This window comes from Psychrilyobacter atlanticus DSM 19335 (genome assembly GCF_000426625.1).
GTDB classification, from domain to species: domain Bacteria; phylum Fusobacteriota; class Fusobacteriia; order Fusobacteriales; family Fusobacteriaceae; genus Psychrilyobacter; species Psychrilyobacter atlanticus.
The window spans coordinates 1-57671 of the sequence record NZ_AUFS01000005.1; the positions used below are offsets into that span (position 1 = coordinate 1).

Annotated in this window: 52 protein-coding genes, 1 tRNA gene and 1 rRNA gene (1 of these 54 running past the window's edge); 42 read left to right on the forward strand and 12 right to left on the reverse strand. The window is 32.8% G+C overall.

Annotated features, from left to right (window positions below; all coding sequences use genetic code 11):
- Positions 1–114: 114 nt before the first annotated feature.
- The 28 genes from rrf (at position 115) to K337_RS19025 (ending at position 36209) form a co-directional block, all read left to right on the forward strand.
- Positions 115–231 (forward strand): 5S ribosomal RNA (rrf, locus tag K337_RS0100005).
- Positions 232–255: 24 nt separating this feature from the next.
- Positions 256–331, forward strand: a tRNA-Lys gene (locus K337_RS0100010).
- Between the two features lie 170 nt (positions 332–501).
- Entirely contained in the window at positions 502–1077 is a 576-nt protein-coding gene (gmhB, locus tag K337_RS0100015) for a D-glycero-beta-D-manno-heptose 1,7-bisphosphate 7-phosphatase (RefSeq protein WP_028854795.1), read from the forward strand.
- A gap of 41 nt (positions 1078–1118) precedes the next feature.
- Positions 1119–2414: a UDP-N-acetylmuramoyl-tripeptide--D-alanyl-D-alanine ligase gene (locus tag K337_RS0100020; protein ID WP_028854796.1), complete on the forward strand. Its 1296-nt coding sequence runs from the start codon at positions 1119–1121 to the stop codon at positions 2412–2414.
- Between the two features lie 11 nt (positions 2415–2425).
- Positions 2426–3499: a phospho-N-acetylmuramoyl-pentapeptide-transferase gene (gene mraY / locus K337_RS0100025; RefSeq protein WP_028854797.1), complete on the forward strand. Its 1074-nt coding sequence runs from the start codon at positions 2426–2428 to the stop codon at positions 3497–3499.
- Between the two features lie 94 nt (positions 3500–3593).
- Positions 3594–4919 carry a UDP-N-acetylmuramoyl-L-alanine--D-glutamate ligase gene (murD, locus tag K337_RS0100030; protein ID WP_028854798.1) on the forward strand — a complete coding sequence of 442 codons (1326 nt, stop codon included), beginning with the start codon at positions 3594–3596 and terminating at the stop codon, positions 4917–4919.
- A 43-nt stretch (positions 4920–4962) separates the two neighbouring features.
- Positions 4963–6033, forward strand: coding sequence for an undecaprenyldiphospho-muramoylpentapeptide beta-N-acetylglucosaminyltransferase (gene murG, locus K337_RS0100035; RefSeq protein WP_028854799.1), 1071 nt, complete (start codon positions 4963–4965; stop codon positions 6031–6033).
- Complete coding sequence (murC, locus tag K337_RS0100040) at positions 6034–7362, forward strand: UDP-N-acetylmuramate--L-alanine ligase (protein ID WP_028854800.1); 1329 nt, start codon at positions 6034–6036, stop codon at positions 7360–7362.
- Complete coding sequence (gene murB / locus K337_RS0100045) at positions 7359–8201, forward strand: UDP-N-acetylmuramate dehydrogenase (RefSeq protein ID WP_028854801.1); 843 nt, start codon at positions 7359–7361, stop codon at positions 8199–8201. Before murC ends, murB begins: the two co-directional genes overlap by 4 nt.
- Before the next feature lie 10 nt (positions 8202–8211).
- Positions 8212–9081 (forward strand): D-alanine--D-alanine ligase, encoded by an 870-nt coding sequence (locus tag K337_RS0100050; protein WP_028854802.1) that lies wholly within the window; start codon positions 8212–8214, stop codon positions 9079–9081.
- A 72-nt stretch (positions 9082–9153) separates the two neighbouring features.
- Entirely contained in the window at positions 9154–9843 is a 690-nt protein-coding gene (locus K337_RS0100055; RefSeq protein WP_028854803.1) for a cell division protein FtsQ/DivIB, read from the forward strand.
- Entirely contained in the window at positions 9840–11141 is a 1302-nt protein-coding gene (gene ftsA / locus K337_RS0100060) for a cell division protein FtsA (RefSeq protein ID WP_028854804.1), read from the forward strand. Before K337_RS0100055 ends, ftsA begins: the two co-directional genes overlap by 4 nt.
- Positions 11142–11167: 26 nt before the next feature.
- On the forward strand, positions 11168–12226 hold the full coding sequence (gene ftsZ / locus K337_RS0100065; RefSeq protein WP_028854805.1) for a cell division protein FtsZ: 1059 nt from the start codon (positions 11168–11170) through the stop codon (positions 12224–12226).
- Between the two features lie 138 nt (positions 12227–12364).
- Positions 12365–12649, forward strand: coding sequence for a 30S ribosomal protein S6 (rpsF, locus tag K337_RS0100070; RefSeq protein WP_028854806.1), 285 nt, complete (start codon positions 12365–12367; stop codon positions 12647–12649).
- A 35-nt stretch (positions 12650–12684) separates the two neighbouring features.
- Positions 12685–13125, forward strand: coding sequence for a single-stranded DNA-binding protein (locus tag K337_RS0100075; RefSeq protein ID WP_245584857.1), 441 nt, complete (start codon positions 12685–12687; stop codon positions 13123–13125).
- 18 nt (positions 13126–13143) lie between these two features.
- The gene (gene rpsR, locus K337_RS0100080) at positions 13144–13368 is read left to right on the forward strand and encodes a 30S ribosomal protein S18 (RefSeq protein WP_028854808.1); all 225 of its coding nucleotides are present in this window, start codon (positions 13144–13146) and stop codon (positions 13366–13368) included.
- A gap of 210 nt (positions 13369–13578) precedes the next feature.
- Positions 13579–14106, forward strand: a complete 528-nt coding sequence (locus K337_RS0100085; RefSeq protein ID WP_028854809.1) for a hypothetical protein — start codon at positions 13579–13581, stop codon at positions 14104–14106.
- Positions 14090–20869 carry a vWA domain-containing protein gene (locus K337_RS0100090; protein ID WP_156877289.1) on the forward strand — a complete coding sequence of 2260 codons (6780 nt, stop codon included), beginning with the start codon at positions 14090–14092 and terminating at the stop codon, positions 20867–20869. The genes K337_RS0100085 and K337_RS0100090 overlap by 17 nt, the downstream gene beginning before the upstream one ends.
- A gap of 153 nt (positions 20870–21022) precedes the next feature.
- Positions 21023–27739: a vWA domain-containing protein gene (locus tag K337_RS0100095; RefSeq protein WP_028854811.1), complete on the forward strand. Its 6717-nt coding sequence runs from the start codon at positions 21023–21025 to the stop codon at positions 27737–27739.
- Positions 27740–27904: 165 nt separating this feature from the next.
- Positions 27905–29629 carry a type IV-A pilus assembly ATPase PilB gene (gene pilB / locus K337_RS0100100; protein ID WP_028854812.1) on the forward strand — a complete coding sequence of 575 codons (1725 nt, stop codon included), beginning with the start codon at positions 27905–27907 and terminating at the stop codon, positions 29627–29629.
- 27 nt (positions 29630–29656) lie between these two features.
- Positions 29657–30856: a type II secretion system F family protein gene (locus tag K337_RS0100105; protein WP_037028981.1), complete on the forward strand. Its 1200-nt coding sequence runs from the start codon at positions 29657–29659 to the stop codon at positions 30854–30856.
- A 51-nt stretch (positions 30857–30907) separates the two neighbouring features.
- Positions 30908–31666 (forward strand): ABC transporter ATP-binding protein, encoded by a 759-nt coding sequence (locus K337_RS17335; protein ID WP_051251539.1) that lies wholly within the window; start codon positions 30908–30910, stop codon positions 31664–31666.
- 1 nt (position 31667) lies between these two features.
- A complete protein-coding gene (locus K337_RS0100115) occupies positions 31668–32420 on the forward strand; it encodes an ABC transporter permease subunit (protein ID WP_028854814.1) in 753 nt (250 codons plus the stop codon).
- A 433-nt stretch (positions 32421–32853) separates the two neighbouring features.
- Positions 32854–33528: a tetratricopeptide repeat protein gene (locus K337_RS0100120; protein WP_028854815.1), complete on the forward strand. Its 675-nt coding sequence runs from the start codon at positions 32854–32856 to the stop codon at positions 33526–33528.
- Between the two features lie 189 nt (positions 33529–33717).
- Entirely contained in the window at positions 33718–34194 is a 477-nt protein-coding gene (locus K337_RS17340; RefSeq protein WP_051251540.1) for a pilin, read from the forward strand.
- Positions 34195–34460: 266 nt separating this feature from the next.
- The gene (locus K337_RS19015; RefSeq protein WP_051251541.1) at positions 34461–34940 is read left to right on the forward strand and encodes a pilin; all 480 of its coding nucleotides are present in this window, start codon (positions 34461–34463) and stop codon (positions 34938–34940) included.
- 203 nt (positions 34941–35143) lie between these two features.
- Entirely contained in the window at positions 35144–35665 is a 522-nt protein-coding gene (locus K337_RS19020) for a pilin (RefSeq protein WP_051251542.1), read from the forward strand.
- Positions 35666–35687: 22 nt separating this feature from the next.
- On the forward strand, positions 35688–36209 hold the full coding sequence (locus K337_RS19025; protein ID WP_051251543.1) for a pilin: 522 nt from the start codon (positions 35688–35690) through the stop codon (positions 36207–36209).
- A gap of 41 nt (positions 36210–36250) precedes the next feature.
- Here the strand turns inward: K337_RS19025 and gshAB are convergent, their stop codons facing one another.
- From gshAB to K337_RS0100155, 3 genes are all read right to left on the reverse strand, one after another.
- Positions 36251–38578, reverse strand: coding sequence for a bifunctional glutamate--cysteine ligase GshA/glutathione synthetase GshB (gene gshAB, locus K337_RS0100145; protein ID WP_028854816.1), 2328 nt, complete (start codon positions 38576–38578; stop codon positions 36251–36253).
- Between the two features lie 65 nt (positions 38579–38643).
- Complete coding sequence (locus K337_RS0100150; RefSeq protein WP_028854817.1) at positions 38644–39999, reverse strand: MATE family efflux transporter; 1356 nt, start codon at positions 39997–39999, stop codon at positions 38644–38646.
- Between the two features lie 63 nt (positions 40000–40062).
- On the reverse strand, positions 40063–40356 hold the full coding sequence (locus K337_RS0100155; protein ID WP_028854818.1) for an ArsR/SmtB family transcription factor: 294 nt from the start codon (positions 40354–40356) through the stop codon (positions 40063–40065).
- A gap of 220 nt (positions 40357–40576) precedes the next feature.
- On the opposite strand from K337_RS0100155, the gene K337_RS20230 reads away from it, so the two are divergent.
- From K337_RS20230 to rplQ, 10 genes are all read left to right on the forward strand, one after another.
- Positions 40577–40687, forward strand: a complete 111-nt coding sequence (locus K337_RS20230; RefSeq protein ID WP_084140749.1) for a (2Fe-2S)-binding protein — start codon at positions 40577–40579, stop codon at positions 40685–40687.
- Between the two features lie 219 nt (positions 40688–40906).
- Complete coding sequence (locus tag K337_RS0100170; RefSeq protein ID WP_028854819.1) at positions 40907–41548, forward strand: adenylate kinase; 642 nt, start codon at positions 40907–40909, stop codon at positions 41546–41548.
- 111 nt (positions 41549–41659) lie between these two features.
- Positions 41660–42430, forward strand: a complete 771-nt coding sequence (gene map, locus K337_RS0100175) for a type I methionyl aminopeptidase (RefSeq protein WP_037028984.1) — start codon at positions 41660–41662, stop codon at positions 42428–42430.
- 195 nt (positions 42431–42625) lie between these two features.
- Positions 42626–42844 (forward strand): translation initiation factor IF-1, encoded by a 219-nt coding sequence (gene infA / locus K337_RS0100180; protein ID WP_028854821.1) that lies wholly within the window; start codon positions 42626–42628, stop codon positions 42842–42844.
- Positions 42845–42868: 24 nt separating this feature from the next.
- Positions 42869–42985, forward strand: coding sequence for a 50S ribosomal protein L36 (gene rpmJ, locus K337_RS0100185; protein WP_028854822.1), 117 nt, complete (start codon positions 42869–42871; stop codon positions 42983–42985).
- 164 nt (positions 42986–43149) lie between these two features.
- Entirely contained in the window at positions 43150–43509 is a 360-nt protein-coding gene (gene rpsM / locus K337_RS0100190; protein WP_028854823.1) for a 30S ribosomal protein S13, read from the forward strand.
- A 52-nt stretch (positions 43510–43561) separates the two neighbouring features.
- Positions 43562–43954 carry a 30S ribosomal protein S11 gene (gene rpsK / locus K337_RS0100195; RefSeq protein WP_028854824.1) on the forward strand — a complete coding sequence of 131 codons (393 nt, stop codon included), beginning with the start codon at positions 43562–43564 and terminating at the stop codon, positions 43952–43954.
- Positions 43955–44035: 81 nt separating this feature from the next.
- Positions 44036–44623 carry a 30S ribosomal protein S4 gene (rpsD, locus tag K337_RS0100200; protein WP_028854825.1) on the forward strand — a complete coding sequence of 196 codons (588 nt, stop codon included), beginning with the start codon at positions 44036–44038 and terminating at the stop codon, positions 44621–44623.
- A gap of 40 nt (positions 44624–44663) precedes the next feature.
- Positions 44664–45644 (forward strand): DNA-directed RNA polymerase subunit alpha, encoded by a 981-nt coding sequence (locus K337_RS0100205; protein ID WP_028854826.1) that lies wholly within the window; start codon positions 44664–44666, stop codon positions 45642–45644.
- Between the two features lie 29 nt (positions 45645–45673).
- On the forward strand, positions 45674–46024 hold the full coding sequence (gene rplQ / locus K337_RS0100210) for a 50S ribosomal protein L17 (protein ID WP_028854827.1): 351 nt from the start codon (positions 45674–45676) through the stop codon (positions 46022–46024).
- 97 nt (positions 46025–46121) lie between these two features.
- Here the strand turns inward: rplQ and K337_RS0100215 are convergent, their stop codons facing one another.
- The 6 genes from K337_RS0100215 to K337_RS0100240 all read right to left on the reverse strand — a co-directional run bounded on the left by K337_RS0100215 (position 46122) and on the right by K337_RS0100240 (position 52004).
- The gene (locus K337_RS0100215) at positions 46122–47018 is read right to left on the reverse strand and encodes a DMT family transporter (protein WP_028854828.1); all 897 of its coding nucleotides are present in this window, start codon (positions 47016–47018) and stop codon (positions 46122–46124) included.
- Between the two features lie 14 nt (positions 47019–47032).
- On the reverse strand, positions 47033–47602 hold the full coding sequence (gene pth, locus K337_RS0100220; protein ID WP_028854829.1) for an aminoacyl-tRNA hydrolase: 570 nt from the start codon (positions 47600–47602) through the stop codon (positions 47033–47035).
- 171 nt (positions 47603–47773) lie between these two features.
- Entirely contained in the window at positions 47774–48895 is a 1122-nt protein-coding gene (locus K337_RS0100225; RefSeq protein ID WP_028854830.1) for a TetR/AcrR family transcriptional regulator, read from the reverse strand.
- Positions 48896–49024: 129 nt separating this feature from the next.
- Positions 49025–50035: an electron transfer flavoprotein subunit alpha/FixB family protein gene (locus K337_RS0100230; RefSeq protein ID WP_028854831.1), complete on the reverse strand. Its 1011-nt coding sequence runs from the start codon at positions 50033–50035 to the stop codon at positions 49025–49027.
- Between the two features lie 12 nt (positions 50036–50047).
- Positions 50048–50833 (reverse strand): electron transfer flavoprotein subunit beta/FixA family protein, encoded by a 786-nt coding sequence (locus K337_RS0100235; protein WP_028854832.1) that lies wholly within the window; start codon positions 50831–50833, stop codon positions 50048–50050.
- A gap of 25 nt (positions 50834–50858) precedes the next feature.
- Positions 50859–52004 carry an acyl-CoA dehydrogenase gene (locus K337_RS0100240; protein ID WP_028854833.1) on the reverse strand — a complete coding sequence of 382 codons (1146 nt, stop codon included), beginning with the start codon at positions 52002–52004 and terminating at the stop codon, positions 50859–50861.
- Positions 52005–52460: 456 nt separating this feature from the next.
- Between K337_RS0100240 and fabG the strand changes: the two genes are divergently transcribed.
- Both fabG and K337_RS0100250 read left to right on the forward strand, forming a co-directional pair.
- The gene (gene fabG, locus K337_RS0100245) at positions 52461–53180 is read left to right on the forward strand and encodes a 3-oxoacyl-ACP reductase FabG (protein WP_028854834.1); all 720 of its coding nucleotides are present in this window, start codon (positions 52461–52463) and stop codon (positions 53178–53180) included.
- 71 nt (positions 53181–53251) lie between these two features.
- Positions 53252–54460, forward strand: a complete 1209-nt coding sequence (locus K337_RS0100250; protein ID WP_028854835.1) for an acetyl-CoA C-acetyltransferase — start codon at positions 53252–53254, stop codon at positions 54458–54460.
- A 59-nt stretch (positions 54461–54519) separates the two neighbouring features.
- Here K337_RS0100250 and K337_RS0100255 read toward each other — a convergent pair whose 3' ends face one another.
- On the reverse strand, positions 54520–55065 hold the full coding sequence (locus K337_RS0100255; RefSeq protein WP_028854836.1) for an outer membrane beta-barrel protein: 546 nt from the start codon (positions 55063–55065) through the stop codon (positions 54520–54522).
- A 117-nt stretch (positions 55066–55182) separates the two neighbouring features.
- On the reverse strand, positions 55183–56157 hold the full coding sequence (locus K337_RS0100260; protein WP_028854837.1) for an NAD(P)/FAD-dependent oxidoreductase: 975 nt from the start codon (positions 56155–56157) through the stop codon (positions 55183–55185).
- A 152-nt stretch (positions 56158–56309) separates the two neighbouring features.
- On the opposite strand from K337_RS0100260, the gene K337_RS20445 reads away from it, so the two are divergent.
- Complete coding sequence (locus K337_RS20445) at positions 56310–56774, forward strand: HU family DNA-binding protein (protein ID WP_084140750.1); 465 nt, start codon at positions 56310–56312, stop codon at positions 56772–56774.
- Between the two features lie 65 nt (positions 56775–56839).
- Complete coding sequence (locus K337_RS0100270) at positions 56840–57262, forward strand: hypothetical protein (protein ID WP_028854839.1); 423 nt, start codon at positions 56840–56842, stop codon at positions 57260–57262.
- A gap of 225 nt (positions 57263–57487) precedes the next feature.
- Here K337_RS0100270 and K337_RS0100275 read toward each other — a convergent pair whose 3' ends face one another.
- Positions 57488–57671 carry the 3' portion of a hypothetical protein gene (locus K337_RS0100275; RefSeq protein ID WP_028854840.1) on the reverse strand. Its footprint extends 59 nt past the window's final position, so the window shows 184 of its 243 coding nt (coding positions 60–243); its start codon lies beyond the right edge, outside the window — the gene reads right to left on this strand; it ends in the stop codon at positions 57488–57490.

Consider the following 57671-nt stretch of genomic DNA (forward strand, 5'->3'; position numbering starts at 1 on the left):
AAAAACATTATTATATAGTTTTGAATGTTTAACCGTAAAGGTCATCACCAAAACACTAAGATTTATTTAATAAATCAAGGGTTTTGCGATAACAATATTCAATAAGAAAGTAAGCTTGGTAAGAAAAGCTACGGGGGTACACCTGGTCACATTCCGAACCCAGAAGTTAAGTCCGTAAACGCCGAAAGTACTTAGGGGGCAGCCCCTTGGGAGGATAGGAACTTGCCAAGTCTTTTTTATTTTTTGTAAAAATATGCGCCACTAGCTCAGCTGGTAGAGCACTCGACTTTTAATCGAGTTGTCACAGGTTCAAACCCTGTGTGGCGCACCATAATGAATAAATATCGGAGCCATCAATTAATTTTGATGGCTTTTTTGTTGCTTAAAATATAGAATATTGAAATTTTATACAATAAATGTCTATTTTTTAAATAAAATCTGTTATAAAGTGCAAAAATTTTATATAATATAAGGGATGAAAATTATAATGGGAGGATTCTTGTGAAAAAATGTGTTTTTTTGGATAGGGACGGGAATATAAATGTTGAAAAAGATTATCTTCATAAAGTAGAAGAGTTTGAATTTATAGATGGAGCAAGAGAAGCAATAAAAATATTCAATGATCTAGGTTATTTAGTTGTGGTAGTAACAAATCAGTCTGGAGTAGCCAGAGGTTATTATGATGAAAATAGTGTAAAAACTTTGCATGATTACCTTCAAAAGGAAGTGCAAAAGATAGGAGGGCATATAGATGGATTTTATTATTGTCCGCACCACCCAGAAAAAGGTATAGGTGAATATAAATTAAATTGCAATTGTAGAAAACCTGAACCTGGAATGTTTTTACAGGCACAAAAAGATTTAGATATAGATTTTTCTTCTTCAATCATGGTAGGAGATAAAATTAGTGATGTAAAAGGTGGAGAAAACCTGGGGATGAGATCTATTTTGGTGAGAACAGGTCATGGATTAGAAGAGGAGAAAACAATAAAAAACTCTTGTGAGATCCATGAAAATCTATATGAGTTTGCAAAGGAATTAGAACGAGAGTCAAAAACTCACCGTAAGAATGATTGAGTTAAAGGTTAAAAATTGTTATAATAAGGAGATATAGAAGTATGCATAAATTAAATTTTTTTAATGAAATGTTTCCAAATAAAAAACATCTTAAAGATATTAAAATAGGAGAAATCCTTATAGATAGCAGGAAGGTAAAAAAAAATGATATTTTTATCGGAATAAGATCTGGAAATGAATATATTAAAGATGTGTTGGAAAAAGGCGCTTGTTTGGTGTTTTATGATGATATAAATATTAAAATAGAGGATGAGAGAGCAATCTATGTAGAAGATAGTATCTTATTCTTACAGGAGTTAGCTAAAAACTATAGGGAAAGTTTGGATGTAACAGTGATAGGGATTACCGGTAGCGAGGGAAAGACTTCTACAAAGGATATCCTCTATTCTATCTTATCGGCAAAGTATAAAGGGAAGAAGACTCAGGGGAACTACAACAACCATATAGGTTTGCCACTAACCCTCCTACAATTAGAGGAAGATGACAAGTTTATAGCCTTAGAGATGGGAATGAGTAATTTAGGAGAGATTAGACGGTTAGGAGAGATAGCTAGTCCTGACTATGCCATAGTGACTAATATAGGGGATTCTCACTTGGAGTTTTTAGAAAACAGAGATAATGTTTTTAAGGCGAAAACAGAGATTTTTGAATTTGTAAAACCAGAATTTAGAGTGGTTTATGGAGATGATCCTTATTTTAAAGATGCAGAAACTGTAAGAGTAGGGAAAAACGAAGATAATGATTATATCATAAAGGATTTTTATCAGGATAAAAGAGGTGGAGAATTCAAACTATTTTTTTCAGGTCAAGAAATGGATGTGAAAACTAACCTGTATGGAGAATATAACTCTATAAATATAGCCTTAGCAATGACAGTAGCTCTAAATGTAGGAGTTTCCAAGGAAGAAATTTTAGATGCCTGCAAAGATCTAAAGTTGACAGGAATGCGATTTGAAAGGGTTGAAAAAGGTGGGAAAGTTTTTATAAATGATGCTTATAATGCCAGCCCGGTAGCTATGAAAGTATCTTTAGAAACTTTCAATGAAATTTTTAAAGATGATTATAAGGTAGCTGTATTAGGAGACATGCTGGAATTAGGAAAAGAAAGTATAAAGCTTCATGAAGGATTGTCTGAGACTATAGAAAAGTTAAATTTAGATGAGATCTATTTAGTGGGAAAAGAGATGAAAAGTTTATATATAAAATTGGATCATAAAAAATGTTTTTATTTTGAAACTGTGGAAGAAATAAGAGACAGGATAAAGTTGGTGAAAGATGGAGCTGCAGTGTTTTTAAAGGCTTCAAATGGTATTTGTTTAAATAAAATTTTAGATTAGGAGAATGGTAGATGTTATATTATTTGGCGGAAAAGTATGAAAGTTTAGCGTATTTAAAATCGATTTATTTGAGAGGATTCTTGGGGTTTGCTATATCACTTATGATTGTTATGATCTTAGGAAAACCGTTTATAGCTTATTTAAGGAAGGAAAAAATAGGAGACGAAGCAAAGGATGTAGGGCCAGAAACACATTTTACGAAGACGGGAACTCCTACAATGGGAGGAGTATTAATAGTCTTCTCTGCAACAATAACTAATTTAATTGTGGGAAATCTGACTAATAAATTTAATTTGATGTTACTTCTGTGTATGCTTTTATTCAGTGGTATAGGTTTCTTAGATGATTATAGAAAATTAACAGTTTGTAAAAAAGGTTTATCAGGTAGAAAAAAGATGATAGGTCAGGCGTTAATAGCAGTTCTGACTTGGCTATTTATAATTAAATTTGGAATATCGGAAACGGAATTAGATTTTGGAATAATGAATCCATTTTCAAAGAATTATCTGTATATAGGAGCGGCTCCATTATTAGGGTGGATACTTTTAGTACTAATAGGAAGCTCAAATGCTGTAAATATAACAGATGGATTAGATGGGTTAGTGATTATGCCGGTAATTATTGCGGCGTCCATTCTAGGGCTGATAGCATACTTTACAGGACATACAGAGTTAAGTCAGCATTTTGATCTTTACTATATAGCAGGGACAGGGGAAATTACAGTATTCTTAACTGGTTTAATAGGGGCAGGATTAGGGTTTTTATGGTTTAATTTTTATCCAGCTGAAATTTTTATGGGAGACACGGGGTCTCTGATGTTAGGTGGATTATTGGGTGTAGTTGCAATATTTTTGAGACAGGAACTACTGTTTCTTTTAATTGGATTTGTATTTGTAGTAGAAGCGGTATCTGTAATATTACAAGTAGGTTCATATAAGATGAGAAAAAAAAGGATATTTAGGATGGCTCCTATCCATCATCACTTTGAATTGCAAGGTTTAGCAGAAACTAAGGTAACTATTAGGTTTTGGATAATAGGACTATTGTGTGGAATAGGAAGTTTGATAATTCTAAAATTAAGATAAAAAAATTAAGAATAAGGTTTATCGTAAGGGTGTTTTATAAACTACCCTTACGGAAACCTATAAATCTCTGAAAAAAGATAAAGGTGGTAATAAGATGAAAAAAGCTATGATATATGGTGCTGGAATAAGCGGTAAAAATGTAATTAAATTACTTGAAGAGATCAAATGGGAAACAGTACTTGTAGATGACAAAAATGGTGTTTCGTCTACAGATGCGGTAGCTTATTTAGAAGGGGTAGACCTGTTTGTAAAAAGTCCAGGGATACCCTATAACGATCTAATAAAAAAAGCGAAAAAAAAAGGTATTAAAATAGTGAATGAGATAGAGGTATCTTATAACTATATGAAAAAAACTTCTGAAACAAAAATTATAGCTATTACAGGAACCAATGGAAAGACAACAACAACAAGTAAGTTAGCTGGATTATTAAATGCAGCAGGAATTAGAAGTATAGCAGCAGGGAATATAGGAACTCCATATTCAGAAGCTGTTTTAGAAAAAGACAAATATGAATATATAGTTTTAGAATTGAGCTCCTACCAGCTGGAAAATTTATATGAATTTAAAGCTGATATAGCTATGATAATCAACCTTGCTCCCGATCATTTAAACAGATATAAAGATGCAGACGAATACTACGATACAAAATTTAATGTGGGAATGAATCAGAATTTAGGAGATAAATTTATAGTAAATATAGATGACCCAGAGATAATGAAAAGGTTAGATAGAGTAAAGGGAGAGATTTTGAAACTTTCTTTAGAAGAAAATACTGATATCTATGTATCTGAAAACAACCTATATTTTGAAGGGAAGCAAGTAACCACTATAGAAAATTTTTCGTTAAAAGGAAGACATAACTTACAAAATATGTTGTTTGTTGTAGGAGCTGCAAAATTAATTGGTATAGATAATAATGTCATAATAAATTTTTTAGAAAATACCGAGAGTTTGGAGCATAGAATGGAGGATTTTTATACCTATAAAAATCAAAATAATGCTGTAAAGTTTATAAATGACTCCAAAGGAACTAACTTGGAATCAACAATGAAGGCCATAGGAGCTTTCGAAAAACCAATACTCATATGCGGCGGGTGTGATAAAAACCTAGAATTAACACCCCTAATTGAGGAGATAAAAAAAAGTGTAAAAGAAGTATATTTAATAGGAGAATTGGCTCCTAAACTAGAGAGAGAATTATTGGCTGTAAACTATCCCAAAGAGGATATTTATAACTTAAAAACTCTGGAAAAAGTGATGATTACACTGGAGAAAAAAATCAAAAATATGGATGCTAAAAAAGATCTAACAATTCTTCTATCACCGGCTACTTCGAGCTTTGATCAATTTAAAAGTTTTGAAGAGAGGGGAAAAGTATTCAAAAAATTGGTTTTGGAAAGGTTTAAAGAAAAGAATTAATAACTATAATTAGACGAGATTGAAAACCGTCAGGGAGATATATATGAAGAAAATAATTTTAACAGCAGGAGGAACAGGTGGCCATATCTATCCTGCCTTGGCAGTAGCACATGAGTTGAGAAAGAAAAATATAGACTTACTTTTCATAGGGACTAGCCATAGGATGGAAAAAGAAATAGTTCCAAATGCAGGACATAAATTTATAGGCTTAGATGTTTTACCTCTAAGAAATTTTAAATCGATAATAAAAGTCTTAAAAGCTACAAAAAAAGCTATATCGACATTAAGGAAAGAAAAGCCTGATGCAGTGATTGGGTTTGGAAACTATATATCTATCCCTACCCTGTTAGGTGCAATAATTTTAAGAATCCCTATATACCTTCAAGAGCAGAATGTTACCTTAGGGCTGGCTAATAAGATATTTTATAGGTTTAGTAAAAAGATGTTTTTAGCCTTTGATCTAACCTATGACGAATTACCTTCAAAATATCAATCGAGACTACAGGTTACAGGAAACCCACTGAGAAAGGAATTTTATACTCTAAATCCTCATACTGAAAGGGAAAAGATAAAATTAGAAGATCATGAAAAGATGATCCTTATTATGGGTGGAAGTTTAGGAGCTAGAAGTATAAATGAAGCATTGATCAAAGAATGGGATTCATTTTTAAAGGAAAAAAATACGAGGATATATTGGGCTACCGGGGAAAAAAACTACGAAGAGGTTATGTCTAAACTATCTAAATATAAATTAACAGATCAGATAAAACCATACTTTGAAAATATGGCTAATATAATGTGTGCTGCTGATTTGGTGTTATGCAGGTCGGGAGCATTGACAATCTCAGAATTGATAGAGTTAGGGAAACCGTCGATATTAATACCATATCAGCTTCGTGAAGTTGGACAGTTTGAGAACACTAAGATCCTTTCAGAGAACAAGGCTAGTTTAATCTATAAAGATGGAGAAGCTCAAAATGCCGTTAGAATGGCTTTGGAATTGATAAAAAATGAACATGAATTAACAGAGATGAAAGCAGCATTAAAAAGAATGAAAAAAGGAAATTCAGCAGAAAAAATAGTGGATGCTTTAGAGATTTGGGGGAATAAATAGATGAAAAAAGTATTTTTTATAGGAATAAATGGAATAGGTATGAGTGGTTTAGCTAAGATAATGGCTAAGAGTGGATACTGTGTGAGTGGATCAGATCAAACTAAAAAAGATGTAAGTATAGAACTTGAAAGTTTAGGAGTTAAAATTCATTATAAACATGATGCGAAAAATATAGAAGGTATTGACCTGGTAGTGAGATCAAGTGCTATTAAAGAGGGAAACCCAGAATATAAATATGCTACGGAAAATGGAATAGAAGTTATAAAAAGAGGGGAACTTTTAGCCAGGTTATTTAACAGCAAATCAGGAATAGCTGTAGCTGGGACTCATGGAAAAACTACTACTAGTTCGATGTTAGGAGCTGTAATGTTGCCACTTGATCCATCTATTGTAGTGGGAGGAATCTTACCAGAGATAAACTCTAATGCTTGTTGTGGTACAGGAGAATTTTTGATAGCAGAAGCAGATGAAAGTGATAATTCATTTTTATATCTACTACCGGAATACTCTATCATAACTAATATAGAGGCAGATCATTTAGAAAATCATGGTAGCTTTGAAAATATAAAAAAATCATTTATACAATTTTATGAGCAGACTAAAAAACTGACACTGCTTAATATAGACTGCTTGGAATCAGACAATATACTAGGATCTGAAGATAAAATTTTAACTTATAGTATCGAGAAAAAAGCCGGAATATATGCAGATAATATCAAAATAATAGATGGGAAGAGTGTCTATGATGTGATCTTAGATGGTAAACTTTTGGGAGAATTTAGATTGTCTGTACCTGGAAGCCATAATATCTCTAATAGTTTAGGAGTAATATATCTAGCTTATACTCTGGGAGTATCTTTAGAGGAGATAAAAGTCAGACTGGAAAAATTTAAAGGTGCTAAGAGAAGATATGATATTCTTTTAGATGGAGACACAAGGATCATAGATGATTATGCACATCATCCAACTGAGATAAGAGCCACGTTGGAAGGTGCCAAAAAAATAGAAACTAAGAAAATTACAGCGATCTTTCAACCTCATAGATACAGCAGAGTAAAATTTTTATATGAAGAGTTTAAAGGTTGTTTCGATCTGGCAGATGAAGTGATTTTACTTCCTGTATACTCTGCAGGAGAGGAAGATATCTATGGAATTACGTTGGAAAAATTAGCTGCTGATATCTATACTTCTGGAGATACAAAGATTTTAACTACTGTGGAAGAAATATTAGAAGAAATAAAAGGTGAAGACAGGACCTATATCTTTATGGGTGCTGGAACAATATCGCAGATGGCATATGAGGTAGTTGAAAAGTTGGAGGTAAGATGAAAATATATAAATACCACCATATGAGAGAATATTCTAATATGAAGATTGGTGGGAACGCTAAAGAAATGATAATAATAGAGAAAAAAGAAGAATTGGTTGAAGTTTTAAAAACCAGGGAAAAAACTTTCCTTATAGGTAACGGGACCAATACATTGATTCCAGATAGAGATATGGATATATCTTTTATAAGTTTAAATAAATTAAATAGGAAAGAGGATCTAGGGGACGGAAGAGTTTATGTAGAATCGGGATTAAATTTTGACGATTTAATTGATTTTATAGAAGAGAAAAATTATTCAGGATTAGAAAATTTAGCCGGGATTCCAGGAAGTGTAGGAGGCCTGATCTATATGAATGGAGGAGCCTATGGTTCTGAAGTTTTTGACCATATAGAAGAGGTTGAGATCATAGATGAAAATTTTGAAATTAGAAAAATAAAGAAATCAGAGATCTATGTGACTTATAGAAATACAGAGATTCAGAAAAAAAACTGGATAGTTATAAGTGCTGTATTTAAATTTGAAATGGGATTTGATAAAGAAAGAGTTTTGGAGTTAAAGGAGAAGAGGGAAGCTAGACACCCTTTGAGTATGCCTAATTTAGGAAGTACTTTTAAAAATCCTGAGGGACATTTTTCAGCTAAACTGATAATTGCTGCCGGAGTGCAAGGGCACAGAGTAGGAGATATGCAAGTTTCCAATGTCCATCCAAATTTTTTGGAAAATCATGGAAATGCTAAATATAATGATGTCATTGAGATAATCAGGATCGTAAAGGAAAAAGTAAAACTAGATTCAGGGATTGAACTAGAGGAAGAGATTGTAATTATTGAAGATTAGGAGAAAAAATATGAAAATAGCAGTATTGATGGGGGGGATCTCCTCAGAAAGAGAGATATCACTAATGAGTGGAGGAGCTATATTACAGGGACTTCTAAATTTAGGATATGATGCCTTTAAGATAGATCTAGTGGAAGAAAATTATTTGACTGCACTTATGGAAAATGAATATGACTTAGCATATATAGCTTTACACGGTGAGTTCGGTGAAGATGGAAGAGTGCAGGCAGTCTTAGATATTTTAAAAAAGCCATACACAGGATCAGGTGTAACAGCCAGTGCTGTATCTATGGATAAAGTTTTAACTAAAATAATTGCAGATGATTTTGGAATTAAAACACCAATGAAGTATACTAATATAGATGATATAAAAAAATATCCAATAGTCATAAAACCTTCTAAAGAGGGGTCTAGTGTAGGACTCTACATTTGTCAAAACTCAGAGGAAGCAGAAAAAGCAGCAGAAAAATTAAAAGGAATAGATCTGGTGCTAGAGGAATTTATTGCCGGGGAAGAGCTGACTGCTGGAATATTAAATGGAGAAAAGTTAGGAGTAGTGAAGATAATACCTAATTCAGGAACCTATGATTTTGAATCAAAATATACAGTTGGAAAAACTATATATGAAGTTCCTGCTATAATAGAAGAAAACTACTATGAAGAAGCTATGGATATTGCATCTAAAGTGCATGATATATTAAATCTTAGAGGTATGAGTAGGAGTGATTTTATTCTTTCTAAAGACGGATTATATTTTTTAGAGGTGAACACAAGTCCTGGGATGACCACTACAAGCTTATTACCTAAATTAGGAAAGCTAAAAGGTTATAGTTTTGAAATGATATTGGAAAAAATGGTATTAGATGCAACAAAATTATAATAGTTTTATGTATATATTGTAAAAAATAGATAAAAATGTTATATTTAAAATAATAGACTAGGTGAAATGAATATGAAAAAAATATTGCAAATAATATTCATAGGGATAATCTGTTGGTATACCTATACTAAGTACGGAGACTTTAAAAAAGCCTCCTTATTTGACGTTACCGAAGTAAACCTAAAGGTTAAAAATGTAGAACTAATAGATGATTTAGCTGATAGTATAGAAAACTTGAAGGGTAAAAATATATTAGAGATAGACAAAAATAAAATAAAGAATAAAATATTAGAGGATGTAAGGGTAAAAGATGTAGTTATAAAAACTCAGATGCCCGATATTTTATTATTCGATATAAAGGAAAAGGAACCTTATGTATATATAGAATATAAAGATAGAATTTATATATCCGATGAATTGGGGAAAATATATGGGTATATGAAAGAGAGTAAAAAATATAATATGCCACTATTTAGGATAGAAAATGAGAAAGAGATAAAGGAATTTATTGCAGTTATGGGGAAAATTAGTTTTAAAGATGAAATATCCCAGATATATAAAGTAAGCAATGGAATAGCAGTCACAACAAATACAGGGCTTAAAATAATCACAAATATAGATGTAGAGAGTAAAAAATATGGGGTTGTAAAGAAATTATACGATCAAGTAAAGCCTCAAAATAAGAGGGATAAAAAGATAGAGTATATTGATTTGAGGTTTGAAGACTACATTATAAAAAGGATAGAGGGTGATCGAAGATGATGAGAAGGATAAGAACGGGAATAGATATAGGGTCATCTAAAACAACTATTATTGTAGGAGAATTATATGATTCTGGGAAAAACATAAAGGTACTGGGGCAGACTATTGTTCCATCTAACGGAATAAAAAAAGGTGAAATAATAGATGGAGAACTGTTCAGTAGAACCTTGAGATTAGGAAAAGAAAGGCTGGAAGACAAGCTTGGAGTGGTAATAAAAAAAGCCACTATAGGAGTCAGTGGAAGTGATATAAAATCTAGTACTACAGAGATTGAGTATAAGCTTTCCGATGAGGATATAGAAGTTACTGAAGATCACTGTGATCAAATTTTTGAGATATCTAAAGAGAAAGTAGTTAAAGACGATGAACAAGTGATTGCCAAGGAGATTTATAACTACAGGGTAGACGAATCTGGAATAATGAAAAATCCAGTGGGGAAAGTAGGAAATAAATTAAAGGTGAATGTTCATCTGATAAGAATCCCTAAATTAAAGGTGAAAAAAATAGTAGAAACACTAAATAAAGCAAAGATAGAGGTGGACAGCCTCATATATAATGGGGAAGCATCTTCAAAAGCTACTCTAAAAAAAATAGATAAAGTAAACGGTGTAGCATTGGTAGATATTGGATATGGTTTGACAGAGATAACTATCTTTAAAAATAACAGGCTTATCAATACAAATGTAATACCTATAGGTGGGATGCACTATGTTAATGACCTTAAATATGTGTTAGAATTAAATCAAGAGGTAGTGAAAAACCTTCTATTGGAAATAAAAAATAAAGATATAGATGAAAAAATTACTGTATCTTATTTAGAAAATGGAGAAAGTCTGACAAAGACCTTTGAAGTAAGATATTTAAGGGAGATAATGGATGCTAGAACCGATGAGATATTAGAATATATTTCAAAAAGTATAGAAGCTTCTGGGTACAAAGAATACCTGAAAAATGGTGTTGTATTAGCTGGAGGAGTTGTAGGAGATTATGGAATTTTAGAAAAGTTAAAAGCTTTACTGGATTATGATATCAGAATAGGGACAACTATTAAGATAGATGGAATGACAACTACACTAAAAAATCCTGCTTGTATTACAGGAATGGGAGTATTGCTTACAGCTCTTGAAGATGAATACAGCGATCTGCAAAAAACAAATGTAGAGGATAAGGTAGAGGAAGAAAAAGAGAAAGAAAAAATAGAAATTGTGAATAAAGTAGAAAAAAAAGAAGCAGTCAAGAAAAAGGCTGAAACTAGAGGTCCGTCTAAATTTAAAAAATGGTTGGGAAATTTTATATAGAGTCTATAGTCTAAGGAGGAAGTTGGATGATACACACAAATGAGCATTTGGTGAAGATAAAGGTAATGGGGATAGGGGGTTCCGGAGGGAATGCGATAAATGATATGATTGAAGCAGGAGTGACAGGAGTAGAATATATTGCAGCCAATACAGATGCCCAAGATCTACACAATTCTTTAGCTGATATAAGAATACAGTTAGGGGAAAAATCAACAAGAGGTTTGGGAGCAGGAGCTAATCCAGAGATTGGAAAACAAGCAGCAGAGGAAGATTTAGACAAGATAAAAACTCTATTAGAAGAAACAGATATGTTATTTATAACGTCTGGAATGGGTGGAGGTACAGGTACAGGTGCAGCTCCGGTAATAGCTAGAGTAGCAAAAGAAATGGGAATTCTAACTGTTGCAGTAGTTACAAAACCGTTTACTTTTGAAGGAAAGAGTAGAATGAAAAATGCAGATTTAGGAATAGTTAACCTAAAAGAATCTGTAGATGCACTTATTATCATACCAAATGATAAATTGTTTGAACTACCAGAAAAAACTATAACATTACAAAACGCTTTCATGGAAGCTAATAATGTTTTAAAAATTGGAATTAAAGGTCTGGCTGACCTTATACTAAAGACAGGATTAATAAACTTAGACTTCGCTGATATTAAAACGACTATGTTAGATTCAGGGATAGCTATGATAGGATTTGGAGAGATGGAAGGAGAAAATAGAGCGATTAAAGCTACTGAAAAAGCTCTTCAAAGTCCATTATTAGAAAAATCAATATCTGGAGCTAGTAAGATATTAATCAATATATCTGGATCATCGGCACTGGGGTTAAATGAAGCTTTTGCAATATCAAATATGGTAAAGGAAGCTGCAGGGAAATCTGTAGATGACGTAATGTTTGGTGTTACAACTGACGATGAGATGGGAGACAGATTACAAGTAACTTTAGTTGCAACTAACTTTAGTGATGAATCAACAGAAAAAAAAGTAGTAGCTATAGAAAAACCAAGTTTAGCTAAAACAGTAGAGAAAAAAGAAGAGGAAGATTTAGAGATTCCAGCATGGATGAGAAGAAATAATTAATATAAAAAACTAACCTATAAAATGTAGGTTAGTTTTTTATTTATCCTTGCTTTACTTTTACAGATATGATATAATATATGCACCCTGTTTGAGTGATTTATTACTTGGACAAAATCCAGAGGGAAGGAGGTCAAATTGATGACAAATTACGAAATAATGTACATTATTAACCCAACAGTTATGGAGGATGCCAGAGGTGCTATCATTGAGAAAGTAGAAACTATCTTAACAGCAGCAAACGCAACTGAATTAAAAACTACAAAAATGGGTGAAAGAAAGTTAGCTTATCCAATCGAAAAGAAAGGAACAGGTTTCTACGTATTAACTACGTTCAAAGCTGAAGGGCAAAACTTACAAACAGCAGAAAACAAGTTAAACATTACTGAAGAAGTTATGAGATACATCATCGTTAAGAATAAGTAATTCTTAATTCAATAATTGTTTAATAGGAGGCTATTATGTCTATGAACTTAGTGGTTTTAACTGGTAGACTTGTTAGAGATCCAGAATTAAAGTATGGACAAAGTGGAATGGCTTATTGCAAATTCACACTAGCAGTCAATAGAATGAGAAAAGATGATCCAGCAGATTTTATTAGTTGTGCTGCCTTTGGTAAGACAGCTGAATTGATTGGAGAATACCTAAGAAAGGGTAACAATACCGGAGTACAAGGTAGAATTCAAACAAGTACTTATGAAGTTAATGGTGAAAAAAGATACAGAACAGAAGTTATTGTTGATAGAATCGAATTTTTAGAGTCTAGAAACAGTGGAGCTAATAGTTTTGAATCTGATTCAAATTCTAAACCAAAAACAACAAATAGCTATAATCAACCAAAGTATACAGAACCAAAGCAATCGGGCGTTGTCGAAGAAGAAGATGACGAATTCCCGTTCTAATTTTAGGAGGTGACTGAGTTGGCAGAATTCAGAAAGAGAAGAAAAAGAGCAAAATTAAGAGTTAAAGCTGAAGAGTTAAACTATAAGAATGCAGATTTATTAAAGAGATTCATGTCTGATAAAGGTAGAATCAATCCTGCAAGAGTAACTGGTGCAAGTGCTAAGTTACAAAGAAAGTTAACTAGAGCAATAAAGAGAGCTAGAAACATTGCTTTATTACCTTACACAAACATAGAGAAGTAAGAAGTTACTTTTGGAGCCAAGAAATTATTTCTTGGCTTTTTTTGTAACTATAAAAAAAGATAACAAAATTGATATTTCATAGTAAAAAAGTCGAAAATAAGGTAGAATTAAAAATAAATAGTGGTAAAAATTAAAATTCTTAAACTTTTTAATAGAGATGCAAGATATATTGAGAAACAAAAAACTATGAGATCGATGGAGGGGAGAAATATGAAAAAAAGATATTTAATAATAGGAATTGTATTACTTGGAATTTTAGCGATATTTATACTATATCCAAAAAAAGAAAAAGAAATAATAAAAACTAGGCAAGAAATAATGGAGATAGAGAAAGAAAAAAAAATACAAGAAAATTTAAAAGAAACTAAAAAAGAGATGGATGAAACTATAAAAAGAAATAAAGCTATAATAAAAGAGATGGAAGTGCAGGAAAAAGAGGAAGGAAAATATTTAGAGGCGGTAAAAAAAGAAATTTTGGCTGAAAAAGATGAAGTTAAAAAAGTAGAAAAATTAGACGGCTTATTAGTGGAGATAGATAAGTACAAGTATAGTAGGGAATTAAGTATACCGGCATTGGTAGAATTGAAGGAAAAATTATCAGAAAATGAGACTAGGAAAATAAACGAAAGACTTTATAAACTATACAGAAGTACAGATGAATTTGATAAGGCAGAGGAGATAAAGAGGGAATTAAACGGGGGAGGAAATATAATTGGGGAAGATGAAGAGGAACTATAGGATATTTGTATTATTTTTATTGATGAGTATAAATATTTTTGCATTAAGTTACGAAAGAGTTATAATACAAGAAATTGATCTGAAAAATTATGATGAAATAAAGGTAAATTTAGTCACTATAACGGATAATAATATGAAAAAATTGGAACTTTTAAATGTAAGGGAACTTAGAGAGGGAACTGAAATTTCTTATGATAATATTATGATTTCTACTAAGATTAAATTAGAAAATATAAGAATAAATGGAAAAAGCTATAGAGTAACAAATAATAAAATAAGGATAGATGGTAGAGAACAATATGTATATGGCTGGGTAGGGACTTATAAGACAAAATTTGCACAGGAGGAAGGGAAACAGCGAAAGATATTTTTTAAAGAAAAAAGACACCTTATATCTGGTGGAAATCCGTCTAAATATAATTTGTCAAAAACTTATATAGAACCCCTTAAAATTACACCCTTGCCGAAAGAACAATATATTTATTCACAGATAATAAAGGCAAACTTAGTTAATTCAGATAAGTATATAATTGATTTTTATGAAAATGTAGATACGATAAAAACGATAGATGAAGATGGGAGTTTGGAGGAAATATTAAAATCAGATGGTGGATATAGTGGAGCGGATAATTTTAGTCAACAAGAACAGGAAAGATATAACTATTTTGGGAATCCTAAATCTGTCATAGAATTTAATCTGAAAGATACTTCAGAAACACCTAAAAATGGTAAATTTAAACTATCGATTGAAGAAAATAATGTATTAAAAAGGAAGATAAATGAAAATTATATAATACCTGTTCCTACAACTGATTTTGAGGAGCAGGATTTAGAAAGGTCTAAAAATACATTTACCTATGAAGATGAGTATGAGCTAGAGAATTTAAAGGCGTATAAATATCAAGAAGTGGTGTTTAGGTTATATACAGGATCTAAGCATGATGGGATAAGGCCGATAAAAAAAATACAAGAAAATGTTTTGAATGACGACAGTTATGTAGATTTTATTTTTGAAAATAATGGGTCTGTACAAGAAGTAGAAAAAGATGGGATAAAAGGAAGGTTTATAGAGGGAAAATTTGAATTAATAGGCTTAGAAGATGGAGAATCTTATAAACTAGATTTTTATACGTTGAGGTATAGAAATAATAATAAGACTGGAAATTATACTGCTGTAACTTATGAAAGTAGTTTAGGATTTACAGGGAAAAATATGTCCTCTTTAGACAGTGATATTTGGCTAGAAGATATAGATATCTCTGAATATAAAACCATAAAATTAAATATGACTTCTATAACTACTCAAGAAGTAAAAGAGGTAGAAGTTTTAAGATTAATTGAAACTAGAAATAGTCATAATAATGCTGAAAAAGAAGAATATACTAATATTAAAACAATTAAGCAAAGTTTAGAAAATGTATGGGTAGAAGGGAAAGAGTACCCAGTAGTAGATAATAAAATCATATTGGATGATGGCACAGAAAAATATGCATATAAATGGAGTGGAATTTATATTACGAAATTTATCCAAGAAGAAGGAAAGTCTAGGAATTTAAACATTGGGACTAGAAGATATCTTGTTAAAAAACAAGATACTGACGAAGAATATGCTGATGTATGGTTAGATGGAATGTATATTGAACCAATGCCGGTAGAAGTGGATACAGGGTATTCTCATCAGTGGATAATGTTTGAATTTAATCCTGATAAAGAGTTTAAAAATCAAAACTATAAAATTGAAGACAGAGTCTTAACTCCTAAAAGGGAAGGGTATAGGCAATTAAAAACCATTGATTATGGAAGTAGTTTGGATGATTATTTGTATGGGAAAAATGAACATACTTTAAAAGAAGAGTTTAGTTATAGTAATGGAGTGTGGGGTTACCCGAAAAAAAATAATTCTACAGGATTGATAATTGAAAAGACTATTACTGAATCCAAGGGAAATTTAAAAGGTGAAGATGACAGTGAATTAGTCTTTTACACCGATAAAAAAGGAAATGGGATAGAGAAATTAGGAGAAATAGGTAATAAGGTAACTTATAGGTGGAATGAAGGACCATTGAATACCAACGGGGAAATCTTAAACTATGATAAGGTTATTTTTAGGATAACCAAGAAAAGTAGTGGTGCAGATTATTCATGGAACCCATATATAAATGACAACCCAATAAATTATGTAGACGAAACAACAGAAGGAAACCATAGGTTGGAAGAGTTTTTATTTGGAAATGAGAACTATGTGGATTTAGTGTTAGATGCCAGTACCAGTAAAACCATAACACTTAATAACGCCATAATTTCATATGAACAAACCAATAAGGAGCTTCGAATAGTGGGACTGCCGGTAGGAGGTTATACTATTGAATTTTATAGTGTAAAAAGAGGTCATGATGGTGGATATAAAGTTATTACTTATGAAAATCAGGATGAATTTAAGATGGATATATCAGATATTGCAGGTCCTGATTTTGAGAAAGAGAATAATATCCATAAGATCGATTTTATAACTACAGGAGAAGAAAAAGGAAATATTCAGGTAAATGTAAACTTTATCACTAAAATGGAGAGATCGATAAATCTAACGGTTGATAATCTGAAATCCGGTACTTTTAATCTTGAAGAAATAAATGAAGGAACAGGAGAAAAAGAGGGGATTGGAGAGGATGGAAAAATAAGCTTAAAGGAATCGGATATGAAAAAGTTTTTATTTCCTTTGGATGTTATTTTTGTTATAGATAATTCTGGTTCTATGCAAAATGAGATAGATAATGTTAAAAATGGGTTATCAGCCTTTGGACAAAAGTTATTAGATAGAGGTTTTGATGTGAAATACAATCTAATTACTTTTGGACCTCAACAGACGTCTGGAACTATAGGTAATTGGGCTAACAATATCGCCGAATATAAAGATCGTTATGGTTATTATTATTATATGGCAACCTATAAAAGTGGATGGTTTGATGGATCAAAATTAGGGAAAACATCATCTCCTGAAAATGATTTGGAAGAATTAACAGATGCTTTTAGCAGGATTAGAGCAGGTGGTGGATATCCATATGGGCAGGAAAATAGTGCATGGGGAATTCACAATGCTATAGAAAAACTTCGTGAAAACGGCAGATACCTGAGCTATTCTGGAGAAATAGTAGAGGACAGTGCTAAAGGATATATGCCGTCAGAGAAGATGATAATCTTCCTAACCGACGAAAATATGGATGGAGAGAATCTGCCCAGTGGATATGATGAGGATGATGTATTAGAAAAGTTATATTCTAAATTAAATGGGACATACAATGGAATGCCGGATAATATAGATTTAAATGGTATTTTTCATGTAAAAAAAGATGGAAATACTGCTGAAGGAGCAAATGAATATTTAACTAGATATGATGACGTACCAGGTTTGGGTTATAAATATACTTCTGGATATAAAGAAAAAAAAGAGTGGCTTTATTATTCCAAAAAAGAATGGATAAATCAAGGATGGATAAGGAAAGAGCAGTGGGATAGATATTATGCAAATAACCCAGATTATAGAATGGAAGATGAATCTATTTATTACAGCTATGGATATTGGAGAAGAATGGGCCATATGTGGAAATATGAGTGGGAAAGAGGAGGATATGCAAATAATCCAGATTATAGAATAGATAGAAGTAATACTAATAAAGTGTGGTATTCTAAACGTGAATGGCAGCAACAACGGCAACCTATATCAAGAGAATATTGGAACACTTATTATGTAAATAACGAAAACTACAGGATAGATGAAGAGCATGTTCTTTATAGTTATGCACAATGGACTTCTCAAAGAGCTATAACCAGAGAAGAGTGGGAGCAAAATTATGAAGGAGATTCAGATTATAGATTGGACAGAGTTGTTGACTTAGGCGGAGAATGGATAGAGTACGATGACAATGAAACTCCTATATTGGGAATAGATCCGGCAGATGACGGTGATATCTCCCATACTGACTTTAAATACTACAATACTGCCAATAACTTCTTCATGTATGAGATGGGATCTAGAGGAGAACATGTAAGTAAGGCTTTAGATTTGGCTATAAATAATCTGGGGATTATCCAGAGGTGGGAACTTTCTTATTTGACACCATTCAATGAATATGATGGTACCACTAGAACAATTGATTTTGAATTGGTAAATCTTATAGGGAAAGACGGGACACCTGTTAATAGAAAAATTACTAATTTAAACCAAGAGGAAGATAAACAATATACTGTGAAAGAGGAAAAGTTAGCCCTGGAATTTGAAGATCCCAGTGTAGATAATCTGGAGCTATCCATAATAGACGGCAGGGGAACAATAACTTTCTTAGGAAAGGCAAGATATACAGATTATGATGATAGTAATCAACCAATAATAGTAGAGGATATGATAAAAGAGTACAAATTAGATGTATTAGATAGTAGTAATAAATTATTATTCAGCAGAAATACAGACAATATTGAGATGAGTCTATCTAATAAGGAAAATTTAGAAGATACCTTTGGAGAACAAGGATGGTATCAATTTAAAGTTATATTGACAGAAGATGAAATACAGATATTGATAAATTCAGAAACTGTAAAATCCACTGAAAAAATCAATTTAGAAGCAACAATAGTTACTGATTTATTTAATAAAACAAGAATATTGCAGAATGTAGAAGTGGATCTGTCTACTCCTGAGGTTACAAATATAAGTTTAGAAAATAAAACGCTCTTTAATTTTTTAAATACAATGTACTCTCTAGATAAAAATAAAACTTTTCCTACAGATCAGGCGGGAAATTATTCAGGATATGATGTTGAAATAGGAATGAACTATGTAATTCCAAATGATGGAAACTATGGAAAGAGTGGAGATAAGATAGATCTTGAATTGATAGTAGAAGGAAAAAATATCGACGAATATGATGTAGCTAAAGGTATCGGGATAGATGGATGGTCAAACCCCAAAATAGAACCTTATAGTAATAATGCTAGTCATAAATTGAAAAAATTTAAAGTTAGTTGGAAAAATGAAGTTATTTCCATTAGTGGAGCAAGCAATGCAGTTGTGAAAAATGATATAAAAAATCAATTTGGGTTTACAGCATCACAGGATATAACGGTGTTGAAGTTTGACAATGAAATAGAGGTATTTCCTAAAGTGACAGGAATACAAATAATAGATAATATCTACTATGTGAATTCTGATTATAATATTGATCTGGGAACAGCTGATACTGGTCTTAGGAGTGGAATAGCAATACTTGATTATGATAAAACTCAAGCAGATACTACAAAAGATGGGGATTATTATGGAAAGTATGAAAAATATTATGAAATAGAGAAACCGATCTTTGGAGGAGGAACCAGATCTGGTTCCATTCCGGTAGTTATAGACAGTGGTGATAATCATTCAACAGATGGAGAGTATAGTACTCAAGTATACGGTATGAGTAGAAGTGGAAAATTAGATGGTGTAACTAATTATTTTGATGGTGATTTTAAAACTGTTATGAAAAATAGTTCTAGTGGTGAAAATATCATAGTAAGAGTAGACACAGTAGCTCCTGGAGTAACTAATATATCGGTAGAAGAATCCAATGAAACTTCAGATGAAAATTATTATAATTTTGATGTATCATTTGATATTGAAGACTTCAATGCTAGTTATAAAAAACTGGATGAGAATATCAAAGGTGGATATTTATTAAAATTAAAAAATGATAACACAGAAATTTTAGATGAACCAGTTTATGATGGAAATAAAACTGTAGCTTATAAGATTAAAGTTAAAAAACCAAAAGTTTCAAATGGGTTAATAACAGAAGTTACAATAATAGCAGAGGATAAAGCGGGGAATCGAAAAGAAGAAAAAGTAAAGATTAGAGTACCAAAGGATATTAAATTAAAAGTTTATGAAGAGATTCAAGGCTGGGGTAATGGGAAAAAAACAAAGATCAAAGATTCTGAGAGAGAGTATATCTTTACAAAAGGAGGAGCGATTTCTTTAATTAATGATCCGGTAATATATGCTGTTGTTCCAAAAAGTACAGGGCCAGATGATGATACTAAGATAACCAAATTAAAAATTGAAAAATTAAATGAAAGTGAAAATCCTGTGGCGGAAAAAATATTAGATTTGTCGGGAGGATCAGAAAATGTTGAGATAAAATTTAATTTTTCCAGAGAAGGGAAAAATAGAGTAAGGGTAACCCCAATAAGCAAAGTTGGTATAGAGGGGAAACCTAAAGAACTCAATTTTATACTAGATACCAGAATAAATACCTCTTATTTAGACAATGAAATAATAGGCAGCTTAAAGGGGGGAGATGTTGAAATAGATCTCTCTAAGATAGAAGAGTTGTCTGGTGTAGAAGGCTATGAATATATTTTTTCTGTAGAAGGAAAAGTATCTGAAAAAGTTATAAAAAGAGGTTTAAAAGGAAAATCATTCGTTACTCCTAAAGAAGGGTCTATAAGTGGAACAGAAATAATTGACACTTCTACATTTATAGGCGGATCAAATGGGATATTACTCTTTACAGTCTATGATAATCTCGGACATAGGAAAACTTTTGAAAAAACTTATTTTATACCAAAAGAATCTGACGGAATAATCGCTAAGATAAGCGGTGAAGCAAAACAGAGGGAGAGTAAATTAAGAATAGTAACAAGCGGAATCGAATTAGAGAGCACTATAGATAGAAGTAGTGAATATGAAAGTGATGATGAAAATGAAGACAGTGAAGATAGTTTAAACAAGATTTAAAAAACAAAGAAGAAGATCTAAAATTACAGCTATAGGCTAGAAGCAGAAAGAAAGTGCTTCTAGCCTATTTTGTTTTTTTACTTTAAGAAGGAAATAAAAATGAAAGAATGTATATATATTATTAAATAGAAGATTTAAGAGGAGGGTGGAAAGATGAAGAACTTTCAATTATGGATATTATTTTTACTCCTGAGTATTACGGTGTTTTCAAGTGATCAATATATATATTCCCAGGTAACAAAGGATAATTTGGTAACAGCAGATCAATATCTTATAGATGGTTTTAATTTAGACGGGGAGGGATCTGTATTCTCTGTAGAAACAGGGAATGAAAATTTGGAAGGATTTCTAAACTCTAGTACTGCCTATGATGAAACGGCGTTTATTCAAGTAGAAAATGAAAGATATGAATATAGCGGTATTTCCAGACCTATGGTAAAGTTTCATCTAAATAAAAATACTGGAGGACCTGAAGAAGCTAACTTTAATTTGACTGAAGTTGATGAGAGCGGGGATATCCCAGTATACAAAAGGTTGATAGATGAAAATTATACAATACCTGCTCCTATAAGTAATTTTAGAGAAGAAGATTTAGAAAAATCTAAAAATACTTTTCTTTATGAGGATGAATATCAGCTAGAGCATCTCATAGCTTATAAATACCAGGAGGTAGTGTATAGACTCTATACAGGAATAAAAAACCAAGGAATCCGTCCTGTAAAAAAAATAGAAATAGGGAATAATTTGGAGGAATTTTATAACAACAATAATTATATAGATTTTGTTTTTGAAAACAATGGAACTGTACAAACCATAGAAAAAAAAGGGGTTACAGGTAAATTTATAGACGGGAAATTTGAACTTATGGGGTTAGAAAACGGGGAACCTTATAATTTAGACCTTTATACTCTTAGATACAGAAATAATAATAGTACAGGAAACTATGTGGCAGTTACCTATGAGAACAGCCTTGTTTTTAATGGGAAAAATCAAAGTTCTATCCAGGGGAATACAGGGTGGCTAGAAGATATAGATATATCTAATTATAAAAATGTTGAATTAAATGTAATCACAGTAACCACTGATAATTTATCCCAGATAAAGCTAAAGGATATAAGTGAAAAAAGGGAAATATCTGAAAATATAATTTCAGATATAGTAGTAGCTGCTCCTGAAAGCCTCAGTGGATCCAGTATAAATATAGATGGAACTAACTATAATGTAGTAGATAACCAAATAGTAGTGGGTTTAACAGAATATCAAGTAACGGATAATAAGGTAAGTGTAGGTGGAGCTGAGTACACAGTGGTAAATAATGAAGTGACTATTGATGGAACTCTTTATCAAGTGACAGATAACAAAATAACAATAGATGAGAAAAAATATGTATACGGATGGACAGGCAGTTATGATAGTGATTTTACCCAGGAAGAAGGTAAACAAAGAACAGTTTCTTTGGATATAGAAGGAGCAGGAATACTGCTGAACAATGAACAAACTGGAACATATATTGAGCCGACTCCAGTGGAGAGAGATGAAAGGTATCCCCACCAAAGAGTATTGTTTGAAGCTAAAGATGGCTCAGGAAATCTAACAAACTATGAATTAAAAGACCAAAAATATCAAATGGTCGACAGGATATTGACGCCAGCCAGACTAGGATATCGTCAGATAAAATCTATCGATTACAGCTCAACCTTGGGAGAATATTTATTAGGGGAAAGTTATACAAATATAAATCAATTTAAATTTGAAAATAATAATTGGAACTATCTGGTAGATGAAGGAGTCGAAGGGATAGTGATAGAAAAAACTATTTCAGAAGCTGCAGCTGAGCTGTCAGGTGAAAATGGAGATGAAATAAAGTTTTATACAGATGATGTAGGACATGGACTTACTAAAGTAGAGGAAGGAGGAGATAAGGTTGTATATAACTGGAATGAAGGACCCTCAAATACAAATGGGGTAATATTAAACTATGATAAAGTCATATTTAGGATTGTTAAGATGCCGGAAGATGGACTTATAACAGAAAATATTGATTATACAGTGGGAACTAATACCCACACTGCAGAGCTGCCAATATATTATTGGAATCCATATATTAATAATAATCCTGTAAACTATCTGGATAATGAAAAAATGATAACTACAGGTGATGGAGAGGAGAGCGAAGGAAGCCTTAAGATGGAAGCTTTTCTTTTCGGAAACACAGACGGATCTTACAATGAAAATTATGTAGATCTAGTTATGGATGCCGGGTCCGATAAGGAGATGACATTTTCAAATGCAGTAATCTCATATGAAGCTGCCAATAAAAATCTGAGATTGATAGGGCTGCCTGTAGGAGAATATATAGTTCAGCTTTATACAGTAAAGAGGGGTCATGATGGAACTTATAGAGTAGTTACCTATGAAAATTATGATACCTTTGCAATGGATATTCCAGAGGTAGCCAGTGAGGAGTTTGACAAGGAAAATAATATACATAAGATCGATTTTATAACTACTGGTACCAGCAGTGGCGCTATCCAAGTCAATGTAAACTTTATTACTAAGATGGAAAGGGAAGTAGATTTAACAGTAGGAAATCTTCAATCTGCTGGTCTGCCGGCTTTTAAAATATCAGAAAAAAACGAAGGGACAGAAGAGGTAGAAGGTGTAGGAAATCTCGGTCAGATAAATATAAAGGAATCAAATCAGAGAAGATTTTTGTTTCCACTGGATGTAGTGTTTGTTATAGATAACTCAGGATCGATGCAAAATGAAATAGATGCAGTAAAGGATGGATTATCAGCTTTTGGGCAGGAACTTTATGACAGAGGATTTGATGTTAAATATAATTTGATTACCTTTGGACCAAGGCAAAATAGCTATAGGATAGGAAATTGGGCTAATAAAATATCAAATTATTACGATAGAAGTTATATGGCTATCTATAAAGATAAATGGTTTGATGGAACAAGCATAGATGGTAATTTTAATGATCAAAGAGCTAAAGAATTAGGGGAATTAAAAGATGCTTTTTCTAAGATAAGAGCAGGTTCTGGATATTATGGAAGTCAAGAAAATAGTGCCTGGGGAATTCACTATGCCATAGCAAAACTCCGTGCCAATGGTAGGTATTTAGATTATTCAGGGGAGATAACAGAGAATAGTAGCGATGGATATATGCCATCTCAGAAGATGATAATATTCTTGACCGATGAAAACATGGATGATGATAATTTACCTAATGGGTACAATAGAAGAAATGTATTACAAAAATTATACTCGGAACTAAATACTACTTATAACGGAATGGCTGATAATATTAATTTAACTGGATTATTTCATATAAGAAAAAGAGGGAATAGTGCTCGTGGAGCAAGCAGAAATTTAAATTTTTATGAATTGGTGCCGGATTTAAAATATAGATATGCCAATGGAAGAAATATCTCTTATTGGCAGGAATGGGATGATAGAGAAACTCCTGTTTTAGGGATAGATCCATCAGACAGGGGAGATATTTATCATACTGATTTTAAATATTATAATACTGGAAATAATTTCTTTATGTATGAGATGGGATCTAGTGGGCAGCATGTAGGAGATGCCCTTCAAAGTGCAATAAGTAATATCGGGATAATCCAGAGATGGGAACTTTCCTACCTTACTCCATTCAATGAATATGATGGTACAACTAGAACTGTTGATTTTAAATTGGTAGATGTAAAGGGAAAAGACGGTACACCAATATCTAAAACAATCAGAGATTTAGATGAGTATGGGGATAAACAATATATGGTGCAGGAAGAAAAATTAGTTGTGGAGTTTAAAGATCCTACTGGAACTTCCCCTAAACTGAGTGTGGTAGACGGGAAAGGAATAATAACATTCTTGGCTAAATCAAGGTATCATGAAGTAGATAGCAGCGGTGATACCATAATAATAGAAGATGTTATTAAGGAGCGGAGCTTGAATGTCTTGAAAACCGATGGAACTCTGTTATTCAGTAGAACTACAGATGATATAGTTATGAGTTTATCGGAAGACGGATGGTCGCCTCTTAAAATAACCAATACCAGTTTAGAAACAATATTAGACAATAGGTCAGAATCCTGGGTAGGAGTAAAGAATCTTCCTATAGGAACAGACCCGGTAAAAGAGGTACTCAGTTGTATAGATAAGGTGAAATATAGGGTAGATGGTTCAAACAATTATGAAATATGGTTAAAACAATCAGAGGTAGACAGTTTACTAGCCAATGATTTAGGGGACAACCCAACAGTACCTTATTTTAATTTGCTAATAGCGGGATCTCCTACACGGGTAGATGAGGAATACTTTAAAGCATTAATGGGTGACAGATCCGATGCATGGTATGAATTAAAGAATAGTTCTACCGATCCCAATCTATTTGCTGGAATATCAAGTGATGATTTTGAAAAATTAGACGGAACCAGATATAGGATAAGATTGGGAGATTTAGACCTAAAGGAACTTTTAACAAGTAATGACGGGGATGATGTAGAACTTAAGATAAGCAAAACAAAGTTGGAAGCTATAGCTGGAAATTCGACTAATTTTGAAGATTTTGGTCAGCAGGGTTGGTATGAATTTAATGTAGTTTTAACAGAAACAGAGATGCAGATATTAAGGGATGCAGAGTTAAACGGGAAACCTATAGAGTATATTGATTTAGAAGCTACAGCAGTTACCGATCTATTTGCTCAGACTAAGATTCTAGAGGAAGTAGCTATAGATGTGACACCTCCGAAAATAGTGGAAATAAGTATAGTTGATCAGACCTTAAGAAAGTTTTTAAAGTCAATGAAAATGATTGAGGACACTCCATTATTTACAGATACAGAAGCTGAAAATTATTCTGGATATACGGCAACTAATGAGAATGAATTGAAAAACCTCCTAAGTAATGCTGGAAGTTATGTGAAAACAGGAGATCTGCTGGATATAACTCTAATAATTGAAGATAAAAACTTAACAGAAAATGATATCTACGTCGGTATAGGAGAGCTGGGATGGGAAAAGCCTTTTATAACAGATGAATCAACTACTGATATAAATAGGTTCAAACTTACCTGGACAGGTGTAGAAGTAGGAGGAGTATCAGGAAGTATAGGTGTTGGAAATACTATCGAAGACAGATATGGAAATGTGGGAGATCAAAATTTAAGTCTATTAAATATAGATATAACAGATATAATACCTAGTAGAACTATTAGAGATAATACTAATAATCTTGTAAGTAGTCATCTATCAGATGGGAAATATTATATAAATGCTGATTATAAAATTGAACTAGGAGGTACAGGAGATGTCTATCGTGCTGGAATAGCAGCTTTTAAATATGATAATACTAAATCAGATAATAAGGAAGGAATACCGGCATACCACCATTCAGAAAATGGTCTTTATACAGGTGGAGTAAAAGGAAATCAATTTAATATCGGGGTAGATAGTACTCACAAAGCAGATGGAGAATACAAAGGTAAGATCTACGGGATGAGTAAGAGTGGAAAATTAGTAGATATCACTAATTATTCAGTCAATGATTTTGACAAGATATTGGATATGAACTATGAAAATTCTACACTAAGTCAGACCACTATTATGGTGGATACAGTAGAACCGGTAATATCAAATATATCTATAATAAACAGGACATTCATGGATAAATATGGGGTAAATAGTATAGGTAGCAGCGGAACTACTTATGTAAAGGATGAAGATAGAGTAGAGGTAAGTTTTGATATAAAAGATTTTAATATGTATTCTCAGGAGATAGGAAGCTCAGTTAGTAAAGGAGGTTATTTGCTAGAATTAATAGGCTATAGTGTGGATGAATTAAGTGGCCAGATAGTTTCATCTGGTGGAGCAGGTTTGACAGATACTTATACTGTGACTTACACCTTTAAAATAAATGATTCAAGTACCGTTGAAACAGATATAGATATTAATTTAAAAGGTGAAGATAAAGCTGGAAATCAAGCTGTAGAAAAGAGAACTATTGTTTTGGATAACAGTAAACCTAAAGGTGTAGTTTTGGAAGTTTATGAAGCTGTAAAAGACTGGGAAAATATAACTACCCAAAGAACTGGAGATAGTGGTCTTTCATCAGGGGGTTATAAATTTACTAAAGGGGGAGCGACATCACTCATAAGTGATCCAATGATCTATGCCAAGATTAGTGGGACAGGAGCAGACGTAAGGTATTTAAAAATAGAAAAAAATGGAGGTACTGGTGATCCCTTACTTGATATTTTAGGGGAAACAAGTGAGATAAAAATAGATGGTAGCAATGGAACTAAGTTTGGGACAGATGTTATTAATGTTGCTGTGGTTACTCCTATAAGTATATCAGGGGTAGAAGGAGATCCGTCAGCACCGTTTAATTTTGTGGTAGATACAAGGATAAACACTTCCTATCTACAAGGTGGAATCATCGGAAGTCTGACAGGAGGAAAGATAAATATAGACCTGTCGAGCTTAGAGGAACTGGTAGGGATAGATGGATATAATTATATTTTTGTTGTAGGAGGGAAGGCTGTAAAACAAGGTGGAGAAAATAATCTTAATGGAGCAAGTTTTACAACGATACAAAATGGGTCTATAACAAGTAGTAATATAGAGATAGATACTTCATTATTTGCAGGAGGATCTAGAGGAGATTTAAAAATTACAGTTTGGGACAGACTTGGACACGAAAAAATATTTGAGAAAGCATATTTTATACCGACAAAATCTCTAGGGATTAAAGCTACTATAGAAGAGGAAGTTAAAAGAAGAGAGACTAAGTTAAAAATAATTGGTGAAGGAACTAATGATAAATTTGAACTAGAAAATAGTATAGATAAGAGCAGTGAATAAAAAGGAAAAAAGGAGTTTAGTTATTACTAGATAAACTCCTTTTTTTAAGAACCTATAGTTAAAAAAAGAGTTAATTAGATCTGAGGGGTAGAAAAAAAGGTCATTATAATATAATATATAAGGTATAGAAAAAATAAGTGACGACACGAACAGAGGGGTAAAACTATGGTGGTAGTGAAGAGAAGACGGGGAATCGGAGAGATCTTAGTAGAGAAAAAGTTAATAACAAGGGATGGTTTGGAAAAGGCTTTGGAGGAACAAGAGAAAACCGGTGAAAAATTGGGAGAAATTTTAATAGAATTAGGGTATTTAGACGAAGAAAATATGCTGGATGCTCTGGGGGAGCAGAATAGAGTAAAGGTAAAGGTAATAGACGACACAGATCTGAAATTAGAAGTACTGGCAATATTGCCAGAAGAATATATGAAGGAAAAAATTATTTTACCATTACGGATAAATGGAAAAAAGCTCTTGGTAGCTATGGAAAATCCCAAAGACACATTTTTAATAGATGAACTGCAGATGAAAACTAATATGGTTATTAAACCAGTGCTGGCTATGAAATCCAATATAATGGAATATCTGGAAAAATATATCCATAAAAGAGATCAGAAAACAGAAACTCAAACGGACAGTGTATTGGATGAACTGAATAAATTTGCTGAGGAAGACATAGAGATCGAAAGTAACTATAAAGATGAAGATATAGTCAGCAGTTTAGGATCTGACAGTGCCCCTGTGGTAAAGGGAGTAAACGCTATAATAGTTAAAGCTGTAAAACTGCAGGCCAGTGATATCCATATAGAACCCTATGAAAAAGAGATAAGAATAAGATATAGGTTGGACGGACTACTGATAACAGTTAAAAAGATGCCAAAGCATATTATGAATGCTATAGTTTCAAGGATAAAAATAATGTGTGATCTGGATATTGCAGAAAAAAGACTTCCTCAGGATGGGAGATTCAGGATAAAAATAGGAGATAGACGGGTTGATTTTCGTGTATCTACTTTAAAAACTATCCATGGAGAAAAGGTAGTAATGAGAATATTGGATAGAGGGTCGGTACAGCTAGACCTAACTGCCTTAGGTTATGATGAAAAAGCACTAGAAATAGTAAATAGAGTCATTCAGAATCCTTATGGGATTATATTGGTGACGGGACCTACCGGATCTGGGAAATCTACTACTCTATATTCTGTATTGGATAAATTAAACAAGGAAGATGTAAATATATCCACAGCAGAAGATCCTGTGGAATATGAACTGGAAGGAATAAATCAAGTGCAGTGTAAACCAGATATAGGTCTTACTTTTGCCGCTTCCCTTCGAAGTTTTTTGAGACAGGATCCGGATATTATAATGGTAGGAGAAATAAGAGATGGAGAAACTGCTGAGATTTCTATTAAAGCTGCTTTAACAGGACATTTGGTGTTATCCACTCTCCATACCAATGATGCACCTAGTTCTATTCATAGATTATTAAATATGGGGGTAGAACCATTTTTGATCTCAGCTTCTATATCAATGGTTATAGCTCAAAGATTAGTTAGGCGAATTTGTCCGCATTGCATAGGAAAAGATGGTGAATCAGCCAATAAATTAATGGCTATGGACCTGGATAAAAATGATTATGAAGGTTTAGATTTTAAAATAGGAGCCGGTTGTGAGAAGTGCAACAATACAGGTTATAAGGGAAGAAGTGTTATATATGAGATAATGGAAGTAGATGATGAGATGAAAAGCCTTATTTCTGAAAACACAACAAGTATAGAGATAAAAAAATTAGCGATGGAAAAAGGTATGGATACCTTGAGAGAATCAGGAATGAAAAAAGCTATATCAGGGGTGACTAGTTTGGACGAGGTGATGAGAGTCACACTGTCATAAAAAAATAAATAGACAGGGGTGTTAATCATGTTATATAAATATACTGCCTTGGATAGTCGTGGTAAAAAAGCTAATGGAGAGATGGAAGCCAAATCTCCTACAGAACTCAGAAAAATATTGAGACAACAAAAATTAATTCTTGTGAAAGCAACTAAAAAGAATAGTTTTAGTATGAAAAATGGTATGTTTAAAAGGGTAAAAGCTAAGGATATAGCAGTCTTTACGAGGGGACTATCCACTATGATAAATGCAGGGGTAGGGCTTATCAGGTGTTTTGAAATCCTAGAAGCCCAGATTGAAAAACCTAAATTAAAAGAAGTTATCTCCCAAGTAAGGGAAGAGATAAGTGCAGGGATGCCTTTGGCGGCATGTTTAGCTAAACATCCTAAATATTTTGATAAATTATATATAAGTATGGTAAAAGCAGGAGAAGCATCAGGAATGTTGGACTCTGTACTTATGAAGGTCGCTACTTCACTGGAAAAATCTGAAGAGATAAAGGGGAAGGTAAAGGGAGCTATGATCTATCCTTCTATAGTACTTTTTACTGCTGTAATTGTAATGTTTTTGATGCTCGCCTTTGTAATACCAAAGTTCATGTTGTTATTTGAAGGAACAGGGGTAGAGATGCCGCTGCTTACCAGGATGGTTATGAGAGCCAGTGAGATTGCCTCTAAATATTGGTATCTATTCTTTTTAGGGGTAGGTGGAATTTTTTATGGTGTAAAAAAAGCCATGATGACACCTAAAGGAAAGAGATTTTTTGATGTTATATTGTTAAAAATGCCCCTCATGGGAACCTTTGTAAGGAAGACTGCCATGGCCAGGTTTACAAGAACTATGTCTACCCTTTTAAACAGTGGAGTAACGATCCTGATGGCTTTTGATATATGCGGAGAGATAGTTGGAAATACATTGATAGAAGAAGCTATACTAGAAGCCAAGGACAGTATAAGAGATGGAGCCAGTATATATAAACCACTGGCCAACAGCGGACAGTTTCCGCCTATGGTAACAGACATGATTGAAGTTGGGGAAGAAAGTGGACAGTTAACTGAAATTTTGGAAAAAGTAGCAGATTTTACCGAGATGGAACTAGAAGAAGCTGTGAGAAATTTACTTTCTGCCTTTGAGCCGTTGATAATTTTATTTATGGCAGTGGGAGTAGGAATTTTGATCATTGCTATGTTCCTGCCGTTATTTAAAATGTCGGATATGGTGGGATAATAAATTATAGCTAAAAGAGAAGAATGAGGTTTAGAAAAAGGGGTCATTAAAATGAATAATATTATTTCAGTCAAAAATATTTCCTTGGTCTATAAGGAAAGGGATATATTTAAAAAGATAAAGGGGTATAAAGGAAGTATAGGAGTGAAAAATATTTCTTTTGATGTAGGTGAAGGAGAAATATTTTCCATAATAGGTCTCAACGGAGCAGGTAAGACAAGTACATTGAAGTGTATATTAGGGCTGATAAAACCCGATGAGGGTGAGATAGAGGTATTTGGAAAGAAAGAATTAAAGGGGATGGATTTTGAGAAAGTAGGCTATCTGCCAGAAATCTCTTACTACCCCAAGAGTATGAAACTCATGGATCTGATGAGGTATTACGGAGAACTTTATAATATTCCCAAAGGTGAGTTAGATAAAAAAATAGATGAAATATTGAAAAAAATAGGCCTTATCTCTAGAAAAACTGATCGTTTGGAGAAATTTTCCAAAGGAATGCTGCAAAAGGTTGGGATAGCTCAGGCCATATTAAATGATCCGAAACTGTTGTTTTTAGATGAACCCATGTCAGGATTAGATCCTCTGGCCCGTGAACTGGTAATAGAAATAATATTGGAATTAAAGTCTAAAGGAACCACAATATTTTTTAATACTCATATATTGGAGGATGTAGCCAGTATAGCAGACAGGGTAGCTATAATTGATAAGGGAAAACTAGTAGAAGTATTGGATATGAAAAAAATAATATTGGAACAGGATGATTTTTTATTGAAGAATCATTTTATAAAAACGGTAGGAGAGAAATAAAATGAAAAAAATACTGACTATTGGCAAGTATACATTGAAAGAAAATATATCTAACAAGGTCTTTAATGGAGTCTTATATTTTGGGATTCTGTCTATATTTTTTACTACCTTATTGGATGAGGTGGCCCTCTATGAGGGAGGGAGAGTTATTCGAGACAGTGGTTTATTTCTCACAGAATTTTTGGTGATGCTGATAACTGTATATATATCGTCTACATATGTTATAAAAGCTGTGGCAGAAAAATCTATCTATTTGGTTTTGACCAAAGCTGTGACTAAATCTAAATATATTATGGGAATAAACTTAGGGATAATTTACTCTGTGTTTTGTAACGTATTTATCATGGGAGGTATATTAGGGGTTATCTTGTATACCAAGGGGCAGCTTGACTGGTGGTATATACGTGCCTTATTCTTTATAGGATTAAAATTATCAATTGTGGGCAGTTTAGGAATATTTTTCTCAATAATCTCGGATTCTACTGTAACTTCTACAATTTTCACCTTATTTACTTATATATTAGGGCACGGAGTTATGGAGCTAAAGGCTATTTCCGAAAAATTAACGGGAAGTGTATTTCAATGGATATTGGATCTACTGTATATAATTCTGCCTAAATTCAACCTGTTAAATTACAGGGATTATTTGAAATCGACAGACACCAATTATTTTTTGATAATTGGTTATGTAGGGGTCTATATAACCTGTGTTATGGTGGCTACAAATATAGCTTTTGAAAAAAAACGACTGTGATGAATTGGAGATCCATAATTAAAAATTGATAATGTGCAATTGAAAATTAAAGGAGAAAACTCTGCGTTGAGAATTTTTAGGAATCTGTGTCAAAAAAAGGTTCTAAAGATTCCATCTTTAATACGGGTTCATTTCTTGTCTTGACACAAGAAACAAACCAAAGAAAGTCAAGAAGGTTTATAATTGTCTTAGTGGAGTAAGTCACGATCGTCATCGTAGGAACAGTACTGCTGAAGTAGAACGACTATAAACTTCAAGTGGAAAGTCTAAAAATAAAGTCAGATTTTTGTCTGAGTCAAAGATAGGGTTTAAAACTAAGAAGAAAAGGTTTAACTCTGAGAACCTTTGAAATCTCTAAAACTCTGCGTTGAAAGATTTTGATTTTATAAATTGTTGTAGTTCGTGACAAAAAGAAAAAAAGGGTGTGGTGTAAGTGATTAAAGACAGTAAAATATATATCCTCCTACTATGTTTTGGGATATTATTTTTATTAAATCCATATCTCAGAGAAGATGAAGAGGTCTTACTTAAAAATGGTTATAGAGAAACTGATGGGATGAAGCAAAATACGCTTCTCCTACGAACTATGGGGATGAAGAAGGTAGGTACAGCATTTATATGGATCGACCAGGTGCTGACAGTAGGAGAAGGTGGGAATCCAGATCTCGTAGTAGAAAAGATAAAGGAAAACTCCGATAAGATGGCATATTTAGACCCTTATTTTCTCACAAATTATAATTTTAGCGGAAGTATCCTGGGGCTTATCAGGATCTATAAGAGGTTTGATCTGGCCAGTGAGATATATCAAAAAGGCATAGAATATAACCCTGATAATTTAATCTTGAAAAACTATTTTGCAGGGATGATGGCAGCTTCTAAAAACAATGTAGAGGGATTACTGGTAAATTTTGAAAAGATAGTGGATGAGACCAGGGATGACCTTCTCACAAATATGGTGGCGTACCTGTATGAAAGGCAGTATAAGAAGTCAGGAGATAAGAGAGATCTGGAAAAGGCATTTAAATACTGGAGTATGCTGGCAAACTCTAAAGATGAAAAATACAAGGAAATAGGGTTGAGGAAACTTGAGAAGATGAATAAAGAATAAGAGTGTCTTGATAAAAAATGGGATAATCTATATTAAAATTTACTAATAAATGCTAATATACTTGACATTATGTATTAATATCTTATAAACTATAATAGGTATAATGATAAAAAATAAAAAAAGGATTTTTTATTTTTTGGGGTAAAATAGGTTAGAGTAAGGAAAAAATAAATTTTTGGAGGGATCGATATGAAAAGATTGAAAAAAGGATTTACACTGATTGAATTATTAGTAGTGATCGCAATAATCGGAATATTAGCAACAACATTGGCACCAAAGTTAAGAGAGCAGTTAGCAAAGGCTAAAGACTCGAAGGCCGTGGCACTATTAGGAGCCGCAAGAACAGCAGCGCAAGTTATTGTAGTGGATGAAATGATATCTAGTACAAGTAATGATGCTATAAATGTAACTGTAGATGAATTAAAAGCTAAATTAGATAAAAAATCAGGAGAGTTAATGAATGCAAATGCAGAAATAGCGATAGGAGGATCAAGACCTGGTTCTGGAGGAAAACTTGAATATGGTGGAACAGTTGCATTAGCAACATCAGGAACAGCAATAGGTACAGATTTTGATGTGACAGATGATGATGTATCTATAGAATTAGTTAACAAAAAAGCAGCAAATACTCATAGTACAGAAGATAAAGAGTGGGCAAAGTACTAAGCTCAAATATTGAATATGAAAAGGACTTGAATGAAAATTTTAGTCCTTTTTTTAATATCCTTTATTTTTTTTGGTTCATTATAACAGGGAGGATAAAAGATCTTAAATAGTTCAAATTTTGATAACTTTAAGAGAAATTTTAAGTTTTTTCTATAAAACTTACTCTAAAGGCTTATAGAGTCTTAAAAAATTAATAAAATAAAGGAAAATATTTTTTTTAAAGAAGATAATATATAATTATAATTTTAAATTAGGGAGGGGCTGAGATGAAAAAGTTGACGAAAGGATTTACACTGATTGAATTGTTGGTTGTTATAGCAATAATAGGGATTTTAGCTACGACATTGGCACCCAAATTAAGGGAGCAATTAGCTAAGGCCAAGGATTCCAAAGCAGTGGCATTATTGGGGGCCGCAAGAACAGCAGGTAATGTAATTTTACTGGATAAGATGGTTCAAGACACTTCTGGGTCAACTATAACTATAAGTCAAACTGAAATAGAAGCTAAGCTAGATGCAAAAACTGCCGATCTGTTAAATGTCGATTCGACAATAGCAATCGGTGGATCGAGAGCTGTGAATGTGACTGATAGTATAGTTTATGGAAAAACTGTTATATTAACTTCATCTGGAACGGCTATTTCATCTGGAGTTACTGCAGATAATGATAGCTTTACATTAAGTTTACAAAAAGGAACAGGGGCGGGGCTACTTAGTACAGAAGGAAAAGCTTGGTTAGATTACTAAAAAATAAGTTACATATATAAAGGGTTTGAGAAATATATTTCTCAAACCCTTTATTTTTCAGGAAATTAAAAAAATCTCATTAGAGATTTATACTAAAGTAGTATTTGAAGTTCAAAAATGAATTTTTACATCAAACCTTCTTTTTATTTAGAACTATTCATAGTATTATATTAAAGTAAGTATAATTATTATGGGGGATAAACATGGCAAAAATAAAAAAAGGATTTACATTGATTGAACTATTGATAGTAATAGCAATAATAGGAATTTTAGCTACAATACTGGCACCTAAATTAAGAGAGCAGCTAGCTAAGACAAAAGATACTAAAGCTATAGCACTGTTGGGGTCAGCCAGGACAACCACAGAGGTAATATTGGTGGAGAAAATTATAGTCGAAGATATTAATAAAAATGGTTATATCAGGATAAGTTTAAATGAGTTAAAAAATAAGTTAGATAAAAAATCCAATGAAATATTTGAAAATAAAGAGAATGGAAATATTCTTGTGGGCAGTGTTTTAGATAAAAATGATAAAATTCGTAATGACTGGACACTATATTTATTTGGAACAGATGATAAAAAATCAAATGATATCAAATTAAGAATTAATAAAAGTAGTTTGAGAATAAGCGGTGATGAAGTTCAATTGAGATTAATGGTTGGAAATAGTAAAAATATGAAGAAAGCTAAGAGTACAGAAGGAAAGCTATGGTCAGATTATTAAATAAAGCATTATGGGGGGAACTATGAATAAATCAAAGAATGGATTTACACTGATTGAACTATTAGTAGTGATAGCTATAATAGGAATTTTAGCCACTACATTGGCACCCAAATTAAGGGAGCAATTAGCTAAGGGAAAAGATGCAAAAGTAATAGCAGCTTTAGGAGCTGGAAGAACAGCTATAAATGTGATATCTTTTGAGAAGATGGTAAATGCCGATACAAATAGTATTACAATAACTTATGATGAATTTAGAGACAGGTTAGATAAAAAAAACAGGGAAATATTTAAAGAGGATGACGGGGATATATGGGTAGGAGGGTCAAGGAAGGATCCTAAAACAGATCCTGACTCTCCTATTAAATATAATATGAATTTAACTTTGTCTCATAAATATAAAAATGATGAGCAGGGGGAAAAATCATTCAATAAAACGACACCCATGGAAATAGATGACGATGAGGCGTTGTTATTTTTATCTCCAAGGGCAATTCCAAACGGATATGTTTACAGTATAGAGGGGAAAAAATGGATTGATTATTAAAAAAAAGGATTTGAAGCATTGGCCTCAAATCCTTTTACTTTTTAAAATCCTAAACTATCCAGGATCTTTTCTCCTAATTTTCTGTTTTCACCCTTATATGGGTAACAATGAATATGGATAGCCGGATTAAAGTTGATCTCGATTATCCCGTGATTACTGTCGTTTGGAAGTTCCTTGATATCTTTTATCATCATATCCACACCACAGATAGTGGCATCTGCAGCTTTAGCTGAATCTATGGCGATTTGCTTATATTCGTCCAAGATATCATCGGTGAAGTCAATGCTGTCTCCTCCGGTACTGATATTTGAATTTTCTCTAAGGTATATAGTTTCGTCTTTTTTTGGTATATAGTCAAAATTTAGATTTTGGCTTGCTAAAAATGTCTCCTCAGCCTCACCTAAATTTATCTTCTGTAGGGGTTTTTTGTAGCCCGTTCCCCTTAAAACGTCTTTATTCTTTTGTTCCACCAATGTTCTGATAGAATGTTTCTCATCTCCTACAACATTTGCTGGGACTCTATGTAGGATTCCTACGACTTTATCCTTTAACACAAAAATTCTATATTCCTTTCCTTCGATAAATTCCTCTATCAGGATAGAATCATCCTCTCCAAAGGCAAAATTCAGGGCATTTTCATAATCTGACAGAGTAAATTCTTTGGGAAGGATTGTTATTCCCAATCCAAAATTAGTGGAGTTCGGTTTAACGACTGTTTTAGTCCCCTGATATCTGTAAAAATCATCTACAGCATCCTGTGAGTTAGTATAATATCCTCCCTTAGGAACTTTTATCTTATTCTTCTCTAATATCTTTTTAGTCACCAATTTATTTTCCATGATTAGGACAGTGCTATATGAATCTAAGGAAGTTTTAGTAGCCTGGACTATATATTCTGTCTTTCCATTCTTAGTTAGCGAGATAAAGTTTTCCTTCCGATCCAGGATCTCAAATTTGATCCCTCTTTTAATGGCATCTTTTATTAAAATCTGGGTAGAAAGTTCCAAATCTTCATATCCTCTTAGGGAGAAGTTATCGATCTGACTTTCTTTATAATATTTTTTAGCTAAATTCAGGTTGAAATCTATAAAGCCTTCCTCTCTAATTCCTTTTTCGATCTGACTTGAAATAAGAAGATCGGTGTTGTGAAATGATTCCAAAGCTTCTCTGAGAGTATTTGTGTAATTTGAATTAGAAATCCCCAAGTTCTCTATAATTATTTCGATCTTTGAAATAATGTCTAATCCTAAATCCTTTAAAAATTTAAATTCTCCTCCATCAAATAATTCTAGATCCACCTTTCTACCATAGTGAGCTACAAGGTCATGATTTTTATTTCCTTCCCACATCTCTTTCTCTGTTAGGCTGTCCTCATCTGTAAATAGGCAGAACAATAAAAATAAGTGTACAAAGTATAATTGATCTATAGAAATTCCTGTTTTTATCATGGGATTAAGATCTAATAACCGAACTTCTAAATATTCAATTCCATCTTCTTCGATGGATTTTAATAAGTTTGTGTTGTCTTTAGCTTTTAATCTGATAGGGCTGTAGTATTCCTTTTCACTGATTAATTTCTCTTGAGAGATCAGTGTTTTGATATTCTCTACATATTCTGCTCTAGAATTATAAGAAATGTTGAACACTTCCTTATTTTTGTATCCACACATTCCATTTCTAAATGAGTTTCCTGAGGTATAAGAGAATGAATCAGGAGCTACTTCGTCCAGCATGTCCACACATTTTCTACTGTATGTACCGTGGATGCTTGGATTAGCTCCAAATAAGTATATAAGGATCCATCTGTATTTAAAGAAATTTCTCGAAATTTTTAAGTAGATCTCATCTTTGAATAATTTAAAATCAGAGTTCTTAGACTCTTTGTGTAATAGCTCTAAAAATTCATCTTTAAAGGAAAAATTATAGTGGATTCCCGATAAAAGCTGTTTTTGTTTACCATATTTTTGTGAGAGGTAATCTCTGTATTTTTGAGCCCGATTCCCTTCACAGGTTTCTTCAAATGTAGAAACGGGGATATCCTCTTCGTCTGGGAGTGATGGGGGAGTGCTTTGAGGCCAGAGATATTCGTCTTTTAACTCGAGACTCACAATATCGTGTAAACTATCTAAAAAATTATAAGTTTCCTCGATGGTATCCATAGAGGGAGTGATCATCTCTACCTGACTCTCGGAAAAATCAGTGGTAATATATGGATTTTTTAATTTATTCCCGAAAATATCAGGGTGTTTTGTCATAGCAAGGTGACCGCTGGAATCTACCCTAACATTTTCCTTTTCTATCCCAAAATTGCATTTGGTTAAAAATCTATTTAATTTTTTATCATTTATAATGTTTATCAATTTTTTCATTTCTACCCTCCCTCTTTTTTATACCATCTAGATTCTGATTGTTTTTTAATTAGTTGTGCTATTTTTTAATTCATGACTAAAGTTTTGTCCTCTTTAAATCTCTTTAAATGGATCATAAACCAAATTGGAAGAACTATTCCTTTGAGTATACTACTGATTGTAATACTCCACCAAATACCATTTAACTCTAATGCAGTAACAGATAACATGAGAGCCATAGGTATACGAGCTCCTGTAAGGATTATACTTACGATAGATGGAGGCAATGTTTTTCCGATACCCTGGAATCCTCCTACAGTGGTCATCTCAACTACCATAAATAGTTGGGATACTCCTAATATTCGCAGGTAATTAGCTCCTAAACTAACTATATAGTCATCCTGTAAAAATATTCTGAATATAGGTTCTGGAAAGACTATTAAGATAAAACTTACAAAGACTCCTAAAACAGAGATTATCCCAATGGCATTGAAATATCCTTTTTTTATCCGATCATATTTCTTAGCACCATAGTTTTGTCCTACAAAGGCAGCCAGCGCTCCTTGGAATCCACCTGCTGTAATCCATGAAATAGATTCTATCTGTACCCCTACTCTTTGTACAGCTATGGCATCTGCTCCCCAATTGGCTATAATCCTTGCGATAAACACAGAGAATCCTGTAAAAAGAATCCTTTGGGCAGCTATAGGTGTACCAATTTTAATAATATCTCTAGTTTTTTCCATATCATAGACAAATCCATGGGTAAATATTTGATAATGTTTCCTTAAATATATAAATAAGATTGTAGAAACTATCGTTTGGGCTAAGACTGTGGCTATAGCAGCTCCTACAACTCCTAACTTAGGGAAACCAAATAATCCAAAGATTAATATGGGATCTAAGATGATATTTAAGATAAGTCCGATACTGGTTATTAAAAATGGTGTTTTACTGTCTCCATGACCATTGAATATCCGGGTGAAAACCAAAGAAAGGGATGAAAAAAATATCCCAAAAGCTGTGATGGTCATATAATCTACTGCCATCTTTTCAATTGCTGGATTATTTAATTTGAAAAATCCTATAAGCTGGTACCTAGAGATCAAAATCATAACTATAAAGGCTGTAATAAGACCCATGGTGTTGATGATAGATGTTTCGGCGTAGGAGTTTGCTTTTTTATAATTTTTTTCTCCTACAGACTGGGATGTTCTGATCCCTGTTCCTATAAAGATAAGAGCTGTTATTGCAAATCCGAATTTCAGGAAAAATCCAGCTGTACCAACAGCAGCGACAGCACCATTCCCCAATCGACCAATCCAGATCATATCTATCATATTATATGCCATCTGAATCAACGACATCCCCATGATAGGCAGGGAAAGAAGGGTCAATTTATAGAGAATATTCCCCTCGGTTAAATCATATTTTTTTTTCATATTTCCTCCAAACTACCTCTCTATATCTCCTTAGTTAAGGAAAAGTTAGATGAGGATCGCTAGTTATAAAAGTTTTTTGATATAGTTGGTAGCTAGATCTTCACAGTTCCTCAAAAGATCGATAGTTTTATCATCTGATATACGATAGTGGGAATAGTTCCCTTCCTTTCTTTTAACAATCAGACCTGCATTACTGAGAATTTTTAGATGCTGAGATAGATTTGCCTGGGTAAATTCAGTATCATCTACTAATTTGCATACACAAAGTTCCCCATCTACTAATTTTTTTAAGATCTTTAATCTTAACGGGTGACCTAAAGCTTTGAATATTCGAGCTTGAAAATCAATGTTATTCATAAAATTCCTCCTTAAGTATTTAACTAAATAATTATTTGCTTATATATTAAGATATTTTAATCATAAAAGCAAGGAATATTTATTCGATTAAATTTTAGATTTTATTGTATATAGAATAGATGTATAATAAACTATTATTATCACAATAAAAAAAGGGGTGCAGGAGATGAAAATAGCATTTGTGTGTAACTAAAAAATAAAAACTCCTATAGAGAAAAAGATGTATGAATATATCTGTTATTGTGACAAGGTAACCAAAGAAGACATAGTTACTGCTGTATTTGGAGGTGCCAAAACTTTCAAGGAAGTTATAGAGGTGACAGGGCTATGAAAAATTCAAATTGTCAGGAAAATAACCCAAAAGGTGTATGCTGCAGTGCAGATATAATAGAAGTAATAAAAGAATACAGCCAAGGTAAAGTCAATTGATAAATTAGTAAAATAAAGGTAAGGTAAAAGTTGGGGAAGAGAAAATAAAGGGGTGTTAAAAATAACAGATATATAGTATAATGCCCTGTAAAATATAATAAATTTAAGGAGTGATTATTCAATGAATATCATGTTATTTGGAGCACCTGGTGCCGGTAAAGGTACGCAAGCAAAATTTCTAATAGAGAAATACGATATACCTCAAATCTCAACAGGAGATATCTTGAGAGCAGCTATAAAAGCTGGAACAGAGATGGGATTAGAAGCGAAGAAATTTATGGATGAAGGGAAGTTAGTACCTGATTCAACTATCATCGGAATAATAAGAGATAGATTAGCTGAAAAAGATTGTACAGAAGGATTTATCTTAGATGGATTCCCTAGAACAATACCTCAAGCAGAGGCATTAGAAAAGTTAATGGAAGATATGAAAATATCATTGGATAGAGTAATATCTCTAAATGTTCCTGATGATCTAATTGTAGATAGAATTACTGGAAGAAGAGTATGTCCTAAATGTGGAGCATCTTTCCATGTTGAGTTCAACGCTCCTAAAACTACAGATATCTGTGACTACTGTGGAGAAGCATTAATCATAAGAAAAGATGATACAGCTGAGACTGTTGTAAATAGATTAGCTTCATACCATGCTCAAACTGCACCATTATTTGATTTCTATACAACTAGAGGAGTAATGGCAGAAGTAGACGGAACAAAAGATGTTTCAGAAGTAAAGGAAGATATATTTAAAATATTAGGATAAAGTTATCTAAAAAAGGTGAGGTGGCTCACCTTTTTTATTAGATAGCAATTAAGAGTTAACTCTCATTTTATTATATTTAATATTTAAAGAAGAGAGTGCAAGGAGGATAAGATGTCAATAACAATTAAAACAAGAGAAGAGATAGAAAAGATAAAGGCAGCAAACCAAATAATTGCTAGATTATACAATGAAATATTACCTAGTAAGATAGTCCCAGGAGTATCAACAAATGAGCTAAATGTAATTATAGAAGATTATATTAGAAGCCAAGGGGCAATTCCTGCAACTATAGGTGTAGGAGGACCACAAAATGCTTATCCAGCAGGTTCTTGTTTATCTGTAAACGAAGAGGTAGTGCACGGGATTCCTGGAAACAGAATCTTACAAGAGGGAGATATAATCAGTGTTGACACTGTAACTAACCTAGATGGTTATTATGGAGATTCGGCTATTACATTTCCTGTAGGAGAGATCGATGAGGAGTCTAAAAAGTTATTAGAAGTAACGAAGGAAGCTTTAGAAATAGGAATTGAACAATGTTATGCTGGAAACAGATTAGGAGATTTAGGAAACGCAATTGAAGCTCACGTAAAGAAAAATAAATTTACAGTAGTAAGAGATTTTTGCGGCCACGGAGTAGGGCATTCTATGCATGAAGATCCTATGGTAATGAATTTTGGTAGAAAAGGCAGAGGAATAAAACTAGAAGAAGGAATGGTAATCGCTATAGAGCCTATGGTGAATTCAGGATCTTATAAGGTAGGAATTCTAGATGATGGTTGGACGGCTGTAACTAAGGATGGAAAAAGAAGTGCACATTTCGAACATTCAGTGGCTATTGTAGATGGAAAACCACTAGTTTTAAGTAGATATGAAAAATAAATTTTTGATTACAAATATTAGATCTAACCTAGTAAAATAGAGTTTTTGAACAATATAGCAACAGAACTGTAGAACAATATTTTTATCTTTGTTGGAAACTAAAAAAAATAGAGCAAAACAAAAATAAAAAGTAGACTTCTTGTGTGACTTATGATATAATAATTCGGTATTAACAATAAGTTTCGAGGAGGAAGTATGGCGAAACAAGACGTAATAGAATTAGAAGGAGTAATACTTGAAACGTTACCTAATGCTATGTTTAAAGTAGAATTAGAGAACGGACATGTGATTTTAGGTCACATATCAGGAAAGATGAGAATGCATTACATTAGAATCTTACCTGGAGATAAGGTATTAGTTCAAGTTTCACCTTATGATTTATCAAGAGGGAGAATTGTTTACAGAAAAAAATAATTTTTTTGTGAGAGGAGGTTTCAAATGAAAGTAAGAGCATCAGTAAAGCCTATTTGCGATAAGTGTAAAGTCATCAAAAGACACGGAAAGATCAGAGTAATCTGTAAATCTAATCCTAAGCACAAGCAAGTTCAAGGGTAATTGAAAGCAACACACATTTGAAAAACGCGTACTGTAAAGATATGTTGACCCGTAGGGGCGGTACTTTTGGGTGAAAATTCGGAGTAATCAAAAGGCATGTCGAGGAAAGTGTTTAGCTGGTTATTATACCAAGCGATATATAAAGTAAACGAGGAGGAAAATACGTGGCAAGAGTAGCAGGAGTAGATATCCCTAGAAATAAGAGAATCGTAATCGCATTAACTTATGTCTTTGGAATCGGACAAACAACTTCAGAAAGAGTTTTAACGGAAGCTGGAATCAGTTTTGATGTTAGAGTTAAAGATATGACTGAAGAAGAATTAAACAAGATCAGAGCTATAGTTGACGGAATTAAAGTTGAGGGTGACTTAAGAAAAGACATCAGACTTGATATCAAGAGATTATTAGACATCAGATGTTACAGAGGTTCTAGACATAGAGCAAACTTACCTGTAAGAGGGCAAAAGTCTAAAACTAATGCAAGAACTGTTAAAGGACCAAAGAAAGCAGTTAATAAGAAATAATAATAATAATAAATCTAATTATATAGAAAAATTTAAGTAAGGAGGAGTTAACTTGGCTAAGAAAAGAGGCGCAGTTAAAACTAAGAAGAAATTAAAGAATATTCCTTTAGGAATAGCTCATATACATTCAACTTTTAACAACACTATCATCGCTATCACAGATACTGAAGGAAGAGTTGTAGCTTGGAAATCTGGAGGAACTTCAGGATTCAAGAATACTAAAAAAGGAACTCCATTCGCAGCTCAAATAGCAGCGGAAGAAGTAGCTAAAGCAGCTATGGAGCATGGAATGAAAAAGGTAGAAGTAAGAGTGAAGGGACCTGGTTCTGGAAGAGAAGCTACTATCAGATCATTACAAGCAGCTGGATTAGAAGTATCAAAAATTGTTGATGCTACACCAGTTCCACATAATGGATGTAGACCACCTAAAAAGAGAAGAGTGTAGTTCACTTATTCAAAATTATCGTAGATAAAACGAATTCTGATTATCGGAGTTAAAATAAGAAATAAAGGAGGATATAGGTCAATGGCAATTAATAGACAGCCTGTATTAAAGAGATGTAGAGCTCTTGGATTGGATCCAATAGTTTTAGGTATAAATAAAAAATCAAACAGAGGTCCTAGACCAAATGCAAATCAAAAACCAACTGAATATGCTATTCAATTAAGAGAGAAGCAAAAAGCGAAATTCGTATATGCTGTAATGGAAAAGCAATTCAGAAAGTTATATGAAGAAGCATCAAGAAAAGACGGAGTAACTGGTCTTAACTTAATTCAATATTTAGAGAGAAGATTAGAAAATGTAGTATACAGAATGGGGTTTGTTTCAACTAGAAGACAAGCTAGACAAATTGTATCTCATGGACATGTTTCTGTAAATGGAAGAAAAGTAAATATCGCGTCTTACAGAGTTAAAGCTGGAGATGTTGTAGCAGTTATAGAAAATTCAAAAAATGTTGAGCTTATCAAATCTGCAATTGAGGAAGCTAACGCTCCTTCATGGATTGAATTAGATAAAGCTAACTTTGCTGGAAAAATCTTACAAAACCCTACAAAAGACGATATGGACTTCGAATTAAATGAAGCATTAATCGTAGAATTCTACTCAAGATAATAAGTTTTGAGAGCACAAAATTTTATGTAGGAGTGATTCAATGTTAAAGATCGAAAAATTAGCAAGAAATATAAACATTACAGAAGAAAAAACTAGTGAATTTGGTGGAAGCTATGTAGTGGAGCCATTATATAGAGGTTATGGGAATACGATTGGTAATGCACTTAGAAGAGTGTTATTATCATCTATTCCAGGAACAGCTATTAAAGGTGTAAGAATTGACGGTGTTTTAAATGAATTTTCTACTATGGAAGGCGTTAAAGAAGCTGTAACTGATATTGTCCTTAATGTTAAGGAGATTATCGTTAAAGCCGATGAGCCTGGTGAGAAAAAAATGACATTATCAATAGAAGGGCCAAGAGTTGTTACAGCTGCTGACATCATTCCTGATGCTGGTATCGAAGTAATAAATCCTGATCATGTTATCTGTACAGTTACGACTGACAGAAAAGTAGATATGGAATTTATTGTTGATACTGGAGAAGGTTTTGTAGTTGCAGATGAGATTGACAACACAGACTGGTCTGTAGAGTATATCGCAGTTGATGCAATATATACTCCAATCAAAAAAGTTTCTTACGCTGTAGAAGATACTATGGTAGGAAGACAAACTGATTTTGATAAATTAACATTAAATGTTGCAACTGATGGAAGTGTTGAAATCAGAGATGCAATTTCATATGCAGTTGAGCTTTTAAGTTTCCACTTGAACCCATTCCTAGAGATTGGTGACAGAATGGATAGCTTAAGAGACCAAGATGAAGAAGAGTTAAATGATGAGCCTGCAACAGCTGTTGTTGAAAACAATGTAGCAGGAACTAAAATTGAGGAGTTAGATCTTACTGTAAGATCATTCAATTGTCTTAAAAAGGCTGGAATTGAAGATGTTGGTCAACTTTCTGAGATGGGATTAACTGAATTGTTAAAGATCAAGAACTTAGGAAGAAAATCATTAGATGAAATTTTAGACAAAATGAGAGAATTAGGATTTGACTTACAGGGTAACAATACCTCTAATTAATCTTATAAGCAAAGGAGGCTAGCTTAAAAATGAATCATAATAAATCATATAGAAAGTTAGGTAGAAGATCAGACCATAGAAAAGCTATGTTAATGAACTTAACTATCTCTTTAATAAATGAAGAAAGAATAGAAACAACTGTAACTAGAGCAAAGGAATTAAGAAAGTTTGCTGAAAGAATGGTTACTTTAGGTAAAAAAGGAGACTTAGCGTCAAGAAGAAGAGCACTTGCATTCTTAAGAGACAAAGATACTGTAGCAAAGTTATTTGCTGAAGTAGCTCCTAAGTACACTGAAAGAAAAGGTGGATATACTAGAATTATGAAAACTGGTATCAGAAGAGGAGACTCTTCACCAATGGCAATAATCGAATTAGTATAATTCAATTATAAATAGTTAGATCACTATGTGATCTAACTATTTTTTTATCTAAAAATATTAAGAAATAAAAAAGGAGAAGCTGATTGCTTCTCCTTTACTATTTTTTTGAAAATTTATGATTTACTATGAGTGCTCCAAAGACACATCCCATTCCAATAAATGAGATAAGGTTAGGAGATTCATTGGGTAAGATGCTCCAACTGATAATTGCTCCTGAAACAGGAACAAAGAACTTAAACATATTTAATTCTGATACTTTAACTCCATCTACCTGGATTAAGAAAAACCAGATAGAGAAAGCTACAGCTGAGACCAATGCCAGCCAAACTAAAGCTATATAAAAATTAACTGGCTGGTTCAATTGAATTTCTCCTTCGAAAACTCTTCCCATTCCCAAAAGGATAAGTCCTCCCCATAACATTTGATTGGTAGTTAGAAATACTCCTGAAATTCCTTTTTTTATCTGGGCTACCTTTATATTGGCAAAACTAGTAAGGGTAGAATTAGCTAAAAGCAGCAGAATTCCAAAAACTTCCTTCTGTCCAACTGGTGTAAGAGGTTTGGAGTTCACCATGATAACAACTATTCCTGTCAATCCTAGTAATATACTCAAACCTTTGTATCTATCCATTTTGTCATCAGCCATGGTAAAGTGAGTCATAACAGCTGTGATAAGCGGCCCCGATCCAATAACGATAGCAGCAGTAGCTCCTCCTACATAACTCATGGCTATATAGTAAAGTGCATATCCCACAGCAGTATTGAGAAAAACGACATATGTGATTACCTTTCTATGGAGAAACAGCTGGCTAAAACTATCTCTTTTCCAGGCAAAAGGGATCAAGATAAGTCCTGCTAAGGTAAATCTGAGCCCTGCAAATGTAAATGGTTTTGGCATATATTCAAATCCGATCTTAACTCCTGCAAATGCAGTGGACCAGAGTAGGCAGGCGAAGATGGCTAATCCTGCAATATATTTTTTTTGTAATTTCATTAAATACTCCTAGATTATTTTCTATTAAATTTTTCGATAACTCTGTCGATACTTTTGGCAGTAATCATAGATTTAGCTGCTTTAGAAGCAGTTTCTATAAGAGGTTCGATTTCCTCAGTTCTATCTTTTTTACTAAATGTATCTAAAACAAAGTTTATAACTTCCTCAGTCCTTTTAGGTTTTCCGATTCCGCATTTTATCCTGATAAACTCCTCTCCAAGGTGGGAAATAATAGATTTAACTCCGTTATGTCCACCGGCTCTTCCTTTTTTCTTGATTTTAAGTTTACCCAGTGTAATGTCCATGTCATCATAGATAACTATAAGATCTTCGACAGGATCCAGTTTATAGAATTTTACTACCTCTCTGATTGAATCTCCACTGAGGTTCATAAATGTCATAGGTTTGAGTAGAAAAACCTTTTCCCCATCGACAGTAGCTTCTCCAAGATCACCATTAAACTTATCTCTAAAGTTAGTTACTCCTAATTCTTCTGCTAAATAATCGATTACATCGAATCCGATATTATGTCTTGTCTTATCATACTTACTTCCTGGGTTTCCCAGTCCTACTATTAATTTCATTCTTTTGTTCTCCTTCGTTTTTTAAATTATTATTTTTAGACACAGAGATTACAGAGCTTTAAATCAGAGATTCATAGAATTTTTTTCTGTGTAATTCTGAATTTTACTCTTTGTAAACTCAGTGACTGAATTTTACTTCTTTTATTTATATGGTTAATGTTAACATCTTAATTATTCTGCCAATCCATTTGCAAAGTACCCTTTCATCGCTTTTAAAAATTCACCTTTATCTTTGATATTCTGTGTGAAGAAAAATTCTATTCCCATATAATGAGCCACTCCTAATAGAACAGATGATATTATTCTCTTTTCCTCAAAGTTATAGGGAAGATCTTCCATGGTTTTTATATAAAGTTCATCCAAGGAATGGTTATAATCTATAACCATATCTTCAGCTATAAATTCAGACCTTCTTAAGAGCTCATATTTATGAGGTGATCGACCATAAAATTCCAGCAATAGATAGAGAAATAGTATATGGGTCTCATTTTCAGAAAAATTATTCTGAATATTGTCTTTTAGAAAATGGAGAGTTGTTCTCTTTAAATTTTCAACAATCTCCCTCAAAAATATCTCTTTATTTTCATAGAAGTGGTAAAAGCTTCCTACACCTATCTGAGCTTCTCCAGCAATATCATTTATGGTAACTTTATAATAATTTGTCTCGCCAAAAAGTTTTTCTCCAACTTCTAAAAGTTTGTGTTTTTTATTGCCACTATTGAACAAAACTCTCAAATAAAAATCCATATCTTCAAAAGTTTCTACTTTTAGATCACTCTCATTAAAAAAACCATGGAGTAAGATCCGAGCTAAAAACTTTTCATCTATCTCGAGGCCTCTTTTTACAAAATTAACATTGATATATCTTATACCTGACATTATGAAAAGGTATTCTAACTCCTTTAGTTCTCTTCCATAAACAGTTTTTAGTGCTTCTATATAAACTTTTCTGAGTTTTTGTTCATACTCTATAAATTTATACTGTCCTTCACGATAAACCCTAATAAGGGGAAATTCTTTCTTGGTTATATCAAAGTTTAAAAGGATAAAATTTTCCATTCTAGCTTGAAGATTATCTCCTTCGATACTTTTAAATTGTTCTTCTATTCTGTTACTGGTTTCTTCCAAAAGATATGTGAATAACTCCTCCTTATTTCTAAAATAGTTATATATTATACCATTTGAAATTTTTGCATTTTTACAGATTTGAGCTATTGAAACTTTTCCATATGAATCTTTTGAAAAAAGATCAATGGCTGAATCTATAATTTTCTGTTTAGTCTTTTTTTTCATATTTCCTCCAATAGCGATTTATTTTATTACCAATTAATACTTACATATTCTCTCTATTATAACACGAAAGAAAAGACCATAAACAATTAATTTTGTCCATGGTCTTTTTCCTTCATGCTAAGTGTTTGATTATGCTTTTTTTTCAGCTAATTTACTGATTTCATTGTTTAAAAGTGGTAAGATTTTATTAACGTCTCCCACAATACCAAGGTCTGCATTATTGAATATAGGAGCTCCCTTGTCTTTGTTTATAGCTATAATATATTCAGATTCTTCCATCCCGGCAATATGCTGGATAGCTCCAGAAATTCCCAATGCAAAGTAGATATCCGGTCTAACTGTTTTTCCAGTCTGTCCTACTTGTCTATCGTGACCCATAACTCCTAAGTCTACCATGGCACGAGAACTAGAAACTGTAGCACCGATATTGTCAGCTAATTTCTCTAAGTTCTTAAAGTTTTCAGCTGTTCCAACACCACGACCACCTGAAACTAAGACATGTGCATCTTCAATTTTTACTAATTCTTTAGCTTCCTTTACCTCTTCAATAAGTCTTACTTTGAACTTACTTTCATCAAAGTTTACACCAAATTCTATGATTTCTCCAGTTCTAGTGTTGTCTACAGCTAATTTCTGCATTACTCCAGGTCTAACACTAGACATCTGTGGTCTATGATCTGGGCAGACAATAGTTGCCATTAAGTTTCCACCGAAAGCAGGACGTGTCATAAGTAATTCTCTTTCTTCTGAGATCTCAAGAGATGTACAGTCTGCTGTAAGTCCTGTAGATAATCTAGCAGATACTCTAGGAGCCAGGTCTCTTCCTGTAGAAGTAGCACCGATTAAAATTATGTTTGGCTTTTCAAATTTTGAGATAGCATCAAGTGCCTGGGCATATGGTTCAGTTAAATATCTATCTAATTGAGGATGATCTACATAGATTACCCTATCTGCTCCATGAGAAATAAGATCCTGACACTGATCTTTAATCTCATTTCCTAAAAATACTGCTACTAATTCCTCTTCTAATGTATCGGCAAGCCCTCTACCTCTACCTAATAGTTCGAGGGAAACGTTTTGAATCTCCCTAGATTTTTGTTCTATAAATACATATACGCCTTTATATTCGTTTAAATTCATAGTTCCCCCTACCTATATAATGAAATTTTCTTTTAATTTGTCTACAATAATTGTAACAGCTTCTTGTGGTGTAACTTCATGAATTTTACCAGCTGTTTTTGCTCCCTTAGTAAATGATTTTTTTACCTTTGTAGGAGAACCAGCAAGTCCAAGAACTTCTAAGTCGATATCGATCATACTAGTATCCCAAACCTCTATTTTTTTCTCTCTAACTGCCTCTATTATTTTAGACACAGACATATATCTTGGGTTGTTAGCTTCAGATAATATAGTAAGAACACAAGGAGTTTCTGCTTCTAATAGTTGGTAACCATCTTCTACTCCCCTTTTAACTCTAACTAAATTTTCACCTACGATATCCATCTCTTTTACATATGACATTTGAGGTAATCCTAAATGTTCTGCTAATTGCGGACCAACCTGTGCTGTGTCTCCATCAATAGCCTGTCTTCCTGTGATTACTACATCAAAATCTAATTTTTTTAGTGCACCAGCTAAAGCATTTGAAGTTGCTAATGAATCTGCTCCTGCAAATTTTCTATCTGTTAATAATATTCCTTTATCTACACCCATTGAAAAAGCTTCTTTAAGAACTTGTTCTGCTTGGGGAGGTCCCATTGTGATTGCTGTGATATGTGCTCCATGAAGATCTTTTAGTTTTAGAGCTTCCTCTAAACCTGCTTTATCATCTGGATTTATAATACTAGGAACGCCATCTCTAATCAATGTTCCCTTGATTGGATCTAATCTGATTTCTGTGGTATCTGGTACCTGTTTTATACAAACTACTATATTCATAAAATCCCCCATTTTTATATTTTAATTATTTTAATAAACTTCCTGCTATTACCATTTTTTGAACTTCAGAAGTTCCCTCATATATCTCAGTTATCTTGGCATCTCTCATCATTCTTTCTACAGGATAGTCTCTCGTATAACCATATCCTCCATGAAGTTGAACAGCTTTTGTAGTTACTTCCATAGCTGTTTCAGCAGCAAATAATTTTGCCATGGCAGCTTCTACAGAATATCTTTCTTTTTTATCTTTTTTTGCAGCAGCTTTTCTTACTAATAATCTAGAAGCTTCTACTTTTGTATCCATATCAGCCAATTGGAATTGAGTGTTTTGGAATTTAGAAATTGTTCTTCCAAATTGAGCTCTTTCCTTTACATATTTTACAGTTTCATCCAATGCACCTTGAGCAATTCCAAGTGCTTGAGAAGCTATACCGATACGTCCACCATCAAGGGTCATCATAGCTATTTTAAATCCTTTTCCAACAGCTCCTAATAGATTTTCTTTAGGGATTCTGCAATCTTCAAATATAAGTTCGCATGTAGCTGAGGCTTTTATTCCTAATTTTTTCTCTTTCTTTCCAATACTGAATCCATCTCTATCTGCTTCTACAATAAATGCAGTGATTCCCTTTAATCCTTTAGATTTATCGGTCATAGCAAATATAACATAAACATGTGCATACCCGGCATTGGTAATAAATATCTTAGAACCATTAAGTACCCACTCATTAGTTTCTTCATCTAAATAGGCAGTAGTCTGTTGTCCAGCAGCATCAGTTCCTGCATTTGGTTCAGTTAATCCAAATGCTCCAAGCCATTCACCGCTACACATCTTAGGTAAATATCTTTGTTTTTGTTCCTCTGTACCAAATTCATAGATAGGAGCCATTCCAAGTGATGTATGTGCAGATATAATTACACCTGTAGTTCCACAAGCTTTAGAAAGTTCTTCTACTACCATAGAATACATTAGGTTATCTCCACCTTCTCCACCATATTCTTTAGCGATAGGAATACCGAAAAGTCCTAATTTTCTCATTTTTTCCACTGTTTCAACTGGAAATCTTTCCTCTTCATCGATCTCACCAGCTATAGGTTTAACTTCTCTCTCTGTGAACTCACTGATCATCTTTTCCAATATTTTGTATTCTTCGTTCAATCCAAAATTCAATTTATGCCCCCCTTTTGTTACAAAAAGTTATTTTTTTCACTTTTATTATAAAAAAATTATTTATTACTAAGTTTATATAACTTTTTATTGCTGATGTCAATATTTTTTTTGAAAAAAAGTTATTTTTTTGAATAGTCACTCATTAAAAGTTGGGAGGTATGTTTTATGGAATAAAATTATTAATTTATAATATTTCGTTATAGTGTAAATAAAAATAGTTTATATGTACTATTTAATTACAGTTATATGTACTTTTTCAAAAGTTTTATTGTTGACTAAGTTGGAAAATGGTGGTAATATTCTATTGTTTATTGAATTAGTTCTCAAAAAAGAAAAGAAGCGTATGTATTCTTAATTATAGAATGGTTCCAGAAAAAAGTATTGTAAAATGTTTATAAAGTAGGAAAACTATAGTATATATTAGTGTTGAAGAAAAATTAAAAGAGGGGGTAAAAAATGAGATTAGAAGGAAAAGTGTGTGTAGTAACTGGTGGAGCTAATGGAATAGGTGCTGAAATGTCTAAATTATTTGCTAAAAATGGAGCAAAGGTAATAGCGGCAGATATGGGAGACTTAACTTATGCAGCAGAAAATGTTGAGGGATACAAACTTAATGTGACTGATCCAAAAGGTTGTGAGACATTATTTAATTTTGTATTGGAAAAATATGGAAAGATAGATGTTTTAGTAAATAATGCAGGGATAACTAGAGATGCACTTACTCATAAGATTACGGATGACATGTGGAATATGGTAATAGATGTTAATTTAAAAGGGGTATTTAATTTAACTAAATTTGTAGGACCTCACATGATGACTACAGGATCAGGATCTATAATCAATATTTCATCGGTAGTAGGAGAGTTTGGAAATGTAGGTCAGGCTAACTATGCAGCTACTAAGGCAGGAGTTATTGGTCTGACTAAAACATGGGCAAAAGAATTTGCTAGAAAAGGTGCAGCAGTAAGGGTAAATGCAATAGCTCCAGGCTATGTAATGACAGATATATTAAAGACTGTTCCTCAAGACTTATTGGATAAATTTGCTAAAAAAACAATGTTAGGTAGATTAGGTCAACCAGAAGAAGTAGCAAAGGTAGCATTATTTTTAGCAAGTGATGATGCCAGTTATGTAACTGGTCATACTCTCAGCACAAATGGTGGAATGAGATTATAGGTAAAAAAAAATGAAAAGTAGTTATAAAATTCACTTTATAGCTAGTGGGAATTTTTATAAGGGGTGTTGATATGTCAAAGGTATATATAGTTTCAGCTAAGAGAACTGCAGTAGGTGGATTTATGGGAAGTTTAAGTGGTCTAAAAGCCGCACAATTAGGCGGAACAGTTATAAAAAATATAATTGAAGAAACTAAGATAGATCCTAAAAATATAGATGAAGTAATCTTGGGGAATGTACTTTCAGCTGGACAGGGACAGGGAGTAGGGAGACAGGCTGCTATAGATGGTGGAGTTCCAGTAGAGGTTCCAGCATACACAGTGAATATAATCTGTGGAAGCGGGATGAAAACTGTAATGTTAGCATATAATGCTATAAAATCTGGGGAAGCTAATTTGATAATGGCTGGAGGAGTAGAATCTATGTCTACAGCACCATACTTAATTCCTGAATCGGCTAGATCTGGGCATAGAATGGGAGATTTTAAAACTATAGATCATATGGTTTTTGATGCTCTTACGGATGCTTTCAAAGGATACCATATGGGAGTGACAGCTGAAAACATAGCCGAGAAATACAATTTATCTAAAGAATCTCAAGATGCCTTTGCTATAGAATCTCAAAAAAGAGCTATAGCTGCTGTAGACAGTGGTAGATTTAAAGATGAGATCGTACCTATTGAGGTAAAGTCTAGAAGGGAAACTATAGTTTTTGATACCGATGAACATCCAAATAGAAAAACAAGTTTAGAAAAATTAGGAAAATTAAAAACTATCTTTAAAAAAGATGGAACAGTTACAGCAGGGAATGCTTCAGGAATAAATGATGGAGCCAGTGTGATGTTGGTGGCTTCAGAGGAAGCAGTAAAAAAATATAACTTGACTCCTTTGGTTGAGATAGTGGCCACTGGACAGGGCGGAGTGGACCCGTCTATTATGGGGATGGGACCAGTTCCTGCTGTAAATAATGCTTTAAAAAAAGCTGGGATGACGCTAAAAGAGATGGAATTATTAGAATTAAATGAAGCTTTTGCAGCACAATCTCTTGGTGTGATGACAGAATTAACCAGACAATATGATGTGACTCTAGATTGGTTTAGTGATAAAACTAATGTAAATGGAGGAGCTATAGCTTTGGGACATCCTGTAGGAGCAAGTGGGAATAGGATTACCACAACTCTTATTCATGAGATGAAAAAAAGAGAGGTAAACTTTGGTCTGGCATCCCTTTGTATCGGTGGAGGAATGGGAACAGCGGTAATCTTAAAAAATGTAAAATAAACTTTTGATTAAAAAAGGTAGTTAACCAGTATTTTACTGGTTAACTACCTTTTTGTTTTTTATCTAAATCTATAACCAATTCCAAATGTCCATCTAGAATAATCATAGTTTGTTTTATGTACCTTAGAATGGGTGTCTTGATATGAAACTTCCAATACTACTCCATCATTTTCTACTCCGCCACCAAGGGCATAGTATAATCCATCTTTAGGAGTGTGATCTCCTCCATCTTTCATATTAAATGAGTAACCTAAATTAGCTTTAAGGAAAGTTTCCCAAGAAGAGTCCCCTAAATATCCAATTTTATATTTTAACGCACCATAAACTGGGACAGATTTGAATAAAGGATCATTTGCATTTTTATTTTCTTGGTTAATCTGGTATGCGATACCTGCACCTAGATATAGGTTGTCATTTACAGAGTTCATGATCTCCGCTGCAAAATCTACTCCTACACCAGAAGTTTTCTCTTTGTAAACAGTGCTGGAGTTATCATGGTTATACGTACCAAAACCATTTAATCCGATTCTTGTTTCTATATACTTGTCTGCCATAGCTGTAGTAGCAGTTCCTACTAACAGTCCTATCAATAATAATTTTTTCATACTCCACCTCTTTAAATAAATTTAAATATGATTATGACCCATATATTCAATAGGTCATAAAACATTAATGTATTTTAATACGGTTTAGACTATAATACAACTAAAATTATAGATATATTAGTTAAATTTTTCTTCTACATATTTCTCACTGACTACAGCAGCTATAGCACCATCAGCAGAAGCAGTTATAACCTGATATAATAATTTTTCTCTGCAGTCACCTGTAGCATATACACCTTCTAAATTATCTCCAGTAGAAGAAAGTTTTACATTTAGAGTTTTTTCATCTGTAATCAAGAATCCACCAGGATTAACTACCAGTTTGTCTTTGAGTAATTCAGTGTTTGGAACATTTCCAACTAGAACAAATACGCCGATTGGCTTATCTCCTCCGCTATGTTCTGTGATTTCTCCAGTTATCTTATTCTTTAAAACGATACTTTCAAGACCTCTAATAGGATCTCCCTTCATTTCTTCTACTACAGTATCCCAAAAAAAGTTTATTTTTTCGTTTTTAAATGCCTTTTCTTGGATAGATTTGGCAGCTCTTAACTTATCTCTTCTATGAACTATATTTACTTTTTTAGCGAACTTAGTTAAGAAGATAGCTTCCTCTACTGCGGTATCTCCACCACCGATGACAAAGACCTCTAAATCTCTTACGAAAAACCCATCACAGGTAGCACAATATGAAACTCCTCTACCAGTATATTCTTTTTCTCCGGGGGCACCAACTAATCTAGGAGATGCTCCAGTAGCTAGGATAATAGATTTGGATTTATAAATTGTTCCTGATTCTCCAGTTAGAGTTTTTATATTGGATTCTAAATCAAGATCGATGATAGTATCAGTCTTAAATTCACATCCAAAATTTACAGCTTGGTTTTTCATCCTCATTGTAAGTTCTGTGCCTGATTCAGATATCATTCCTCCGGGATAATTTTCTATTTCAGATGTCGTGGAAATTTGACCTCCTACAAGCATGTTTTTCTCTATTATTAGTGTTTTCATCATTCCTCTGGCACCATAAAGACCGGCAGATAGACCAGCAGGACCAGCACCTAATATAATTAAATCATATAAATTTTCCATAAAATTCCTCCTAAAACATTAGTATTACGTAATATAACTATATACTTATTTTACTGAAATAACAACTAATAAATTATTTTTATTTTTCCCTTGCAATTGAGTAAAATGGAGGTATAATTGTATTAAAATATAAAAAAATGGAGGATGAACCTATGAAGGAAAAAATTTTAAAGTTGTTAGTTAAATCTGAGCCACTAAAGACTGGGGATATCGCTAAGATTTTGAAGGTTGACAGTAAGGAAGTTACCAAAGCTCTAAAAGCCTTGAAAAAGGAAGAAAAAATTATTTCTCCTAAAAGGTGTTTCTACACAGTTGAAAAAGTGGAAGAGAAGTTAGTTGTAAATAAAAAAGAATTTATTTCTCTTTATAAAGAAAAGGGAACTTTTAAAACTAAAGTGGAAGCCGAAACAAATTTAAATGCCTTCATGGATCTTATAGGAGAGTTGCTAACTTCTGGAAAAGAAGTGAATTTTACAGGGTGGGGAAAGTTTAAGGTGGCTGAAAGAGAAGAAAGAAAAGGAAGAAATCCTCAAACTGGAAAAGAGATCACTATTGCTGCAAAAAAATTAATTAAATTTAAATCAGGAAAAAAATTAGATGAGAAAGTGAATAATTAATTCAAAAAGATAAAGCGAAATAGTTCTAAGTGTTTTACTATAGATGTAAAATAAGGAGGGGTTATATGAGTAAAATTAAAGTGAATAGTGTACAGGATGTAAGAACAGAATTGTTATCTGGGTTAAAAGATGATATAAAGATCAGGACTAGAAATATAAAAGTAAGGTATGAAGATGGGACTACAAGGGTTGTAAGACATCTTCCAATAGAAGCTTTTTTACAAATTTCAGAAGATGAGAAGTTTTTAAAAACTTCTAAAATAGTTGACTTTTATGTGATGCGTGAAGATGCAGATTTAATAGTGTTTTTAGATGGTAGTATGGATGTATCCGCTTATGACTCGGTTTCTTATAAATCGTTAAAAGAGTTAAATGATAGAGATGTAGTTAAAACTATAGTTATAAAAAATGGAGAAGAATTAACTGAGGAATATAAAGAAAAAATTAAAAAGAGATTGAAAAAAGTTGTGATAAAACAGGTTGAATAATGAAAAAGGGTTCGGAAAATTTTATTTTTTCTAAACCCTTTTTTATTTGATAAGATGATTTTTGGTTTTAGATAAACTTCAATTATTTGCTCAAATTTTCAATAAGTAAGTAATGAACTCAATTTTAAAAATACCATTAATTGTTGCAACACGTTATAAAAAACAATGAAAAAGATGGAACGATATCGTTCCATCTCTAGTGTTTAATGCTTCTATAGAAAAAAATTAGTAATTTTTTCCTGCTGCCATAATATTGTTGATATCAAAAGCATGACAAGGAGTTACTGCATATACCATACCACAGTGAGGGCAAGTATATTCCATAGTTACCATTGTTATTTCCTCGTTGCATTCGTGGCACTTAAAAACTGCTGGGATAGGCATAGATTGTTGACTGAATCCCATCATT

Excerpts from the sequence above, each read along its gene's own strand:
- infA (WP_028854821.1), top strand. The coding sequence starts at position 42,626 with ATGGCGAAACAAGACGTAATAGAATTAGAAGGAGTAATACTTGAAACG.
- rplQ (WP_028854827.1), top strand. The coding sequence starts at position 45,674 with ATGAATCATAATAAATCATATAGAAAGTTAGGTAGAAGATCAGACCAT.
- ftsZ (WP_028854805.1), top strand. The coding sequence starts at position 11,168 with ATGATACACACAAATGAGCATTTGGTGAAGATAAAGGTAATGGGGATA.
- K337_RS19020 (WP_051251542.1), top strand. The coding sequence starts at position 35,144 with ATGGCAAAAATAAAAAAAGGATTTACATTGATTGAACTATTGATAGTA.
- rpmJ (WP_028854822.1), top strand. The coding sequence starts at position 42,869 with ATGAAAGTAAGAGCATCAGTAAAGCCTATTTGCGATAAGTGTAAAGTC.
- K337_RS0100150 (WP_028854817.1), bottom strand. The coding sequence starts at position 39,999 with ATGAAAAAAAAATATGATTTAACCGAGGGGAATATTCTCTATAAATTG.
- K337_RS0100095 (WP_028854811.1), top strand. The coding sequence starts at position 21,023 with ATGAAGAACTTTCAATTATGGATATTATTTTTACTCCTGAGTATTACG.
- K337_RS19015 (WP_051251541.1), top strand. The coding sequence starts at position 34,461 with ATGAAAAAGTTGACGAAAGGATTTACACTGATTGAATTGTTGGTTGTT.
- K337_RS0100105 (WP_037028981.1), top strand. The coding sequence starts at position 29,657 with ATGTTATATAAATATACTGCCTTGGATAGTCGTGGTAAAAAAGCTAAT.
- rpsD (WP_028854825.1), top strand. The coding sequence starts at position 44,036 with ATGGCAATTAATAGACAGCCTGTATTAAAGAGATGTAGAGCTCTTGGA.
- K337_RS0100215 (WP_028854828.1), bottom strand. The coding sequence starts at position 47,018 with ATGAAATTACAAAAAAAATATATTGCAGGATTAGCCATCTTCGCCTGC.
- pth (WP_028854829.1), bottom strand. The coding sequence starts at position 47,602 with ATGAAATTAATAGTAGGACTGGGAAACCCAGGAAGTAAGTATGATAAG.
- K337_RS0100250 (WP_028854835.1), top strand. The coding sequence starts at position 53,252 with ATGTCAAAGGTATATATAGTTTCAGCTAAGAGAACTGCAGTAGGTGGA.
- pilB (WP_028854812.1), top strand. The coding sequence starts at position 27,905 with ATGGTGGTAGTGAAGAGAAGACGGGGAATCGGAGAGATCTTAGTAGAG.
- K337_RS20230 (WP_084140749.1), top strand. The coding sequence starts at position 40,577 with ATGTATGAATATATCTGTTATTGTGACAAGGTAACCAAAGAAGACATA.
- rpsF (WP_028854806.1), top strand. The coding sequence starts at position 12,365 with ATGACAAATTACGAAATAATGTACATTATTAACCCAACAGTTATGGAG.
- K337_RS0100255 (WP_028854836.1), bottom strand. The coding sequence starts at position 55,065 with ATGAAAAAATTATTATTGATAGGACTGTTAGTAGGAACTGCTACTACA.
- fabG (WP_028854834.1), top strand. The coding sequence starts at position 52,461 with ATGAGATTAGAAGGAAAAGTGTGTGTAGTAACTGGTGGAGCTAATGGA.
- murC (WP_028854800.1), top strand. The coding sequence starts at position 6,034 with ATGAAAAAAGTATTTTTTATAGGAATAAATGGAATAGGTATGAGTGGT.
- K337_RS0100155 (WP_028854818.1), bottom strand. The coding sequence starts at position 40,356 with ATGAATAACATTGATTTTCAAGCTCGAATATTCAAAGCTTTAGGTCAC.
- K337_RS0100075 (WP_245584857.1), top strand. The coding sequence starts at position 12,685 with ATGTCTATGAACTTAGTGGTTTTAACTGGTAGACTTGTTAGAGATCCA.
- K337_RS0100170 (WP_028854819.1), top strand. The coding sequence starts at position 40,907 with ATGAATATCATGTTATTTGGAGCACCTGGTGCCGGTAAAGGTACGCAA.
- K337_RS0100020 (WP_028854796.1), top strand. The coding sequence starts at position 1,119 with ATGCATAAATTAAATTTTTTTAATGAAATGTTTCCAAATAAAAAACAT.
- murG (WP_028854799.1), top strand. The coding sequence starts at position 4,963 with ATGAAGAAAATAATTTTAACAGCAGGAGGAACAGGTGGCCATATCTAT.
- map (WP_037028984.1), top strand. The coding sequence starts at position 41,660 with ATGTCAATAACAATTAAAACAAGAGAAGAGATAGAAAAGATAAAGGCA.
- K337_RS0100115 (WP_028854814.1), top strand. The coding sequence starts at position 31,668 with ATGAAAAAAATACTGACTATTGGCAAGTATACATTGAAAGAAAATATA.
- K337_RS0100270 (WP_028854839.1), top strand. The coding sequence starts at position 56,840 with ATGAGTAAAATTAAAGTGAATAGTGTACAGGATGTAAGAACAGAATTG.
- mraY (WP_028854797.1), top strand. The coding sequence starts at position 2,426 with ATGTTATATTATTTGGCGGAAAAGTATGAAAGTTTAGCGTATTTAAAA.
- K337_RS19025 (WP_051251543.1), top strand. The coding sequence starts at position 35,688 with ATGAATAAATCAAAGAATGGATTTACACTGATTGAACTATTAGTAGTG.
- K337_RS17340 (WP_051251540.1), top strand. The coding sequence starts at position 33,718 with ATGAAAAGATTGAAAAAAGGATTTACACTGATTGAATTATTAGTAGTG.
- K337_RS20445 (WP_084140750.1), top strand. The coding sequence starts at position 56,310 with ATGAAGGAAAAAATTTTAAAGTTGTTAGTTAAATCTGAGCCACTAAAG.
- K337_RS0100055 (WP_028854803.1), top strand. The coding sequence starts at position 9,154 with ATGAAAAAAATATTGCAAATAATATTCATAGGGATAATCTGTTGGTAT.
- K337_RS0100235 (WP_028854832.1), bottom strand. The coding sequence starts at position 50,833 with ATGAATATAGTAGTTTGTATAAAACAGGTACCAGATACCACAGAAATC.
- K337_RS17335 (WP_051251539.1), top strand. The coding sequence starts at position 30,908 with ATGAATAATATTATTTCAGTCAAAAATATTTCCTTGGTCTATAAGGAA.
- K337_RS0100205 (WP_028854826.1), top strand. The coding sequence starts at position 44,664 with ATGTTAAAGATCGAAAAATTAGCAAGAAATATAAACATTACAGAAGAA.
- K337_RS0100260 (WP_028854837.1), bottom strand. The coding sequence starts at position 56,157 with ATGGAAAATTTATATGATTTAATTATATTAGGTGCTGGTCCTGCTGGT.
- ftsA (WP_028854804.1), top strand. The coding sequence starts at position 9,840 with ATGATGAGAAGGATAAGAACGGGAATAGATATAGGGTCATCTAAAACA.
- K337_RS0100225 (WP_028854830.1), bottom strand. The coding sequence starts at position 48,895 with ATGAAAAAAAAGACTAAACAGAAAATTATAGATTCAGCCATTGATCTT.
- K337_RS0100090 (WP_156877289.1), top strand. The coding sequence starts at position 14,090 with ATGAAGAGGAACTATAGGATATTTGTATTATTTTTATTGATGAGTATA.
- K337_RS0100050 (WP_028854802.1), top strand. The coding sequence starts at position 8,212 with ATGAAAATAGCAGTATTGATGGGGGGGATCTCCTCAGAAAGAGAGATA.
- K337_RS0100230 (WP_028854831.1), bottom strand. The coding sequence starts at position 50,035 with ATGAATTTAAACGAATATAAAGGCGTATATGTATTTATAGAACAAAAA.
- murD (WP_028854798.1), top strand. The coding sequence starts at position 3,594 with ATGAAAAAAGCTATGATATATGGTGCTGGAATAAGCGGTAAAAATGTA.
- K337_RS0100085 (WP_028854809.1), top strand. The coding sequence starts at position 13,579 with ATGAAAAAAAGATATTTAATAATAGGAATTGTATTACTTGGAATTTTA.
- murB (WP_028854801.1), top strand. The coding sequence starts at position 7,359 with ATGAAAATATATAAATACCACCATATGAGAGAATATTCTAATATGAAG.
- gshAB (WP_028854816.1), bottom strand. The coding sequence starts at position 38,578 with ATGAAAAAATTGATAAACATTATAAATGATAAAAAATTAAATAGATTT.